This is a genomic window from Microbacterium memoriense (genome assembly GCF_025398275.1).
GTDB lineage: Bacteria > Actinomycetota > Actinomycetes > Actinomycetales > Microbacteriaceae > Microbacterium > Microbacterium memoriense.
This window is the reverse complement of record NZ_JAODOR010000004.1, coordinates 57174-113170: the sequence shown is the minus strand read 5'-3', so window position 1 is coordinate 113170 and position 55997 is coordinate 57174. Positions and strand designations below refer to the sequence as shown.

At 68.0% G+C, this 55997-nt stretch carries 57 protein-coding genes, 1 tRNA gene and 2 riboswitches (2 of these 60 cut by a window edge); of the genes, 28 read left to right on the top strand and 30 right to left on the bottom strand.

Annotated elements, in window-relative coordinates:
- Positions 1 to 1163 carry the 5' portion of a peptide ABC transporter substrate-binding protein gene (locus N4R40_RS03245; RefSeq protein WP_261605927.1) on the bottom strand. 457 nt of this gene lie to the left of the window's left edge, so only the first 1163 of its 1620 coding nucleotides appear in the window; the start codon lies at positions 1161 to 1163; its stop codon lies off the left edge, out of view.
- A 161-nt stretch (positions 1164 to 1324) separates the two neighbouring features.
- Here N4R40_RS03245 and N4R40_RS03240 point away from each other — a divergent pair, with 161 nt between their 5' ends.
- Together N4R40_RS03240 and N4R40_RS03235 are read left to right on the top strand one after the other, a co-directional pair.
- A complete protein-coding gene (locus tag N4R40_RS03240; protein ID WP_261605926.1) occupies positions 1325 to 2092 on the top strand; it encodes a CPBP family intramembrane glutamic endopeptidase in 768 nt (255 codons plus the stop codon).
- Between the two features lie 200 nt (positions 2093 to 2292).
- Positions 2293 to 3258: a type IV toxin-antitoxin system AbiEi family antitoxin domain-containing protein gene (locus tag N4R40_RS03235; RefSeq protein ID WP_261605925.1), complete on the top strand. Its 966-nt coding sequence runs from the start codon at positions 2293 to 2295 to the stop codon at positions 3256 to 3258.
- A gap of 115 nt (positions 3259 to 3373) precedes the next feature.
- Here the strand turns inward: N4R40_RS03235 and gcvP are convergent, their stop codons facing one another.
- From gcvP to N4R40_RS03215, 4 genes are all read right to left on the bottom strand, one after another.
- Complete coding sequence (gene gcvP / locus N4R40_RS03230) at positions 3374 to 6175, bottom strand: aminomethyl-transferring glycine dehydrogenase (protein WP_407665830.1); 2802 nt, start codon at positions 6173 to 6175, stop codon at positions 3374 to 3376.
- Positions 6176 to 6228: 53 nt separating this feature from the next.
- A complete protein-coding gene (gcvH, locus tag N4R40_RS03225; RefSeq protein WP_261605923.1) occupies positions 6229 to 6612 on the bottom strand; it encodes a glycine cleavage system protein GcvH in 384 nt (127 codons plus the stop codon).
- Positions 6609 to 7706: a glycine cleavage system aminomethyltransferase GcvT gene (gene gcvT, locus N4R40_RS03220; RefSeq protein WP_261606210.1), complete on the bottom strand. Its 1098-nt coding sequence runs from the start codon at positions 7704 to 7706 to the stop codon at positions 6609 to 6611. The genes gcvH and gcvT overlap by 4 nt, the downstream gene beginning before the upstream one ends.
- A 52-nt stretch (positions 7707 to 7758) precedes the next feature.
- A riboswitch (glycine riboswitch) is annotated at positions 7759 to 7847 on the bottom strand.
- 1 nt (position 7848) lies between these two features.
- A riboswitch (glycine riboswitch) is annotated at positions 7849 to 7956 on the bottom strand.
- A gap of 39 nt (positions 7957 to 7995) precedes the next feature.
- Positions 7996 to 9180, bottom strand: a complete 1185-nt coding sequence (locus N4R40_RS03215; protein ID WP_261605922.1) for a MarP family serine protease — start codon at positions 9178 to 9180, stop codon at positions 7996 to 7998.
- A 113-nt stretch (positions 9181 to 9293) separates the two neighbouring features.
- On the opposite strand from N4R40_RS03215, the gene N4R40_RS03210 reads away from it, so the two are divergent.
- From N4R40_RS03210 to N4R40_RS03190, 5 genes are read left to right on the top strand one after another with little or no spacing between them, the layout of a single operon-like run.
- Complete coding sequence (locus tag N4R40_RS03210) at positions 9294 to 9998, top strand: NUDIX hydrolase (protein ID WP_261606209.1); 705 nt, start codon at positions 9294 to 9296, stop codon at positions 9996 to 9998.
- Between the two features lie 13 nt (positions 9999 to 10011).
- Positions 10012 to 11325 (top strand): quinolinate synthase NadA, encoded by a 1314-nt coding sequence (gene nadA, locus N4R40_RS03205; RefSeq protein WP_261605921.1) that lies wholly within the window; start codon positions 10012 to 10014, stop codon positions 11323 to 11325.
- Positions 11322 to 13022: an L-aspartate oxidase gene (nadB, locus tag N4R40_RS03200; protein ID WP_261605920.1), complete on the top strand. Its 1701-nt coding sequence runs from the start codon at positions 11322 to 11324 to the stop codon at positions 13020 to 13022. The genes nadA and nadB overlap by 4 nt, the downstream gene beginning before the upstream one ends.
- Positions 13016 to 13873 carry a carboxylating nicotinate-nucleotide diphosphorylase gene (gene nadC, locus N4R40_RS03195; protein WP_261605919.1) on the top strand — a complete coding sequence of 286 codons (858 nt, stop codon included), beginning with the start codon at positions 13016 to 13018 and terminating at the stop codon, positions 13871 to 13873. The genes nadB and nadC overlap by 7 nt, the downstream gene beginning before the upstream one ends.
- Entirely contained in the window at positions 13873 to 15009 is a 1137-nt protein-coding gene (locus N4R40_RS03190) for a cysteine desulfurase family protein (protein ID WP_261605918.1), read from the top strand. The genes nadC and N4R40_RS03190 overlap by 1 nt, the downstream gene beginning before the upstream one ends.
- Positions 15010 to 15104: 95 nt before the next feature.
- Here N4R40_RS03190 and N4R40_RS03185 read toward each other — a convergent pair whose 3' ends face one another.
- Together N4R40_RS03185 and N4R40_RS03180 are read right to left on the bottom strand one after the other, a co-directional pair.
- Positions 15105 to 17165, bottom strand: a complete 2061-nt coding sequence (locus tag N4R40_RS03185) for an ABC transporter ATP-binding protein (protein ID WP_261606208.1) — start codon at positions 17163 to 17165, stop codon at positions 15105 to 15107.
- A 64-nt stretch (positions 17166 to 17229) separates the two neighbouring features.
- A complete protein-coding gene (locus N4R40_RS03180) occupies positions 17230 to 17856 on the bottom strand; it encodes a DUF1345 domain-containing protein (protein ID WP_261605917.1) in 627 nt (208 codons plus the stop codon).
- A gap of 219 nt (positions 17857 to 18075) precedes the next feature.
- Here N4R40_RS03180 and N4R40_RS03175 point away from each other — a divergent pair, with 219 nt between their 5' ends.
- Positions 18076 to 19557 carry a DHA2 family efflux MFS transporter permease subunit gene (locus N4R40_RS03175; RefSeq protein WP_261605916.1) on the top strand — a complete coding sequence of 494 codons (1482 nt, stop codon included), beginning with the start codon at positions 18076 to 18078 and terminating at the stop codon, positions 19555 to 19557.
- 183 nt (positions 19558 to 19740) lie between these two features.
- Here N4R40_RS03175 and N4R40_RS03170 read toward each other — a convergent pair whose 3' ends face one another.
- Entirely contained in the window at positions 19741 to 20418 is a 678-nt protein-coding gene (locus tag N4R40_RS03170; protein ID WP_261605915.1) for an alpha/beta fold hydrolase, read from the bottom strand.
- 193 nt (positions 20419 to 20611) lie between these two features.
- Here N4R40_RS03170 and N4R40_RS03165 point away from each other — a divergent pair, with 193 nt between their 5' ends.
- On the top strand, positions 20612 to 20962 hold the full coding sequence (locus N4R40_RS03165; protein WP_261605914.1) for a LysR family transcriptional regulator: 351 nt from the start codon (positions 20612 to 20614) through the stop codon (positions 20960 to 20962).
- A gap of 142 nt (positions 20963 to 21104) precedes the next feature.
- Here the strand turns inward: N4R40_RS03165 and N4R40_RS03160 are convergent, their stop codons facing one another.
- On the bottom strand, positions 21105 to 22757 hold the full coding sequence (locus N4R40_RS03160) for an ABC-F family ATP-binding cassette domain-containing protein (protein ID WP_261605913.1): 1653 nt from the start codon (positions 22755 to 22757) through the stop codon (positions 21105 to 21107).
- 186 nt (positions 22758 to 22943) lie between these two features.
- On the opposite strand from N4R40_RS03160, the gene N4R40_RS03155 reads away from it, so the two are divergent.
- Entirely contained in the window at positions 22944 to 23333 is a 390-nt protein-coding gene (locus N4R40_RS03155) for an ester cyclase (RefSeq protein ID WP_261605912.1), read from the top strand.
- A 5-nt stretch (positions 23334 to 23338) separates the two neighbouring features.
- Here N4R40_RS03155 and N4R40_RS03150 read toward each other — a convergent pair whose 3' ends face one another.
- From N4R40_RS03150 to N4R40_RS03130, 5 genes are all read right to left on the bottom strand, one after another.
- Entirely contained in the window at positions 23339 to 23737 is a 399-nt protein-coding gene (locus N4R40_RS03150; protein ID WP_261605911.1) for an arsenate-mycothiol transferase ArsC, read from the bottom strand.
- Complete coding sequence (locus N4R40_RS03145; protein ID WP_261605910.1) at positions 23734 to 25116, bottom strand: FAD-dependent oxidoreductase; 1383 nt, start codon at positions 25114 to 25116, stop codon at positions 23734 to 23736. Before N4R40_RS03145 ends, N4R40_RS03150 begins: the two co-directional genes overlap by 4 nt.
- Before the next feature lie 46 nt (positions 25117 to 25162).
- On the bottom strand, positions 25163 to 26107 hold the full coding sequence (locus N4R40_RS03140) for a PstS family phosphate ABC transporter substrate-binding protein (protein WP_261605909.1): 945 nt from the start codon (positions 26105 to 26107) through the stop codon (positions 25163 to 25165).
- The gene (locus tag N4R40_RS03135; protein WP_261605908.1) at positions 26104 to 26520 is read right to left on the bottom strand and encodes an arsenate reductase ArsC; all 417 of its coding nucleotides are present in this window, start codon (positions 26518 to 26520) and stop codon (positions 26104 to 26106) included. The genes N4R40_RS03140 and N4R40_RS03135 overlap by 4 nt, the downstream gene beginning before the upstream one ends.
- 69 nt (positions 26521 to 26589) lie before the next feature.
- Positions 26590 to 27474, bottom strand: a complete 885-nt coding sequence (locus N4R40_RS03130) for a metalloregulator ArsR/SmtB family transcription factor (protein ID WP_261605907.1) — start codon at positions 27472 to 27474, stop codon at positions 26590 to 26592.
- A 151-nt stretch (positions 27475 to 27625) separates the two neighbouring features.
- On the opposite strand from N4R40_RS03130, the gene N4R40_RS03125 reads away from it, so the two are divergent.
- The 4 genes from N4R40_RS03125 (at position 27626) to N4R40_RS03110 (ending at position 29708) form a co-directional block, all read left to right on the top strand.
- Positions 27626 to 28339: an aquaporin gene (locus N4R40_RS03125; protein WP_261605906.1), complete on the top strand. Its 714-nt coding sequence runs from the start codon at positions 27626 to 27628 to the stop codon at positions 28337 to 28339.
- Positions 28340 to 28428: 89 nt separating this feature from the next.
- Positions 28429 to 28713, top strand: a complete 285-nt coding sequence (locus N4R40_RS03120; protein WP_261605905.1) for a type II toxin-antitoxin system Phd/YefM family antitoxin — start codon at positions 28429 to 28431, stop codon at positions 28711 to 28713.
- Complete coding sequence (locus N4R40_RS03115) at positions 28710 to 28985, top strand: type II toxin-antitoxin system RelE family toxin (protein WP_261605904.1); 276 nt, start codon at positions 28710 to 28712, stop codon at positions 28983 to 28985. Before N4R40_RS03120 ends, N4R40_RS03115 begins: the two co-directional genes overlap by 4 nt.
- Before the next feature lie 207 nt (positions 28986 to 29192).
- Complete coding sequence (locus tag N4R40_RS03110; protein ID WP_261605903.1) at positions 29193 to 29708, top strand: tetratricopeptide repeat protein; 516 nt, start codon at positions 29193 to 29195, stop codon at positions 29706 to 29708.
- On the opposite strand, the gene ychF is transcribed toward N4R40_RS03110, so the two are convergent.
- Complete coding sequence (gene ychF / locus N4R40_RS03105) at positions 29698 to 30771, bottom strand: redox-regulated ATPase YchF (protein WP_261605902.1); 1074 nt, start codon at positions 30769 to 30771, stop codon at positions 29698 to 29700. The two genes, N4R40_RS03110 and ychF, sit on opposite strands and share 11 nt — an antisense overlap.
- An 85-nt stretch (positions 30772 to 30856) precedes the next feature.
- On the opposite strand from ychF, the gene N4R40_RS03100 reads away from it, so the two are divergent.
- Positions 30857 to 31453: a 3'-5' exonuclease gene (locus N4R40_RS03100; protein WP_261605901.1), complete on the top strand. Its 597-nt coding sequence runs from the start codon at positions 30857 to 30859 to the stop codon at positions 31451 to 31453.
- A gap of 40 nt (positions 31454 to 31493) precedes the next feature.
- Positions 31494 to 32792, top strand: coding sequence for a DNA recombination protein RmuC (locus N4R40_RS03095; RefSeq protein WP_261605900.1), 1299 nt, complete (start codon positions 31494 to 31496; stop codon positions 32790 to 32792).
- On the opposite strand, the gene N4R40_RS03090 is transcribed toward N4R40_RS03095, so the two are convergent.
- Both N4R40_RS03090 and glpX read right to left on the bottom strand, forming a co-directional pair.
- The gene (locus N4R40_RS03090; protein ID WP_261605899.1) at positions 32773 to 32961 is read right to left on the bottom strand and encodes a UDP-N-acetylmuramyl pentapeptide phosphotransferase; all 189 of its coding nucleotides are present in this window, start codon (positions 32959 to 32961) and stop codon (positions 32773 to 32775) included. The two genes, N4R40_RS03095 and N4R40_RS03090, sit on opposite strands and share 20 nt — an antisense overlap.
- A 119-nt stretch (positions 32962 to 33080) precedes the next feature.
- On the bottom strand, positions 33081 to 34073 hold the full coding sequence (gene glpX / locus N4R40_RS03085; RefSeq protein ID WP_261605898.1) for a class II fructose-bisphosphatase: 993 nt from the start codon (positions 34071 to 34073) through the stop codon (positions 33081 to 33083).
- Between the two features lie 189 nt (positions 34074 to 34262).
- Here glpX and fbaA point away from each other — a divergent pair, with 189 nt between their 5' ends.
- Positions 34263 to 35294: a class II fructose-bisphosphate aldolase gene (fbaA, locus tag N4R40_RS03080; RefSeq protein WP_261605897.1), complete on the top strand. Its 1032-nt coding sequence runs from the start codon at positions 34263 to 34265 to the stop codon at positions 35292 to 35294.
- Positions 35295 to 35352: 58 nt separating this feature from the next.
- Here the strand turns inward: fbaA and N4R40_RS03075 are convergent, their stop codons facing one another.
- Together N4R40_RS03075 and N4R40_RS03070 are read right to left on the bottom strand one after the other, a co-directional pair.
- Positions 35353 to 35898, bottom strand: coding sequence for a DUF6264 family protein (locus N4R40_RS03075; RefSeq protein ID WP_261605896.1), 546 nt, complete (start codon positions 35896 to 35898; stop codon positions 35353 to 35355).
- Complete coding sequence (locus tag N4R40_RS03070; RefSeq protein ID WP_315902485.1) at positions 35895 to 36926, bottom strand: 4-hydroxy-3-methylbut-2-enyl diphosphate reductase; 1032 nt, start codon at positions 36924 to 36926, stop codon at positions 35895 to 35897. The genes N4R40_RS03075 and N4R40_RS03070 overlap by 4 nt, the downstream gene beginning before the upstream one ends.
- Before the next feature lie 84 nt (positions 36927 to 37010).
- Here N4R40_RS03070 and xseA point away from each other — a divergent pair, with 84 nt between their 5' ends.
- The 7 genes from xseA to N4R40_RS03035 are packed head-to-tail and all read left to right on the top strand — an operon-like array spanning position 37011 to position 42895.
- Positions 37011 to 38324 (top strand): exodeoxyribonuclease VII large subunit, encoded by a 1314-nt coding sequence (xseA, locus tag N4R40_RS03065; protein WP_261605894.1) that lies wholly within the window; start codon positions 37011 to 37013, stop codon positions 38322 to 38324.
- On the top strand, positions 38321 to 38542 hold the full coding sequence (locus N4R40_RS03060; RefSeq protein WP_261605893.1) for an exodeoxyribonuclease VII small subunit: 222 nt from the start codon (positions 38321 to 38323) through the stop codon (positions 38540 to 38542). Before xseA ends, N4R40_RS03060 begins: the two co-directional genes overlap by 4 nt.
- The gene (locus tag N4R40_RS03055) at positions 38542 to 39171 is read left to right on the top strand and encodes a DUF4245 domain-containing protein (protein WP_261605892.1); all 630 of its coding nucleotides are present in this window, start codon (positions 38542 to 38544) and stop codon (positions 39169 to 39171) included. The genes N4R40_RS03060 and N4R40_RS03055 overlap by 1 nt, the downstream gene beginning before the upstream one ends.
- Positions 39172 to 39215: 44 nt before the next feature.
- Positions 39216 to 39815 (top strand): carbonic anhydrase, encoded by a 600-nt coding sequence (locus N4R40_RS03050; RefSeq protein ID WP_261606207.1) that lies wholly within the window; start codon positions 39216 to 39218, stop codon positions 39813 to 39815.
- 44 nt (positions 39816 to 39859) lie between these two features.
- On the top strand, positions 39860 to 41257 hold the full coding sequence (locus N4R40_RS03045) for a class II fumarate hydratase (protein WP_261606206.1): 1398 nt from the start codon (positions 39860 to 39862) through the stop codon (positions 41255 to 41257).
- 19 nt (positions 41258 to 41276) lie between these two features.
- On the top strand, positions 41277 to 42242 hold the full coding sequence (locus tag N4R40_RS03040; protein WP_261605891.1) for an ATP-binding protein: 966 nt from the start codon (positions 41277 to 41279) through the stop codon (positions 42240 to 42242).
- Entirely contained in the window at positions 42239 to 42895 is a 657-nt protein-coding gene (locus tag N4R40_RS03035) for a response regulator transcription factor (protein WP_261605890.1), read from the top strand. Before N4R40_RS03040 ends, N4R40_RS03035 begins: the two co-directional genes overlap by 4 nt.
- Before the next feature lie 193 nt (positions 42896 to 43088).
- On the opposite strand, the gene N4R40_RS03030 is transcribed toward N4R40_RS03035, so the two are convergent.
- The 3 genes from N4R40_RS03030 to N4R40_RS03020 all read right to left on the bottom strand — a co-directional run bounded on the left by N4R40_RS03030 (position 43089) and on the right by N4R40_RS03020 (position 46750).
- The gene (locus N4R40_RS03030; protein WP_407665822.1) at positions 43089 to 44444 is read right to left on the bottom strand and encodes a PhoH family protein; all 1356 of its coding nucleotides are present in this window, start codon (positions 44442 to 44444) and stop codon (positions 43089 to 43091) included.
- Between the two features lie 166 nt (positions 44445 to 44610).
- Positions 44611 to 45930 (bottom strand): aminotransferase class V-fold PLP-dependent enzyme, encoded by a 1320-nt coding sequence (locus N4R40_RS03025; RefSeq protein ID WP_261605889.1) that lies wholly within the window; start codon positions 45928 to 45930, stop codon positions 44611 to 44613.
- 34 nt (positions 45931 to 45964) lie between these two features.
- A complete protein-coding gene (locus N4R40_RS03020) occupies positions 45965 to 46750 on the bottom strand; it encodes an isoprenyl transferase (protein ID WP_261605888.1) in 786 nt (261 codons plus the stop codon).
- A gap of 141 nt (positions 46751 to 46891) precedes the next feature.
- Here N4R40_RS03020 and trhA point away from each other — a divergent pair, with 141 nt between their 5' ends.
- Positions 46892 to 47596 (top strand): PAQR family membrane homeostasis protein TrhA, encoded by a 705-nt coding sequence (trhA, locus tag N4R40_RS03015; protein ID WP_261606204.1) that lies wholly within the window; start codon positions 46892 to 46894, stop codon positions 47594 to 47596.
- A gap of 31 nt (positions 47597 to 47627) precedes the next feature.
- On the opposite strand, the gene N4R40_RS03010 is transcribed toward trhA, so the two are convergent.
- Positions 47628 to 47933 carry a hypothetical protein gene (locus N4R40_RS03010; protein WP_261605887.1) on the bottom strand — a complete coding sequence of 102 codons (306 nt, stop codon included), beginning with the start codon at positions 47931 to 47933 and terminating at the stop codon, positions 47628 to 47630.
- Positions 47934 to 47993: 60 nt separating this feature from the next.
- Between N4R40_RS03010 and N4R40_RS03005 the strand changes: the two genes are divergently transcribed.
- Positions 47994 to 48395: a DUF4307 domain-containing protein gene (locus N4R40_RS03005; protein ID WP_261605886.1), complete on the top strand. Its 402-nt coding sequence runs from the start codon at positions 47994 to 47996 to the stop codon at positions 48393 to 48395.
- 82 nt (positions 48396 to 48477) lie between these two features.
- Positions 48478 to 48969 (top strand): transcription elongation factor GreA, encoded by a 492-nt coding sequence (gene greA / locus N4R40_RS03000; protein WP_261605885.1) that lies wholly within the window; start codon positions 48478 to 48480, stop codon positions 48967 to 48969.
- Between the two features lie 4 nt (positions 48970 to 48973).
- Here the strand turns inward: greA and ilvA are convergent, their stop codons facing one another.
- The 5 genes from ilvA to N4R40_RS02975 all read right to left on the bottom strand — a co-directional run bounded on the left by ilvA (position 48974) and on the right by N4R40_RS02975 (position 54614).
- Complete coding sequence (ilvA, locus tag N4R40_RS02995; RefSeq protein WP_261605884.1) at positions 48974 to 50200, bottom strand: threonine ammonia-lyase; 1227 nt, start codon at positions 50198 to 50200, stop codon at positions 48974 to 48976.
- Positions 50197 to 51384 carry an AI-2E family transporter gene (locus N4R40_RS02990; protein ID WP_261605883.1) on the bottom strand — a complete coding sequence of 396 codons (1188 nt, stop codon included), beginning with the start codon at positions 51382 to 51384 and terminating at the stop codon, positions 50197 to 50199. Before N4R40_RS02990 ends, ilvA begins: the two co-directional genes overlap by 4 nt.
- A 40-nt stretch (positions 51385 to 51424) precedes the next feature.
- Positions 51425 to 51991: a LemA family protein gene (locus N4R40_RS02985; RefSeq protein ID WP_261605882.1), complete on the bottom strand. Its 567-nt coding sequence runs from the start codon at positions 51989 to 51991 to the stop codon at positions 51425 to 51427.
- Between the two features lie 77 nt (positions 51992 to 52068).
- Positions 52069 to 53382, bottom strand: coding sequence for a D-arabinono-1,4-lactone oxidase (locus N4R40_RS02980; RefSeq protein WP_261605881.1), 1314 nt, complete (start codon positions 53380 to 53382; stop codon positions 52069 to 52071).
- Complete coding sequence (locus tag N4R40_RS02975; RefSeq protein WP_261605880.1) at positions 53379 to 54614, bottom strand: alanine racemase; 1236 nt, start codon at positions 54612 to 54614, stop codon at positions 53379 to 53381. Before N4R40_RS02975 ends, N4R40_RS02980 begins: the two co-directional genes overlap by 4 nt.
- 282 nt (positions 54615 to 54896) lie before the next feature.
- Here N4R40_RS02975 and N4R40_RS02970 point away from each other — a divergent pair, with 282 nt between their 5' ends.
- Positions 54897 to 55733 carry an HNH endonuclease gene (locus N4R40_RS02970; RefSeq protein WP_261606203.1) on the top strand — a complete coding sequence of 279 codons (837 nt, stop codon included), beginning with the start codon at positions 54897 to 54899 and terminating at the stop codon, positions 55731 to 55733.
- Positions 55734 to 55752: 19 nt separating this feature from the next.
- On the opposite strand, the gene N4R40_RS02965 is transcribed toward N4R40_RS02970, so the two are convergent.
- Positions 55753 to 55825 (bottom strand) — tRNA-Leu (locus N4R40_RS02965).
- A 99-nt stretch (positions 55826 to 55924) separates the two neighbouring features.
- Positions 55925 to 55997, bottom strand: the end of a protein-coding gene (locus N4R40_RS02960) for an NAD(P)/FAD-dependent oxidoreductase (protein WP_261606202.1). It continues 1451 nt past the right edge of the window; the window shows 73 of its 1524 coding nt (coding positions 1452-1524); its start codon lies off the right edge, out of view — the gene reads right to left on this strand; it ends in the stop codon at positions 55925 to 55927.

Below are 55997 nucleotides of genomic sequence, written 5' to 3'. Positions count from 1 at the left end.
TACGCGATCTGGAACGAACCCGTCCACGGCGCGATGGCGTCGGCCTCGGCCCACAGCTTCTTCGCCTCGTCGGGGTTGTACGCCAGAACCTCGGCGCCCTCGAGGCTGTCCGACCAGCCTGCGATGACCGGCGACGTGAAGTCGCTGGCGGGGGTACGGGTGCCCTGGAAGACGACGTCGGTGATCTCTTCGCGGTTGATCGCCATCGAGATCGCCGCGCGACGCAGCTTGCCCTCGTCGCCCGAGAAGTGCGCGAGGCGCTCCGGGATCGTGAACGACTGGAAGATCGCGGCGGGCTGGTTGACAGCGCGCTCGCCCAGCTCGTCTTCGAACGTCGCGAGAGCGGACGGCGGCATGCCGTCGATCACGTCGACGTTGCCACCCTGGAGGTCGGCGTAGGCCGCTTCCTGCGTGGCGTAGAAGATGATGTCCAGGCCCGCGTTCTGCGCCGTGCGGCCACCCGTGTAGTCCTCGTTCTTGACGAGCGAGATCTGGACGTCGTGCTGCCATGCGTCCTCGGCGGCCAGCTTGTACGGGCCGTTGCCGATCGGGTTCTCGCCGAAGGCGTCGATGTCCTCGAAGGCCACGTCCGGGAGCGGGTAGAACGCCGAGTATCCGAGACGCAGCGCGAAGTCGGAGGCCGGCTTGTTGAGCGCGATCGTGAAGGTGTAGTCGTCGACTTCCACCAGACCGGTCAGCTCGGTGTCCTCGTCCCAGCTGAAGCCCTCGATGTCCTCGAAGAAGTAGCTCGAGAGCTGCTCGTTCGACAGCTTCGCGCCGTAGTTCCAGGCCTCGATGAAGTTGTGGGCCTGCACCTCGGTGCCGTCCGTGAAGGTCTGGCCTTCCTTGATCTTGACCGTCAGGTTCTGCGCGTCGTCGACCGTGATCGACTCCGCCATGTCGTTCTGCGGCTCGCCTGCTGCGTCGTAGTAGATCAGGCCGGCGAAGATCTCGTCGAGGATCTTTCCGCCACCGACCTCGTTCGTGTTGGTCGGAATGAGCGGATTTGCAGGCTCGGAGCCGTTCGTCTTGATGATGGCGGTGCTGGCTCCGCCCTCCGACGCGCTCGGCGTTCCGCTGCCGGTACCGGCGCAGCCGGCGAGAGCCAGCCCTCCGGCGACGAACAGCGCGATGCCCGCGAGGGCGATCTTGTTGCGCTTCAACTTATCCTCCAGTGCAAGGGTGATGCGCCCACAGCTGAGTAGGGACAAGCTGGGGCGCGGATAGGGAAACCATAAGCACCGACGGCGCCTTGGTCAAAACTCCCGGGCACAACGTTACATACCCTTAACTCAATCTCGCCTTCGTATGGCAATCTGACAAGGTGCAGCAGGCTCCGTCTCCGGTTTCACGTTCGCGGCTGTGGTGGGAGATCGCGATCGTGCTCGCCCTGTCGGTGGGTCGCTCGGCGGTGTACTCCGTTCTCTCACTCGTGCAGGCGCTCACCCGGGAGGAGTCGCTCGGGGATCAGTCGACGTCGCTGAATCCGGGTGCGAACGCGCAGGCGTTCTGGGATGTCGTGAACCAGGTCGTCGGCCAGGTGTTCGCGTTCGCACCGATCACGCTGGCGATCTATTTCCTCTGGGAGCCCGGGGTCTCGGCGTTCCGCCGGATCGGGCTGGACTTTCGTCGGATGGGCTCCGACATCGGGCGCGCGCTGCTGCTCCTCGTCGTGATCGGCGTGCCCGGGCTCGGGCTGTATGCCGCGGGCCGAGCGCTCGGCATCACGGTGCAGGTCGACGCATCCCCGTTGGACCCGTCGTGGTGGACCATTCCGCTGCTCCTCCTCGCGGCGCTCCGCGCGGGACTCACGGAAGAGGTCATCTTCATCGGCTACCTCTTCGACCGCCTGCGCCGGCTCGGGTGGGGGACGTGGACGATCATCCTGTCGACCGCTGCACTCCGCGGCGCGTACCACGCATACCAGGGATTCGGTCCGATCGTCGGCAACATCGCGATGGGTATCGTCTTCGGCTGGGCCTACCACCGGTGGGGCCGCGTGATGCCGCTGGTTCTCGCGCACGTCCTGATCGACATCATCGCCTTCGTCGGCTACCCCCTCGCCGCAGCCTGGTGGCCCTCGCTCTTCTGACCCCCGCCCTGTCCCGTCGGCGAAACACCTTCTGTGCGCCGAGACACCGAGTACCTGCGGGTGTCTCGGTGCGCAGGAGGTGTCTCGCGGTCCAGCCAGGCGATTCGAGGGAGATATCCACAGGGGGGGGTTGCGGCGAGTTGTCCACGAGAGCGACGGTGGAGCGCCCGCGCGGAGGCTCGATCGGATGTGATCGCAGGATGCCGATCATCGCCGCCGGGGCCGTCGCGCCCTCTCCTGTTCCCCTGCTGCGCCGCAATGAGCACGCGCACCTCGATCGCGCGGTCCGGAGCGGCGAGCTCGCTCGCGTGGCACGCGGCGTGTACGCACCGCGTGAACTGTGGGCCACCCTCCCGCCGTGGGACCGGTACCTGAGCCGCGTGCACGCCGCCGCCGCGCGGTATCCCCACGCGGTCTTCGTACGCGATTCCGCGGCGGCGCTCCGGGGATTACCCGTGTTCGGCGAACCCGCGTGGGTGCACGCGATCAACGCCGGGACGGCACCGACTCGGCGGGTGGGAGATGTCGTTTTCCATTCGGCCGAGCGGATGCCGCAGCACGACCAGCGGGGAGGGATCGAGGTCGCGACCATCGCCGAAATCGCAATCGACGCGGCTCGTTTGCGGCATCCGGCGGTCGGCCTTGCGATCGTCGATGCGGCGTTGCGTCGCGCGCCAGACCTGTCCACCCGGACATTGGGAGCGCTCAGCGAGACGCATCCGTCGTCGCGGGGGCGAGCGCGTGCGCGCTGGGTGATGGACCGCGCCTCACCGACACCGGAGTCGCCTTTGGAATCGGTGAGCCTGGCCGTCATCGAATGGCAGGGATTTCCGCCACCGCAGTGCCAGGTCTGGGTCCGCGGCGGCGGGGACGATGATCGCGTCGACTTCGCGTGGCCGCAATGGGGCATTGCGGGCGAAGCGGACGGGGAGATCAAGTACAGCGGTGAACTCGGCGACGCGCGAGGCGCTCTGCGCGCCCGCGGCATTCGCGATGCACGACTGATGCGTCGCGGGATGCCGACGATCCGACACTGGGGGTGGAACGATCTCGTGGCGCCCGACCTGCTCCGAACGATTCTCGCCTCAGCCGGGCTGCCCATCATCCGCCCCGTTTCAGCGGACCCCCTCCGGACCCTCGCCGCCGCTCTCCGCGGCGCGCCCTGAGCCCGCGCGGTCACCTCGCCGACGAGACACCATCCGTGCACCGAGACACTGGATGCCCGCGCGTGTCTCGGTGCAGGAATGGTGTCTCGGTGGAAACGGGCGGGGGGCGGGGGGGTTAGGCGAAGGCCTCGGGCGGGGGGCAGGCGCACACCAGGTTGCGGTCGCCGTAGGCGTTGTCGATACGGCGCACGGGGGGCCAGTACTTCGTGCGCACCAGCGTGTGCACGGGGTAGACCGCCTCGGCGCGGGTGTAGGGATGCTCCCACTCCCCCTCGATGACCGACGACGCCGTGTGGGGAGCGTTCACGAGCGGATTGTCGTCCGCCGGCCAGCGTCCGCCGGCCACCGCCACAGCCTCAGCGTGGATCGCGATCATCGCCTCGATGAACCGCTCGATCTCGCCGAGATCCTCCGACTCGGTGGGCTCGACCATGAGGGTCCCGGCGACCGGGAACGACATCGTCGGCGCGTGGAAGCCGTAGTCGATCAAGCGCTTGGCGACATCATCGACCGTGACCCCGGTCTCCTCGCGGAGCGGCCGGAGGTCGAGGATGCACTCGTGCGCGACGAGCCCACCCTCCCCCGCATACAGCACCGGGTAGTACTCGCGAAGCCGCACCGCGATGTAGTTCGCGGCGAGCACGGCGGCACCGGTCGCGGCGCGCAGGCCTGGGGCCCCCATCATCCGCATGTACGCCCACGAGATCGGCAAGATGGATGCCGACCCGTACGGCGCAGCGGAGATCGGTCCGCCGTCGAACACGAACCCGCCCGCGTGCTCGGCACGCTGGGCGAGCGGGTGCGACGGCAGATAGGGCGCGAGATGCGCCTTGGCCGCGACGGGTCCGACGCCCGGTCCGCCGCCGCCGTGCGGAATCGCGAACGTCTTGTGCAGGTTCAAGTGCGACACGTCGCCCCCGAGATCGCCGAAGCGCGCGAACCCGAGGAGCGCGTTGAGGTTCGCCCCGTCGACGTACACCTGCCCGCCGGCGGCGTGGACGGCCGAGGTGATATCGACGACATCCTGCTCGTAGACGCCGTGCGTCGACGGATACGTGATCATCAGCGCCGAGAGGTTCTCGGCGTGCAGCGCGATCTTGGCGCGCAAGTCGTCGAGGTCCACGTTCCCGGCCTCGTCACACGCGACGACAACGACCTTCATGCCGGCGAGCACCGCCGAGGCGGCGTTCGTGCCGTGCGCCGACGAGGGAATCAGGCACACCTCGCGGTGAGCGTCGCCGGCGGCGTGGTGGTAACCGCGGATCGCGAGGAGCCCCGCCAGCTCTCCCTGCGACCCGGCGTTCGGCTGCAGCGAGACAGCGTCGTACCCGGTGACCTCGGCCAGCCACGACTCGAGCTGCTCGATCATCACGAGGTAACCGGCGACGTCATCGAGCGGCGCGAACGGATGGATGCGGGAGAACTCCGGCCACGTCACCGCCGCCATCTCGGTCGCCGCGTTGAGCTTCATCGTGCAGGAGCCGAGCGGGATCATACCGCGGTCGAGCGCGTAGTCCCGGTCGGCGAGCTGCTTGAGATAGCGCATCATCGCCGTCTCGGAACGGTGCGTGTTGAAGACCGGATGCGTGAGGAACCCATCGGTCCGTCGAAGATCGTCGGGCAGGTGAGTGAGACCACCACCCGCGACGAAGCCGAACGCCCGCTGGGCGGGCCCGCCGAAGACCTGCACCAGATGGTGGAGGTCGGAGACCGACGTCGTCTCGTCGACCGAGATCCCGACCGAATCGCTGTCGCGGAACCACAGCTGGTAGCCGCGCTCGCGCGCGGCGGCGACCACCTGTTCGGCGCGACCGGGGGTGCGGACGACGACCGTGTCGAAGAACTCATCGTGGGCGAGCTCGTTGCCGGCTTCGGTCAGCCACTGCGCGAGCAGTCCCGCGTTCCCGGCGACGTCGGTCGCGATCCGGCGGAGCCCGTCGGGTCCGTGGTAAACGGCGTACATCGACGCCATGACGGCCAGCAGCACCTGCGCCGTGCAGATGTTGGAGGTCGCCTTCTCGCGACGGATGTGCTGCTCACGGGTCTGCAGCGACAGCCGGTACGCCGGGTGACCGGCGGCGTCCATCGAGACGCCCACGAGGCGACCCGGGAGTTGACGCTCGAGGCCGGCGCGCACGGCCATGTATCCGGCGTGCGGACCGCCGAATCCCATCGGCACGCCGAAGCGCTGGGTCGTGCCGACCGCGACGTCCGCGCCGAGCGATCCCGGCGAGCGCAGCAGGGTCAGCGCGAGAAGGTCGGCCGCGACGACGACGAGGCCGCCCTGGGCCTGAACCTCGGCGATCACGTCGGACGGGTCCCAGACTCGGCCGGATGCGCCCGGATACTGCACGAAAGCGCCGAAGGCATCGATGGCGCCATCGTCCGCGAAGTCTGTCAAGACGATCTCGATCCCCAGAGCCGCAGCGCGGTGATCCAGCAACGCGCGGGTCTGCGGCAGCGCGTCGGCGTCGACGAGGAACACGTTCGAGCGCGACTTCGACGCGCGACGTGCGACCAGCATCCCCTCGACGACGGCCGTCGACTCATCGAGCATCGACGCGTTCGCGGTCTGCAGCCCGGTCAGGTCGGTGACCATCGTCTGGAAGTTGATCAGCGCCTCGAGGCGCCCCTGCGAGATCTCGGGCTGATAGGGCGTATACGCCGTGTACCAGGACGGGTTCTCGAGGACGTTCCGCTGGATCACGGACGGCGTGATCGTGTCGTAGTACCCGATCCCGATCATCGAACGCGCGACGCGATTCTGCGACGCGAGATCGCGGAGCTCCGCGAGCGTGTCGGCCTCCGAGGCTGCGGGCGGAAGGACCGAGTCGATCGTCGGGTCGACGTGAATGGATGCCGGGACCGCCCGCTCGACGAGTGCGTCGACGCTGTCGTAGCCGAGGGCATCGAGCATCTGCCACTGGGCAGCTGCGTCGGTCCCGATGTGGCGTTCTGCGAACGGAGCGCTCACGCCTCGCCGCCCGTGAGCGCGACGTAGGCGTCGCGATCCATCAGACCGTCGATGTCCGCGGCATCCACACGCACCTTGATGAGCCAGCCCTCGCCGAACGCGGAGGCGTTCACGAGCGACGGGTCATCGACCACGGCGTCGTTGATCTCGATGACCTCACCGGTCAACGGTGCATAGAGCTCGCCGACCGACTTGGTGGATTCGATCTCACCGCAGACATCGCCCGCGCTCACGCTCGTGCCGACAGCCGGCAGCTCGACGAAGACGACATCGCCGAGCTTGTCGGCGGCGTAATCGGTCACCCCGATCGTCGCGACGTCACCCTCGAGGGCGATCCATTCGTGCTCGTCGGTGTAATGGAGCGAGGTCAGGTCGGTCATGTCGTCCTCCGGTAGAAAGGCAGTGCGGTCACAGTGGCGGGGATGCGGGTTCCCCGCACATCCAGGAAGAGTTCGGTGCCCACGGCGGCGTGCTCGGGGGCGACGTAGGCCATGGCGATGGGATAGCCCAGGGTGGGGCTGAGCGCGCCAGAGGTGATCTCACCGACGGGAGTGCCCGCGGCATCCACCACGGCATAGCCTGCGCGGCCGGCGCGGCGGCCCTCGGCAACGAGGCCCACCAGGACGGGAAGTCCGTCGGGGGCCGCAACGAGAGCGTCTTTGCCGATGAAGTCGTCCTTGTCCATCGCGACGACGCGGCCGAGTCCCGCTTGCGCGGGCAGGGTCGCGGTCGACAGCTCGTGACCGTGGAGCGGCATCCCCGCTTCCAGACGCAAGGTGTCGCGGGAGGCGAGGCCCGCCGGCACAAGTCCGAGCGGCGCGCCGGCGACAAGGAGGGCGTCCCACAACGCGGGTGCGAGGGCGTTCGGCACCATGAGCTCGAATCCGTCTTCACCGGTGTAGCCGGTGCGGGCGACGAAGAGGTCCTCGCCTGCGTAGCTGCCACCGAGCCAGGCGTAGTAGCCGAGGTCGCCGATGCCGTCGACGTCGACATCCGCCGTCGCCGCGACGATCTGCTGCGCGAGCGGACCTTGGACGGCGATCAGCGACATCTCATCGGTGAGGTCGGCGACGGTGACGTCACCGACGAAGCGGCCCAGCGCGGCGGCCACGAGCGTCCGGTTGCCGGCGTTCGAGATGATGAGGAAGTCCTCCTCGCCGCGGCGATAGACGATGACATCGTCGACGATGCCGCCCTCGTCGTCCAGCAGCAGGGAGTACTTCGCCTTGCCGACCTTCATGGTCGAGATCCGACCGGCGAGCATGCCGTCCAGAACCGCGCCGGCACCGGCGCCGATCACCGTGAACTCGGCCATGTGGGAGATGTCGAACAGGCCCGCCGCGGTACGGACGGCGTGATGCTCGGCGAGGTCCGATGTGTAGCGGACGGGCATCGACCAGCCGCCGAAGTCCGTGAGCGATGCACCGAGCGCGGCGTGGCGGTCGGCGAGCGGGGTGGAGCGAAGATCTGACACGAGTTCTCCCGGGATCGGGCGGGCGGACGCCGAGGACTCGGCATCCGTGAACTCCCCCTCTGTCATAGGCCTGAGAGCTTCACCCGCGTGAACGCGGGCTTTCACCGTCGGCGGATGCCGAAGCATCGCTTTTCAGAGCGGCCGGACGTGAGCGGTACGCGGACCTGAGAGATTGGCGGGGAGGCTTGCTCCTTCGGTGCCCGTCACCGTCCACGAGGGTCGGATGCCGGAGCTCTCCCGCACACGTCATGCGGCCTGTCTTCAGTTGCCCTGCCAGCATAGCGCCCGCTCAGCGCACGCACTGCCCCGATGCGACAGGCTCCGACCCGCTATCGACGCCCGCCAACGCGGGGCGCAGCTCCTCCGTCGTCATGGCGTAGCCCCGGCCCTCGCCTTCCGCGCCGCGCGCGAAGACGACACCGATGACGGCACCGTCGCCGGAAAGGAGCGGGCCTCCGGAGTTACCGGGCTGGACGTCGGCGTCGAGGGCATAGACCTGCCGCGGCGCGATGGATGTGTCGTAGATGTCGGGCACCGGGACCGGTCCGACCGAGAGCACGCCGGCCGTGCCGCTGCGGAAGGGTCCGCCGAGCGGGTAGCCCTGATAGGCCGCTTGCGTGCCGGGCACCGCGGGATCGGCGATGCGGAGGGGGTCGGCGTCGAGGCCGTCGACGGCGATGACGGCGAGGTCGTCGATCGGGTCGAAGTAGACGATCCGCCCCTCCGTGACCCAACCGCCGGGAAGTTCCACGATCGGGCTGCCGACACCGGCGACGACATGCGCGTTCGTGACGACGAGATCGTCGGCCGCGACGAAACCCGAGCCCGTCATTGTGGCACCGCACGCATATGCGGTGCCGCTGATGCGCGCGACCGAGGCGGATGCCGTCTGTAGCTCGGGGTCGTCGAGAGCGATCGCGGGTCCTTCGGGAGTGACGATCGTACCGATGACGGCTTCGAGGCGGGGCAGCCCGTCCTCGATGAGCGCGCTGCGCGCGGCGGCGAGCGCGTCGTCGACGGGAGTGGGGGTGATCGAGTCGAGGAAGCCGATGACGCGAGACGACGCGATGGCCGCCGAGATCCCCGGGAGTCCGGCGGTGCTGAGCCCGGAGGCGATCATGAGCAACGCGAGAGCTGTGGCGACCAGGCTCGTCGCTCCCCCGAGGAAACGTTCGAGGCCCCGCAACGGTGTGCGATCGACGCCGCGCCGCACGGCAGCACCGATTCCCGCGCCGATCGCGGTGACCATCAGCACGATCGCGATCGCGAGACCGGCCAGAGCCGCCGTGCGCCAGCTGCCCGCCGGAACAAGATCCGAGATGACCGGTGTCGCAAGGGGCACGAGCCACAGGGCCGCAGCCGCCCCCGCCACCAGGCCCACGACGGTGCCGAGGCTCGCGAAGAAGCCGCGCGCGATCCCGGTCACGAACGCGATCAGGAGTGCGGCGGCCGCGATGATGTCGATGACGAGCACGAGGACCTCCCCCGATCACGCTAGCAATCGCGGAGACGCCGATTCTGAGCGGATGCCCCACTTTGCCCTTCGGGTCAATATGACTCTAAGATGGACCCGAGGTTATGGTCATGATGACACAAACAGATTCGCCCACGGATGAGATCCGGGTCGCCGTCTCGACGGTGATCTTCAGCCTGCGCCGCGAGCGCGCGGGGGAACCGGCCCGTGTTGTCCTGCCACTTGTGCGCCGGACCCGCGACCCCCACGAAGGCCAGTGGGCTCTCCCCGGCGGCTGGCTCAATGCCACCGAGAACCTGGAGCCCGCGGCATCCCGCACCCTCGCCGAAACGACGGGGCTCGTCCCGAGCTTCCTCGAGCAGCTCTACGCCTTCGGCGACACCGGCCGCTCCCCCGCCCGCACGATCTCGATCGTCTACTGGGCGCTCGTGCGCGAAGACACGACCCTGGCGACCGAGCTGGAGAACGTCGCCTGGTTCGACGCCGTCACGCTTCCGCAACTCGCGTTCGACCACAACGACATCGTCGATTACGCCCTCTGGCGCGTCCGCAACAAGGTCGGCTACAGCCGCATCGCGCACGGGCTGCTGCCGGAGCTGTTCACCCTGGCCGAGCTCCGCGAAGTGTACGAAGCGCTCCTCGGCCGGACTCTCGATCCCGCGAATTTCCGCCGCCAAGTCGAGAACTCCGAGACCCTCATCCCCACCGAAGACTTCCGCACCGGCCCGCACCGCCCGGCGCGGCTCTACCGCTACGACCAGGACGTCGAGCTGGCCGACCGCGGCCCTCTCCCGCACTCCTCACTCGCCCTCCGCTAGATAAGGCACGGACATGACCGCCATGAACATCACGCTGCACCCCCGGCCGTTGGACGCGAGCGTCGATCACAGCATCCAAGCCATCGTCACCGGCACCGGTCCGGGCGAGACGTGCACTACCGATCTCGCCGCGGGACCGTGGGATTTCGACGCGCGCCCCGGTTACGGCCCCGGGTCGTCGATGGGCGACGTGATCCCCACGGGCGCACCCCGGCAGGGCGAGCTGCCCGCCGAATATCGCGAAGCATCCGAAGCGGAGCTCGCCGACCGCGTCCGCGCGGCCAAAGCCTCTCTCGGCGACCGCGTCGTCGTCCTCGGTCACTTCTATCAGCGCGAAGAGGTGGTCCTGCACGCCGACTACGTCGGTGATTCGTTCCAGCTCGCGAACGCGGCGCTGGAACACCCGAATGCCGAAGCAATCGTCTTCTGCGGGGTCCACTTCATGGCCGAGACGGCCGATCTCCTCTCCCGGCCCGAGCAGGCCGTGATCCTTCCGAACCTCGCGGCGGGCTGCTCGATGGCCGACATGGCCTCGATCGACGAGGTCGAAGAATGCTGGGAGCAACTGGCCGAGGTCTACGGCGACCTGGACACGCCGGATGCCGACGGCCTCGTCCCGGTGATCCCGGTGACGTATATGAACTCGTCCGCCGCGATCAAGGGATTCGTCGGACGCCACGGCGGTATCGTCTGCACCTCGTCCAACGCCCGCACGGTGCTCGAGTGGGCCTTCGCGCGCGGCCGCCGCGTGCTGTTCTTCCCCGATCAGCACCTCGGACGCAACACGGCCAAAGCGATGGGCGTGCCGCTTGAGCAGATGCCGATGTGGAACCCCCGGAAGAGCCTGGGCGGATCGGACCAACACGCTTTGGCCGATGCCCGGGTGATCCTGTGGCACGGGTTCTGCTCCGTGCACCGGCGGTTCACGGTCGACCAGATCGACAACGCCCGCGCCGAACACCCCGGCATTCGCGTCATCGTGCACCCCGAGTGTCCGATGGATGTCGTGGATGCCGCGGACGAGGCCGGATCGACGGACTACATCCGCAGGGCGATCGCGGCCGCCACGGAGCCGACAACGTTCGCGATCGGCACGGAGATCAACCTCGTGCAGCGGTTGGCGGCCGAGCACCCTCAGCATGAGATCTTCTGCCTCGACCCGGTGGTGTGCCCGTGCTCGACGATGTACCGCATCCACCCGGGCTACCTCGCCTGGGTGTTGGAGGCGCTCGTCGCCGGAGAGGTGCTCAACCGCATCACGGTGCCGGACGATGTCGCAGGGCCTGCGCGTCTCGCGCTCGAGCGGATGCTGGCGGCCAAGCCGTGACCGTCCCGCACGTCGTCGTCGTCGGCTCGGGCATCGCCGGACTGCTCACGGCGCTCCACGCCGTCGCGACCGGGTGTCGCGTCACGCTCGTCACCAAGGACGTCCTCGAACACGCGAACACCCGCTACGCGCAAGGCGGGATCGCCGGCGTCATGTTCGACGACGATCGAGCCGAAGACCACGTCCGTGACACTCTGATCGCCGGCGCCGGATTGAGCGATCCCGACGCGGTCCGTGTGCTGGTCGAGGAAGGCCCCGATCGCATTCGCGAGCTCGTCGCCCTCGGTGTCGCCTTCGACCGCGAGAGCGACGGCGCATACGTCAAGGGGCTCGAAGCGGCGCATTCCTACCCGCGCATCCTCCACGCCGGCGGGGACGCGACCGGCACCGCGATCGAGAGGGCGCTCGTCGCTCGCCTGCGCGCGAGCGGCGCGGAGGTGATCGAACACGCCTTCCTGATCGACCTGGCCACCGCCTCCAGGCCCGTCGGCGAAGCCCCCGGGTATCAACCCCGCATCACCGGGGTCCACCTACTGATCGGCGAGGCGCCCGGAGCCTCCGGCATCCGCCGCACCGTCGACGCCGATGCCGTGGTGCTCGCGACGGGAGGCGCCGGTCAGCTGTTCGCACACACCACCAATCCGCCGGTCGCGACCGGTGACGGCATCGCCGCGGCCCTCCGCGCGGGTGCGGACGTCACCGACCTGGAGTTCGTCCAGTTCCACCCGACGGTGCTCGCCCTCGGCGAGGCGTTTCTCGTGTCCGAAGCCGTGCGTGGCGAAGGCGCGGTCCTGCGCGATGACGAGGGCCGCCGGTTCATGCTCGACATCCACCCGGATGCCGAGCTCGCGCCGCGAGACATCGTCGCGCGCGCGATCGCCGGAACCATGGAGCACCAGGATGGCCGTCCGGTTCTGCTGGACGCGACGGGCCTGCGCCCCACGCGGAAGCAGACGACCTCGTTCCTCGCCCGGCGCTTCCCGACGATCGACGCGGCTGTCCGGGCGCGCGGGCTCGATTGGGCGCGGGAGCCGATCCCGGTGACACCGGCCGCGCATTATCTGATGGGTGGGGTGGTGACGGATCTCTTCGGACGCACGTCGATGCCCGGACTCTATGCGGTCGGCGAAGTCGCCCGCACCGGGGTGCACGGAGCGAACCGACTGGCCTCCAATTCGCTGCTCGAAGGCGCCGTCTTCGGCGCGCGAGCGGGTGATGTGATCGCGTCAGATTTCAGTTCTGGCACCTGGGCGCTCGCAGCATCCCCCGTCACGCAGCGACCCGCCGCCGCCACGCCCGGTGCCGCACGCCCTTTCACGCGGACGGCGTTGCAGGAACTCCTGTGGGAGGACGCCGGGCTCGTCCGTGACGCCGACGGCCTTGCCCGCGCTGCCTCGGTGCTGGCGGCCTGGCGAGCGCAGCCGCAGCCGACGGAGACCGAGGCCCAGCTCGAGGATGCGAACCTCCTGCTCGTGGCCGACGTCCTCGTCGCCGCGGCCCAGGCGCGAAGCGGATCGATCGGCGCCCACCACCGCCGCGATGCCACCGCCTCGCCCACCCCCGCCCCGACCCGGGCCCCGACCCCGGACCGAATTCAGTCTCCACGGGACGAAAAAGCCGACAGTCCGCCGGAATCGATCGTTCCATCGGACGTTTTCCTGAATACGGACCGCGCTAGGGAGATGACCGCATGCTGAGTCGCGCCCATATCGACCGCGTCGTCGGTGCTGCCCTCGAAGAAGACGCTCCCTGGGGCGATCTGACAAGCCAGTATCTGATCCCCGCGTCAGCGACCGCGACCGCGGACCTCGTCGCCCGCGAAGCCGGTGTCTTCAGTGGCGGCGACGTCTTCGCCGCCGCATTCGCGCTCACCGACCCGCAGATCGAGGTCACGCTGCGGGTCGGTGACGGCGATGCCTTCGAGCCGGGCACCGTGCTCGCCGCCGTGTCGGGGCCCGCACGCGGCGTGCTGCAGGCCGAGCGAATCGGGCTGAACTTCGTCCAGCGCATGAGCGGCATCGCCACTCTCACCGCCCGCTACGTCGCCGAAGTCGCCGGCACGGATGCCCGCATCGCCGACACGCGCAAGACCACTCCCGGACTCCGCGCCTTCGAACGCGCCGCCGTGCGCGCCGGCGGAGGACGCAATCACCGCTTCTCGCTGTCCGACACCGTCATGGCCAAGGACAACCACCTTGCCGTCCTCACGGCGGACGGGACCGACCTGACCGAAGCGCTCCGCGCGGCGATCTCCCGCCTGCCCCACACAACCCATGTCGAAGTCGAGGTCGACCGGATCGACCAGATCGAGCCGGTGCTCGCGGCCGGGATCGGCACCATCATGCTCGACAACTTCTCGCTCGACGATCTCCGCGACGGTGTCGCGCAGGTTGCCGGGCGCGCAACCGTCGAGGCATCCGGCGGGGTGTCGCTGGAGACGGTCCGCGCGATCGCGGAGACCGGCGTCGACGTGATCTCGGTCGGCGCGCTCACCCACTCCGCGCGCGCGCTCGACCTCGGACTCGACGTGCGGGTCGACCCCGCCTGATGCTCTACCTCGACCATGCCGCCACGACCCCGGTCCGCCCGGAGGCGCTCGCGGCGATGTTGCCGTACCTGACGGATCGGTTCGGCAACCCCTCAAGCCACCACACGGTCGGCGAGGCGGCGGCCGCCGCCTTGGAAGATGCCCGACGGCGCGTCGCGACGGTTCTCGGCATGCGCGCTGGGGATATCGTGTTCACGGCCGGGGGCACGGAGGCCGACAATCTCGCGATCAAGGGAATGGCGATCGGGGCGGCACTCCGGCGCGGCACGCCCGTACACCTCATCACGACGCCGATCGAGCACGAGGCCGTGCTCGCGTCCTGCGAATACCTCGAGCGCGTCCACGGCTACGCGGTCACCCGCGTACCGGTCGACGGTGACGGCCGGGTCGATCCGGATGCTGTGGCCGCAGCGATCCGTCCCGACACCGCGCTTGTCACGATCGGGTACGCGAACAACGAGATCGGTACCGTGCAGGATGTCGCGGCGCTCGCTCGGGTGACAGCCGCGGGCGGCGTCCCGCTCCACCTCGATGCCGTGCAAGCCGCCGGCTGGCTGCCACTTCAAGGAACCGGCGCTGATGCGCTGTCGATCGCCGGTCACAAGATCGGCGCCCCGCAAGGCACCGGCGTGCTTGCCGTCCGTGGGCGGCTCCCCCTCGAGCCGCTCCTGCACGGCGGCGGACAAGAGCGCGACCGCCGCAGCGGCACCGAGAACGTCGCGGGCGCGATCGCGTTCGCCACGGCATTGGAGCTCGCCGAGGCGGAACGCGCCGAAGCCGCGACGTACGTGGCCGCCCTGAGTGACGACTTCATCACCCGCGTCCTCGCCCAGGTACCCACGGCCCGGCTCACCGGGCATCCCATCCACCGGCTCCCCGGCACCGCGAGCTTCACGTTCGCCGGGACGAGCGGCGAGGCCGTGCTGCTCGAGTTGGAACGCCGCGGTGTGGTTTCGTCCAGCGGGTCGGCGTGCGCCGCCGGCAGCGATGAGCCGTCGCACGTGCTGCTCGCGCTCGGGATCCCGCCGGAGGTCGCACAGACGTCCGTCCGTTTCAGCTTCGGGCACGCGCTTCGCGGCGACCTCAGCCCGGTGGCCGATGCCGTCGCCGCAGCCGTCGCCACCGTGGGCGGCTGACCTGTCCTGACGCGCACATCACGGTCACGATTGGTCGCATCACCGGCATCCCAGCGACCAATCCTGCCCCCTATGCCCTCACAAGATCCCCATGGTCAGGGCCGGTGGGCCGCCGGTGGATCGACGAGCCCATCGTCCGTCGGCTCGAGCACCGGGAGGGCGCCCGTGTCGCTCAGCTCCGCTGTGAGGAGGAGCGCCGCATCCTGACCCGCCGCGCCGGCCGGCTCACGGTCGGCCCGACGCTCGGGATGGTCCCGGGGTCCGGCCGCGGCGTCGATGCCCTCGATCTGGGCGGCCGCCATCTGCTGCGCGGCGAGCTCCGCGTACAGCCCTCCGCGCGCGAGCAGTTCGGTGTGCGTCCCGGATTCCACGATGAGCCCCGCCTCGATGACATGGATCACGTCGGCGCCGATGACGGTCGAGAGCCGATGCGCGATCGACAGGGTCGTCCGTCCGCGGGCGGCGTTGTCGAGCGCTTCCTGGACGACGCGCTCCGACACCGTGTCCAGCGCACTCGTCGCCTCGTCCAGCAACAGCACAGGAGGGTCCTTGAGCAGCACCCGCGCGATTGCGATCCGTTGCTTTTCGCCACCCGACAGGCGATAGCCACGCTCACCCACGACGGTGTCGTAGCCGTGCTCGAACCCCGCGATGATGTGGTGGATGTTGGCTGCGGTGCACGCGACTTCGAGTTCGGCATCCGTCGCGTCGGGCTTGGCGTAGCGGAGGTTTTCGCGGATCGTCGCGTGGAAGAGATAGGTCTCCTGAGAGACGATCCCGACATGGTCGACGATCGACTCTTGCGTCAGGTCGCGCACGTCGGAGCCGCTGAACATGACAGCTCCCCCCGAGGCCTCGTACAAACGCGGGGCGAGGTAGAGGATCGTGGTCTTTCCCGCCCCCGAGGGCCCGACGAACGCGACGTGCTGCCCGTGTTCGGCGACGAAGGAAACGCCGCCCAGAGTCGGACGCGCCGTGGGGGCGGCATCCGGATACCGGAACACGACATCGCGGAACTCGATCTGGCCCACCGGCCCCGGAGCCACGGCGACCGTGATCGCTCCGGGGCGATCGATGATGGCCGGCTTCAGGTCGAGGTACTCGAAGATGCGCGCGAACAGTGCCCGCGACGTCTGCAGATCCAGCGCGACGCGCATGAGCGACATCAGCGGCATGAGCAGTCGCGCCTGCACCGTCGTGAACGCGACGACTGTGCCCGCCGTGATCGTGTCGCTCCCGCCGGCGATGAGGTACCCCGACACGAGGTAGATGACGGCCGGGACAGAGGCCATCATCACCTGCACGACGGCGAAGAATCCTTGACCGCTCATCGCGCGCTGCACCTGCAACCGCACTTGATTCGTGTTCTCCTCGCGGTAACGGGCCGACTCGGTGCGCTGCCGGTTGAACGCTTTCGACAGCAGGATGCCGGAGACGCTGAGCGTCTCCTGCGTGATCGAAGTCAGCTCCGACAGCGATTCCTGGGTCTGCCCGGCGATCCGGGCCCGCACTTGGCCGACACGGCGCTGGACGAAGATCAGGATCGGCATCATGAACACCGCGATCAGCGTCAGTCGCCAGTCGATGAGCACCATCGCGACGAGCGCCGAGACGACCGTCACGATGTTGCCGAGGATGCTGGTGACCGTGTTCGTGAGCACTCCTGAGACGCCGCCGACATCGTTCTGCAGGCGCGACTGGATCACTCCGGTCTTGGTGCGGGTGAAAAAGCCCAGCTCCATCGCCTGCAGGTGTTCGAAGAGCTTGACGCGGAGATCGCCGGTGACCGCGTTCCCCACCGTCGACGTGAACCACGTCTGCGCGACGCCGAGCACGGCCGACAGCAGGAAGAGGCCGATCATGGCGGCGACGAGCCGCACCAGCAGGGCGAGATCGGGAGCGCCCCCGTCGACCGGGAAGAGTGCATCGTCGAAGACACGCTGGACGATGAGCGGCGGAATCACGCCGAGGCTCGCGCCGGCGATGACGAGGATGCCGGTGATGATGATCCGGCCGATATACGGCCGGAACAGGGCGATCACTCGGGCGCCGAGATCGGGAATGTCGGGCGCCTCGGCGTTCAGCTTCTTCTGCGCAGCTTCGTCGACGCCGCGGAACCCGCCGCCCATGGGGCGACCGCCGCCCATTCCGCCCATTGCCATGCGGGTCAGCTTAGGCGCGTCTCACGACGCTGCGGTCGTCGCGGCGACCGCAGCGTGGTCAGCCGAGTCCGGCGATGAGGTTGATCACGGTGGCGAGGATCACAGCGCCGAAGAGGTACGCGAGCATCGTCTGCGCGATCACGACGCGTCGGAGCGCGGTCGTCGAGACGTCGGTGTCGGCGACCTGATAGGTCATCCCCAGCCCGACGGAGAAGTAGGCGAAGTCGACGTAACACGGGTCGTGATCCTGATGGAAGTCGATTCCCCCGACCGGCTCGCTGAAATACACGTGCGCGTAGCGGAGCATGTAGTCGACCTGGATGAGCGCCCACGACGCGACGACCGCGACGACTGCGACGGCGGCGAGCAGCGACGCGCGGAACGAGTCGACGTCGCGGGTCTGGATGAGCACGACCGCGGCGGCGCTGAGGCTCGCGATGCTGCCGACGACCGCGATGCCGCGGGCGATCGATCGGCCCGGGTCCTCGCCCGTCGCGTGCGCCCGCGTCGCAGGCCCGTCCATCGACCAGGTGACCGTCAGGATCCACACGACGCTCACGAGACAGAGCGCCGACCATCCGGCCAGCAGCCCCGCCGCAAGGCCCAGCCCCGGTGAGACGAACACCGCCATCGCCACGCCGGCAAGGGCGCTCACGAGACCCCGCACCCACGCTGTCGTCCGCATATCCCCGATCGTGCCACCGAACGAGGGCGGACAGATGACCCACACCGACCGCACATCCGATCACACCGGCGACGACTGACACGACACTCCCGTGGGGTGGCCGTTCACGAGAATCTTCGGTCATCCGGGAATGCCCGGCCGCGCCTGAGAGTTGTGGGTGAGGTTCGCCCGGCTGTCCGCGGCGCGCTCCCCTGCTTGCACGTCACCGAGGAGACCCGCATGACCGCGCCCGCCAACATCACGACCGCTCCGCCGGGGAACACGATCACCCCCGAGCAGAACCGCGTCATCTGGCTTCTTCTCATCGCCGCTTTCGTCGCGATCCTCAACGAGACGACGATGGGGGTCGCGATCCCCCACCTGATCACCGATCTCGGCATCACCGCGGTGGCCGCACAGTGGCTGACGACCGCTTTCATGCTCACGATGGCCGTCGTCATTCCGACCACGGGGTTCTTGCTCCGCCGCTTCACGACGCGCACGATGTTCGGTGCTGCGATGAGCTTGTTCACACTGGGGACCCTGGTGGCCCTCATCGCGCCCGGTTTCGAGGTCCTCATCGTCGGCCGTGTCATCCAGGCATCCGGCACCGCGATCGTCATGCCTCTGCTCATGACGACCCTCATGACCGTCGTCCCGCCGCACCTGCGCGGACGGATGATGGGGCGCGTCAGCGTCGTGATCTCCCTCGCCCCGGCGATCGGTCCGACCATGGCCGGGCTCGTGCTCGACAACCTCACGTGGCGCTGGATCTTCGGTATCGTGCTCCCGATCGCGATCGCGGCGCTGCTGATCGGTGTGCGATGGATCCCGAACATCGGCGAACAGACCCACGCCCCGATCGACGTCCCCTCCGTCATCCTGTCGGCGCTGGGTTTCGGTGGACTCGTCTTCGGGCTCACGCAGATCGGCGGCGGACACGGCACAGCGGCAGAGGCCGCGGCATCCACCACAACGCTCGTCGTCGCCCTCGCCATCGGCGCGGTCGCACTGGGACTGTTCGCGTGGCGCCAGGTCGTGCTGCAGAAGAAGGACGATGCGCTGCTGGACCTGCGCATCTTCCGGTCGGGCAACTTCTCGCTGTCGGTCGCGCACTTCGCCGTGATGTCGCTGGCGTTCTTCGGCGTGATCACGGCGCTTCCCCTCTACCTGCAGGGGACGCTCGGCCTCTCGGCGAGCCAATCGGGATTGGCCGTCCTGCCCGGCGCTTTGGCCATGGGCCTGCTCGGTCCGGTCATCGGGCGCATCTATGACCGTCACGGCACGCGCGTGCTGCTTCTGCCCGGGACGATCCTCGTGCTCGCGGTGCTGTGGTCGTTCACGATGCTCACCGAATCGACGCCGGTGTGGATGATCGTGATCGCCCAGACGGTGCTCTCGATCGGCCTCGCGATGTCGTTCACGCCGCTGTTCACGGCATCGCTCGGCTCGCTCGAACCGCGCTTCTACTCGTACGGCAGCGCGACCGTGTCGACCGTGCAACAGGTCGCCGGCGCCGCCGGTATCGCCGTACTCATCTCGGTGATGTCGTCGGTGAGCGCCGCCGCGGTCGAGTCGGGTGCCCCCGAGGCGGCGGCCGGCGCCGAAGGCGCACGCACCGCGTTCCTGCTGGCCGCGATCATCGGGATGCCGCTGCTGATCAGCGCGTTCCTGATCCGCAAGCCTGCGGATTCGCCGGACGGCCTGCCCGCCGCGCACTGAGGTGCCGGCGGCGGTGCGCCGTCAGGTCAGTTGGAGCTGCAGCATCCCCCGCCGCAGCACGACTCACCCTCTTCGGCGACGACGAGCAGATTCTTCTCGTCCGGGACGGGCTGAAGTGTGGGCGCGGGGAGGTTCGAGGTAGCCATTCCTCCATCGTAGACCTCGAGTGCGCGGCCGGACGGGTCAGTCCCAGTCGAGGTAATCCTCGATGAACCACGACGTTTCGCCCGGATGCGTGAGCACGAACAGGTGCCCGGCACCCTCGACCGACTTCACGCTGACGAGGGCCGGTGCGGAAGCCTGCAGGGCGAACCCGTTGTCGGCGGGCGTGATCTCATCGGCCGAACCCTGGATGACGAGGGTCGGCGTGTCGGGTGCGATCGTCGCCCACTCCGGCGTCGGCGTCGACAGAAGTGCTGCCACCTGACGTTCTTCGAGGGCGGCATCCGGCGCGTAATCCTCACCGAAGACGGCAGTCAACGCGGCGGAGCGATCGACGGTGGTTCCTGCTTCGACGCCCAGGAGCAGGATGCCGTTGACGCGGTCGTGGTGATCGAGAGCGACCGTGCGGGCCACTGCGCCGCCGAACGCGTGCCCGCCGATCCAGGCATCCCCGATGCCCAGCTCAGTCAGGACATCGACGACGTCGTGCGCGAGGTCATGCATCGTGGCGGTGCCGGCGGAGCGGGATCCGATCCGCACGACCCGGAAATCCTCTTCGACGAGAATGCTCGCGAGCGTGCCGAGGTACGCGAAATCGAGTCCGGCGGCCGGCAAGAGAACGACCGCGGGGCCGGAGCCCTCGTCGATGTAGGCGACGGCACGGCCGTCCGGTTCGAAGGTCTGGCGCTCCTGCGTCACTATCCCGGTCTCCCTGTCACCTGGCGGCCGACGGCGACTCGCGCCGGCCGTGCCAGTCTACCGAGGGCGCCCGAACGAGACGCCGAGCGTCTCCGCGGTCTGCAGGTGATCTTGGGGAGACGGGAACGGGCGCCGCTGCGCATCGGTCGTTCGCGTATCGTGGACGCGTGCCGTCAACCCCCGAGGAGTCCGCGTGAAGCTCGCCGATCTGCAGCGTTTCGTGGCTCTGCACGCGGCGGGGCTCCACTTTCCGCGCGCGGCCGCCGCGCTCGGTGTGTCGCTGACCGCGCTGTACGCCTCGATCGAGCGACTCGAGACCGCGGTCGGGCACGAGCTCATCGACCGTGACCGCACACCCTGGGCTCTGACCGCGGCGGGAACACTGCTGCTCGACGAAGCCCGCCACCGCATCGCGGATGCCCCCGTGACCGCCACCACGCCGAAGAAGACCGGCGGAGGCAAGGCGAAGGCATCCAAGGGTGTCGGCCGCGCGCCGATCGTGAAGGGCGAACCGAAGCCCTACAAGAAGCGTCAGGGTCGCTGAGTCCCCTTCCCGCCGTCGCGGTGGCTCAGTCGTATGGCGCCTGGGTCGGGTGTGCCCGCATGGGGCAGGTGTGGCACCGTCGAGCCAACCGGACGTACACCTGAGCCGCTCGGCGCCGCGCAGGTGCCCGAGCGGTGCTGACTCAGGCCTCGGTGACGACGCCGGCCTCGACCCGCCACTGCCGGTCGGTCTGCACGGCCTGGAGCAGGCGGCGATCGTGGGTCACGAGCAGCAGCGTGCCCGTGTAGGACTCGAGTGCGTGCTCGAGCTGCTCGATCGCGGGCAGATCGAGATGGTTGGTCGGTTCATCGAGCACGAGCACGTTCACGCCGCGCGCTTGCAGCAGCGCGAGCCCCGCCCTCGTCCGCTCTCCTGGGGAGATCTCGTCCACGGGCCGTGTCACATGATCGGCGGTAAGGCCGAACTTCGCGAGGAGTGTCCGCACCTCGCCCGAGCTGAGTTCGGGAACCAGCGCCTCGAACGCCACGGCGAGCGGCTGCGATCCGACGAGCAAGGATCGCGCCTGATCGATCTCGCCGACCTGCACGTTCGCGCCGAGACTCGCTGTCCCCGCGTCGGGATGCTGGGTCCCCAGCAATGCGCGCAGCAGCGTCGACTTGCCCGCGCCGTTGGGCCCCGTGATGCCGATCCGCTCACCCGCGATGACTTGCAGCGAGACGGGACCGAGTGTGAAGTCGCCCTGGTGGAACACTGCCTCGCTGAGGGTGGAGACCACGGTGCTCGATCGGGGTGCGGCGCCGATCGTGAACTCGAGCTGCCATTCCTTGCGGGGCTCTTCCACCTCGTCGAGCCGCGCGATGCGGCTTTCCATCTGGCGTACCTTCTGCGCTTGTTTCTCGCTCGACTCCGTCGCGGCCTTCCGCCGGATCTTGTCGTTGTCGGGTGACTTCTTCATCGCGTTGCGAACGCCCTGACTCGTCCACTCGCGCTGCGTGCGGGCGCGTCCGACGAGCTCGGCCTTTTTCTCGGCGAACTCGTCATACTTCTCGCGCGCATGACGACGCAGCGTCGCGCGCTCTTCGAGGTACGCGTCGTACCCGCCGCCGAACACCCGGTTGGCGTTCTGCGCGAGATCGAGTTCCAGAACGCGCGTGACGCATCGGGCGAGGAACTCCCGATCGTGGCTGACGAGCACAACGCCGCCCCGGAGCCCACGAACGAACACTTCGAGCCGTTCGAGTCCGTCGAGGTCGAGATCGTTGGTGGGTTCGTCGAGCAGGACGATATCGAACCGTGAGAGCAGAAGCGCCGCGAGCCCCACCCGGGCGGCCTGCCCTCCCGAGAGGGAGGTCATCAGCGCCGTCGTTCCGAGGTCGAGACCGAGGCTCTGGAGGACCACCGGCATCCGCTCGTCGAGGTCGGCAGCGCCGCTCGCCATCCACCGGTCGAGGGCGGCGGAGTACACGTCGGCGGGGTCGGTACCCGGCACAGCGAGCGACGGGTCTGCGAACGCGAGAGCCGCGCCATCCATCTCGGCAGCCGCGGCCGCGCACCCGGTCCGCCGAGAAATATACTCGGCCACGCTCTCCCCGGCGACACGCTCGTGTTCTTGCGGCAGCCAGCCCACGAAGGCGTCGGTCGGCGCGAGCGATATGGTGCCCGCCTGAGGCTCGTCGATACCGGCGAGGAGACGCAGCAGGGTGGATTTGCCCGCGCCGTTGGCACCGACGACGCCCACGACGTCACCGGGCGCGACGGTGAGATCGAGCGCATCGAACAGCGTGCGATGTCCGTGGCCGCCGGCGACGCCGCGGGCCACGAGTGTTGCGGTCATCCCACAATCCTGTCAGGTACGCGTGGCGCATCCGGTCGCCGCCGCGCTTCTCAGCCCTCGGCGTGCGCCCCTGGAGGAGATGTGCGCTCCGGAGGATGGATTTCCGGCATCCATCCTCACGTTCGCCACTTCCCCTCGGGGCGCGCACGCAACCGGTGTTCACGTCGCGTCGCATAGCCTGGATCGATGGAACCGTGGGAGCTGCACGCCTGGCACGCCGACTTCCTCGACACCTGCAACCGCCACGACCTCGCCGCGATCCGCGGGTTCCTCTCCCCCACGGTGCGCCGGGCGCATCTCCCCCGCGGGGCGGATGCCTGGATCACCGACATCGAGGACCTCTTCCGCGGGTTCCCCGACTGGCGCTGGCGCCGCATCCAGCTTGTCGCCGAAGACGACCGGATCGCGGTGCACCTCCGCGGCGCCGGCACTCACACGGGAGCCTTCCGCGGCGTCGCGCCGACCCGCCGACATGTCAACATTGCCGAGTTTTCGATGCTCCGCGTCGAGCGCGACGTGGTCACGGAGCACGCCGGCACCGGCCCGCACGAGATCCTGGCGCAGCTGCGCGACTGAGCGCTCTAGCTACCTGCGGGGACCAGCGTGCGCACCTTCGCGAGCACGCGGTCTCTGAGCTCACGCACGCCGTCGATACCCCAGTTCTCGGGGTCAGCGAAGGACCACTCCACCAGGTCCCCGAGGACGGGTCCCGGCAAGGACAGCCCGGGCTTCATGGTCACCACGACGTCGGCCGAGGCGAGGTCCGCGACGGTGACGGCGCGGGGGCTCGCTTCTGACGTGTCGATGCCGAGCTCGCCGAGCGCTTCCGCCACGACGGGATTGATATGCTCGGCGGGCGAGACGCCGGCGCTGGTCGCGGTCACGCTGTCACCGGCGACGTGGGCGAGCAGGTGCGCACCGAGTTGGGAGCGGCCCGCGTTGTGCGTGCAGATGAAGAGGACGGTCGGCGATGCGGTCATGCGAGGACTCCTGCTCGTGTCTGGGCGCGAGACCACGCCTGGGTGGCGACCTGGACGGCATCCCACGGGGATCCGAGCGGAGGCGTGTAGGAGAGGTCCAGATCCGATACCTGGTCCACGGTCAACCCGCTGAACAGCGCGGTGGAGTAGGTATCGACGCGCTTCGCGGTTTCGGTGCCGAGTCGACCAACCAGCTGCGCGCCGAGAAGAAGTCCAGACTCCGCGTCGCCGGTGATTCGGATCGCAATGGGCTGCGCGCCCGGATAGTAGCGCTTGTGATCATCCGCCAGAGCTTCGGAGGTCACCGGCGCGAAGCCTGCCGCGGCGGCTTCGTGATCGCGCAATCCGGTACGCGCCGCGACGACGTCGAAGACCTTCACCACTTGAGTGCCGACCGACCCGGCGAAGCGCCGCTGTCCGCCGAGCGCGTTCTCTCCGGCGATGCGACCTTGCTTGTGCGCAGTCGTGCCGAGCGGAAGGTAGGTCACGCCGAGAAGGCGATGATGCGTGACGATGCCATCGCCCGCCGCGAACACGTGCGGAATGCCCGTGCGCATCTGCTCGTCGACGACGACGGCACGGCCGGCTCCGAGCCGCGCACCCGCATCCTCGAGGAGCGCCGTGTTGGGCCGGACACCGACGACAGCGAGGACGAGGTCGGCGGTGTGTGTGACCGACTGGCCGAGATGCTCCGCCCGCACGAACAATCCCGAGTCGGTTTTCTCCACCGCTGTCACGGTGGTGTTCGTGTGCACCTCCACGCCGTGCTCGAGCAGTTCCACGTGCACGGTGGCGGCAAGTTCAGGGTCGAGGGTGGAAAGCACTTCGGGTCCACGCTGCAGCTGAATCACCCGCATCCCCCGCGCCCGGAAGCCTTCCGCCATCTCGAGGCCCACGTACCCCGCGCCGATGATGATCGCGGTGCGCGGGTCACGTTGGGTGAGGTGCGCATCCAGCGCAAAGGTGTCGCCCATCGAATGGATGACGTGGACCCCGTCGTCGGGCCCGAGCGTGTCGAGACCATGGATGCCGGCGAATGCGGGAAGGGCTCCCGTGCCGACGATCAGCTCGTCATACGCGATCTTGCTCTCCCCCGCCTGATCGCGGACGGTCAGCGTCTGGGCCGCCGCATCAATGCGGGTGGCGAGGGTGCCCAGCCGGAGCCTCATTCCGGTTGCCTCGAGGTCGGCGTGGGTGCGGTGCGCGAGCGATTGCCACGGCTGGACGTCGCCGGAGAAGTAGTACGGGATGCCGCAAATCGAGTAGTTCGGATACTCGTCGGCGACCACCACGGTCACGTCGACCGAGGGGTCCAGCTCACGGGCGCGGAGCGCGGCGGAGATCCCCGCGTCGCTGCCGCCGATGGCGACGATGTGCATAAGTCAGTCCTGTCTCAGGGTCCGTGGAGAGGGTCGTGGGCGAGGATCAGCCGAGGGACGCGAGTTCTTCTTGCGCGACGCCGACTTGCTCTTCGGTGAGCGGCACCACGAGTGCTCGCGCGGCCACGTTCGCCGCGTTGTCGACATAGAAGTCAACGAAGCCCTTCACCTGCGGCTTGTCCGCGTAGGAAGCGTTGTTGACGTAGATGAACAGCGGACGACTGAGCGGCGTATAGCTGCTGTCTTGAACGGTCTCGACGGTCGGTGAAACGCCGTCAATCGATGCCGCGATGACAGCGTCGGCATTGGCCTCGACGTAGCTGAGGCCGAGGAACCCGATGCCGCCGAGGTTCTCCGCGACCCCCGCCACGGTCAGATTGTCGTCTTCGGATGCGTTGTAGTCTGCGCGGATGGCGCCTTCTTCACCGTTGATCTCGGCGCTGAAGTAGTCGAGCGTTCCCGAGTCCTGGCCCGCGCCGAACAGCACGAGCGGCTCGTCGGGGAAGGCGGCGTCGACCTGGTTCCAGGAGAGAATCTCACCTTCGGATGCGGGCGCCCAGATCGTGGCGAGCTGCTCAACGGTCAGGTCCGTCGCCCAGTCGTTCTCGGGGTTCAGGATCACAGACAGGCCGTCATTCGCGACGACGATCTCGGTGTAGTCGACGCCGGCGTCGCCACACGCAGCCTTCTCGTCTTCCGAGATCGCTCGCGAGGCGTTCGAGATATCGGTCTCTCCATCGCAGAACGCCCGAAATCCCGCCGTCGTGCCCGTGATGGTCGCGACCACGTCGACGTCCGGTTCCGTCCCCGCGAACAGGTAGGCGGCGGCGTCGGTAAGCGGCTCGACCGTGGACGATCCGTCGGTGACGACGATCCCACTGAGACCCTCACCGGTGTTGCTGGATGCTTCGCCTGCGCAGGCGCTGAGCGTCACGGCCAGCGAGAGCACTGCTGTCGCGCCGAGCACGGCGCGCGCACGACGGAGGTTCACGCGCCGCCTCGGGCGGGGAGAAGTTCTGCCAGCAGATCCTCGATTCGAGCGCGGATCTCGTCACGGATCGGCCGGACCGCGTCGATGCCCTGGCCGGCCGGATCATCGAGCTCCCAGTCCTCGTAGCGCTTCCCCGGGAAGATCGGGCACACGTCCCCGCAGCCCATTGTGATCACGACGTCGGATTCCTTGACGGCGTCGACGGTCAATACCTTGGGCGTGTTGCCCGCGATATCGATGCCTTCCTCGGCCATCGCCTCGATCGCGACCGGGTTGATCTGGTCCTTGGGCGCCGACCCTGCGGAGAGAACATCGATGTCACCGCCGCTCAGCGCCTGGAGATAGCCTGCAGCCATCTGGGAGCGTCCCGCGTTATGGACGCAGACGAACAGGACAGTGGGCTTGTTGGACATGGGGTCTCGCTTTCCTCAAGGAAAAGCATAGACCATGATCTATCTGTCAAGAAGAACGCGAGGTGAACATCAGTCGGGAACCACTTCGGCCAGAAGAGCGCGAACCCGCTCCTCGATGTTGTCGCGGATGCCACGCACTGCCTCCAACGGCTTACCCACTGGATCCTCCAGGTCCCAGTCGAGGTATCTGCGCCCGGAGTAGACGGGGCAGGCGTCGCCGCATCCCATCGTCACGACCACGTCGGCCGCCCGAACGGCTTCGTCGGTGAGCGGCTTCGGAAACTCCTCCCCGAGGGAGATCCCGATCTCATCCAGTGCCGTGACGATGCTCGCGCGCACCGCGCCGATCGGAGCCGAACCCGCTGTGCGGACGAGTACCCGCTCCCCCGCGAGTTGTCGGAGGATACCGGCGGCCATCTGCGAACGACCAGCATTTTCCACACAGACGAAAAGCACTTCGGGGACCCTTGCGCCCTTCGACGTCGATCGGGCCAGGGCGTCCAGTCGCACCGTGGCGAACGCTGCGGTGCGTGCGCCGAGCAGCACCGTGGAATTGGTCGCGGAGAGAAGCTCGCGACTTTCCCTCACGTAGCGCTCGACGGTCTCTTTGCCGAATGTGCCGCGGTACCGCTCGGCGAGGTTCCCGATCACCCGCGGCAGGTCGAGCTCGCGGCCGCTGTCCGAGTCGTCGCCCAAGAGCGCGTGAACACGCTCGGCGTGGCGCGGATCCAGCGAATACCAGACGCGCCGGCCCTCCGGCTGACGCCGAACGATGCCCTCGTCGGCCAGGGCCTTCATGTGGTGACTGACCGTCGGTTGCCGAAGATCCAGCGTCGTGGCGAGTTCGCCGACAAGCGCGCGACCATCCGCCGAATCTCGGATCAGTCGCAGGATCCGCGCGCGGGTCGGGTCTGCCAGCACAGACAGATCCGAAGCCACCGAAGAATCGCTCATAGACCTGAGTCTATTCATCAGCGGGTTCACGACCGTCAGGTCATATCGAATACCATCTATATATGACGAAGGAGCTCGACGTGACCGACCCGATCACCGGCCCGATTCACCGTGAGCTGCGCAGCGCCGCCGCATACCTCCCTCTCGCCTCATGAGCGCAGACACCGCTCGCGCCCTCACCGGCGAGTTTCTTGGCAGCGCCCTCTTGGCCGCCGTCGTCGTCGGCTCCGGCATCGCCGCGCAGAACCTTTCCCCGTCGGACGTGGGCCTCCAGCTCTTCGAAAACGCCTTCGCCACGGCGCTCGGATTGGCGGTGCTCATCCTGCTGCTTCAGACCGTCTCCGGCGCGCATTTCAACCCGGTCGTCTCCCTCGTGGATGCCGCACTGCATCGCAAGGGCGTACCGCTCACCGCGGCATACATTCCGACCCAGATCCTCGGCTGCATCGGGGGAACCGTCCTCGCGAACCTGATGTTCGCAGCGCCTGCCATCGCGTGGAGCACCACCGACCGCGCCTCAGCGCCGCACCTTCTCGCGGAGGTCGTCGCCACTGCCGGCCTCGTCCTGCTGATCTTCGCGCTCGTGCGCACCGATCGCTCCCACCTCGCCGGACCCGCGGTCGGCGCGTATATCGGCGCGGCCTACTTCTTCACGTCATCGACGAGTTTCGCCAACCCCGCCATCACGATCGGTCGCGCCTTCACCGATACCTTCGCTGGCATCGCCCCGGCATCCGTCCTGCCGTACATCGCCGCGCAACTCATCGGCGGTGCGCTCGGCTGGATGCTGGTGCGACTGCTTTTTCCGGCCGCATCCCCCGCGCCGCTCCCGACTGATCAGCGGACTTCAGCAGCCAGACCCTAATGGAGCGCTTGTGTGCCACTTTTCGCGCACCCTGGACCACTGCAGCGGGTCCGAGTCCATGGTGACGGTGTTGCGCTAGAATTATGTACATGACGACTCTCTCGCTCGCGGATGCCCGCGCATCGCTCAGCAAGCACATCGACTCGGCTGCAACCACGCACGAACGATTCGACATCACCCGCAACGGAGCGCGAGTCGCCGTGCTGCTGAGCGCAGAAGACTACGACTCACTCCTTGAAACGGTCGATATCCTCAGCCACCCTGAAGAGGTGGCAGCCCTGAGGATGGCAATCTCCGAGCTCGAGGCGGGCGACGTCTCATCTGCAGATGACGTACGGGCGGCGATGATCGCCCGCGGCCGGCTCGGCAAGTGAGGGCGCCGTACGACGTCGTCTTCACGAAGTCGGCGCGACGCGCACTCGAGAACACACTCCCCGAATCAGTGGCCGCCGCCGCTTTCGAGTTCATCGTCGGAGCTCTGGCCGAGAATCCGAGAAGGGTGGGGAAGCCGTTGCGCGAGCCGCTCGCACCCCTGTACTCGGCGCGGAGAGGAGACTATCGAGTGCTCTACCGAATCGAGGACGACAGATTGGTCATCGAGATCGTCACCGTCGAGCACCGACGTGATGTCTACCGCCACCACTGAACACTCAACGCGCCAGGGTCGGGCTAGCAGCTTCATGGCCGCTCCGGATCGAGGACCTCGACGACGAACCTCGATCAGGGCCTACCCCGGATTCAGACGTTGAAGCGGAACTCCACCGGGTTACGTCAGCGTTAGCGGTGTGATCTTTCGTGCTCCGTAGTGCGCACTGACGGCACGCCGGGGACCCGCTCTGACAAACTAGGTTCCATGGAAGAAGCCATCGACGAGTGGGAAGCGTCCGTCGCCGATCTCTGGGGTCGATTCGATTCCCTCGGCCGTAATGAAGGCGTCGCAGCCATGCGCGAGTTGGCTGACGCCTGCCCGGCTACCGACGGCCGTGCCGCGTTCGAGCTTGCGGGCATGTATGACTCGATGGGCTTTGAAGCTGAGGCAGGCGCAGAGTATGAGCGCGCGCTCGAACTCGGTCTCGACCAAGCTCGGCACGCACAAGTCGCGGTGCAGTACGGATCGACACTGCGCAATCTCGGCCGCTTCGACGAAGCAATAGCAATCCTGAATGCCGCCCCGACGCATGAATCCACCGGCTCCGCACCTCGTGTCGTGTTGGCCCTTGCCCTGCACAGCGCAGGCCGCAAGGACGAGGCGCTCCGAGTCGCCATCGAGGCGCAGATTGACGCATTACCGCAGTACCAACGCTCGATGCGTAACTACGCTGCCGCGCTCACCGAACCGGCAATGTCAGACAACCCCGTTATACGTTGAACCGGAACTCCACCACGTCGCCGTCCTGCATCACGTAGTCCTTGCCCTCGAGCCGCGCCTTACCCTTCGAGCGGGCTTCGGCGACCGATCCGGTCGCGACGAGATCTTCGAAGCTGATGACCTCCGCTTTGATGAAGCCCTTTTCGAAGTCGGTGTGGATGACGCCGGCCGCTGCGGGCGCCTTCCAGCCTTTACCGATCGTCCAGGCGCGAGCCTCTTTCGGCCCCGCCGTGAGGTAGGTCTGCAGTCCGAGCGTGTCGAAACCGATGCGGGCGAGCTGATCGAGTCCGGACTCGGTCTGGCCCGTGGATGCCAGGAGCTCAGCGGCATCCTCCGGGTCGAGGTCGATGAGCTCCGACTCGATCTTGGCGTCGAGGAAGACGGCTTTCGCCGGTGCGACCAGGGCGGCAAGCTCGGCCGTGCGGGCGGCATCCGTCAGGACCGTCTCGTCGACGTTGAAGACGAAGATGAACGGCTTCGCGGTCAGCAAGCCGAGTTCGCGGATGGGCGCGAGGTCGATCTTCGAGGCAGACAAGAGCTCGCCGCGCTGCAGCGCGTCGCGCGCGGCGACGGCCGTCTCGAGGACCGACGGATCGAGCTTGCGTCCCTTGACTTCCTTTTCGTACCGGGTGATCGCCTTCTCGAGGGTCTCGAGGTCGGCGAGCTGGAGCTCGGCGTTGATGGTCTCCATGTCGTTCTGCGGGTTGACCGCACCGTCGACGTGCACGACATCGCCGTCGGCGAATCCACGAACCACCTGCGCGATCGCATCGGCCTCTCGGATGTTGGCGAGGAACTTGTTGCCGAGGCCCTCCCCCTCGCTCGCGCCGCGCACGATGCCCGCGATGTCGACGAACGACACGGCTGCGGGCAGAATCCGCTCGGAGTGGAAGATCTCGGCGAGCGTGTCGAGTCGGGGGTCGGGGAGGTTCACAACGCCGATGTTCGGCTCGATCGTCGCGAACGGATAGTTCGCCGCGAGCACGTCGTTCTTAGTCAGCGCGTTGAAGAGCGTCGACTTGCCGACGTTGGGGAGACCGACGATTCCAATGGTAAGAGCCACGGGATGTCAGTCTACGCGGCGTCCGCGTCATCACCGGGCGGCGTGGCATCCCGTCGATGTCGGATGCCCGCGCGCGGGTGGAGGTGTGCCCCTGGACTTCACCGCGATCGATTTCGAAACGGCGAACTCTTCGAGCGCCTCGGCCTGCGCGGTGGGACTCACCCGGGTGAGAGACGGCCGCGTCGTGGCGACGGCAGGATGGCTGATCCAACCGCCGGCTGGGCATGATCGCTTCTTCGAGCTGAACACGGACATCCACGGGATTCGCGCCGAGGACGTCGTCGGCGCCCCTGGGTGGTCCGACCAGCTAGCGGCGCTCACCGCTTTCATCGGCGACGACATCGTGGTCGCCCACAACGCCGGCTTCGACATGTCGGTGTTGCGTCGCGCGTGCGAAGCGACGCAGGACGCGTGTCCGCCGTACCGCTACGTATGCAGCCTGCAGGTCTCACGGAAGACATATGAGCTGCCGTCTTACCGCCTTCCGTTCGTTGCGGCCGCGGCCGGGTTCCTCGATTTCGCGCACCACGATGCGACCGCCGACGCGCTCGCCTGCGCACACATCATGATCGACGTGGCGCGCCGCGCCGGCGCCCAGGACGTCGTCGAGCTCGCCATGTTGCTGGGCGTACGCGTGCCGCAGATCGTCGTCGAGACGTCGACACCCGTCCCCACGCTCTGAGAATCCGGCCGATGTCGGCGGCTCGGGTCATGCTGGGCACATGGATGCCGCCATCATCACCGCCCTCATCGTCGCAAGTCTCTTCGCGGGCTTGCTCGCCGGCTGGTTCGCCGGGGCCGCACGCGTCGCGGAGCGCGCCGCGCGCGACAGTGCGAACCTCCTGGCGCGGGTCGCCGCGGCGGAGGCAGGCAGCGCGGCTCTGACCGAACAGCTCGACCAGCAGCGAGCACTCACGCGGGAGCTGGGAACGCAGGCGCGGGCCGACAGCGCCGCCCGCGACGAACGCGAGCGGCGGGAACAGCAGGTGCTCCGCGCCCTCGCGCCGGTACAAGAGAGTCTGCAGGCGATGCAGGGCAAGGTCGACGAACTCGAGCGCGAACGCCGGGAGCAGTTCGGGTCCCTCGCCGAGCAGCTCCGGCGTGCGCAGGAGTCCGACGAGGCGCTGCGATCGACGACCGAGTCCCTCGCGGGCGCGTTGCGCTCGAACTCCGCGCGAGGCGTCTGGGGCGAAACACAGCTGCGCCGCATCGTCGAGTCTGCCGGCCTCACCCGCTTTGTCGACTTCGAGACGCAGGCCACGATCGATTCGGACGCCGGAGCCGGCCGGCCGGACCTCGTCGTCCGACTTCCCGGCGACAAAGCTCTTGCGGTGGATGCGAAGGTGCCGCTCGATGCGTATCTCGAAGCCAGTGCGATCCCCCTCACCGCGACCGGAGCCGAGGGCGCGCGGCGCAAGGCGTTGCTCCAGCGGCATGTGAAAGCCGTGCGTGCGCACGTCGACGCGCTCGCGAAGAAGGCCTACTGGGCGGGGCTGTCGTCGAGTCCCGAGTTCGTGGTCTGTTTCATCCCGAGCGAGTCGCTCCTAGCGGCAGCACTCGAGGAAGACCCCTCGCTCCTGGACTATGCGTTCGGGCGACGCGTGGCGTTGGCGTCGCCGGTGAACCTCTGGGCGGTGTTGAAAACCGTCGCCTACACCTGGACGCAGCAGGATGTGTCGGATGAAGCGCGCACCCTTTTCGCGCTCGGCAACGAGCTGTACCAGCGCCTCGGCAGCCTCACCGGTCACGCCGAGGATCTCCGCCGTGCCATCGAACGCACGGTCGACAGTTACAACCGCTTTGCGGGGTCACTGGAGACTCGCGTACTCGTCACTGCCCGCAAGTTTCCCGGGATCGATGAGACCCGGCTCGACGCGGTCGCCGCACCCGCTCCCGTCGAAACCGCAACACGCCGGCTCACAGCTCCCGAGCTGACGTCAGTCACGGCGGATCTCGGCGAGGTCCGTACGCGGCTCGAAGAGGTCGACGTCGAGGACCAGATCAGCCGGGGAAGAAGTTGAGTAGCCCGACGACAGAGAGCGACACGAAGACGAAGGCACCGATCATCCACCACGCGCTCACCTGGTGTCCTTCGGGGACACGGCGACGCAGCAGCACGTCCGGGCGCCGCGCGGGGTCGATCGGCACAGCGATCTGACCGGTACGCGGACTGGGTGATGCAGTGGACATGTGACCTCCGGAGGGTATGGACGACCAACGTGTCTCCGATGACACCGGGTCACAGTCTGCCAGAGAGAACCCCCGATATCCTGTGTGCCGCCGCGCGCCGCCCGATCAGTCGCCCGCGCTCAGAGCCACTTCGACGCGAGGTGCTCCGACGTGATGCGGCGAAGCGTGCCCGATGCTCCGCGCAACACCACGCTCTCGGTGATGATGTAGTCCGGGCCGGAGCGGCGCACACCGCTGACCAGCTCACCGTTGGTCACGCCCGTTGCCACGAAGATCGTGTTCGAGCCCTTGACCAGCTCATCGGCTTCATACACGTAGTCGTCGAGGCGGAGCCCGGCGTCGATCCCCTTCTGCTTCTCCTCGTCATCCCGCGCCCAGAGCCGCCCCTGGATGTGGCCACCGAGCGCCTTGATCGCGCACGTCGTCGCGACGCCTTCCGGACTTCCGCCGATCCCGATGCACATGTCCGTCCGCGCGTTGTAGCGTGCGGCGTTGATCCCACCGGCCACGTCCCCATCGCTCATGAGACGGGTGCCGGCTCCCGAGGCGCGGATGTCGTCGATCAGCTGTGCGTGACGGGGACGGTTCAGCACCGACACGACGAGTTCGTCGACCGGTTTGTCGAGTGCCTTGGCGAGCCGGCGGATGTTCTCCCCGACCGGAAGGCGGATGTCGACGACACCCACACCCGCCGGTCCCGTGACGATCTTGTCCATGTAGAAGACCGTGGATGCATCGAGCATCGCGCCGCGGTCCGCGACGGCCAACACCGACAGCGCGTTGTTGCGCCCCTCGGCCGTCAAGGTCGTGCCGTCGATGGGATCGACGGCGATGTCGCACTGGGGGCCGCGGCCGGTGCCGACATGCTCGCCGTTGAAGAGCATCGGCGCGTTGTCCTTCTCGCCCTCCCCGATCACGATCACACCGTCGAAGTTCACCGTCGTGAGGAAGGCCCGCATCGCGTCGACGGCCGCACCGTCGGCAAGTTCCTTCTTGCCTCGACCGATGAAAGGCACCGAGCGGATGGCTGCGGCCTCGGTCGCACGCACGAGTTCCAGTGCGAGGTTGCGGTCGGGATGCAGGGGACTCATGTCCGCGGTCAGGCTCACCATGGAGCACAGCCTAGATCTGGAGCGTGCGCGAAGACAGGAATTTCCGGCATCCATCGACGAAGGAATCTCGATTCTTTCCGCACAGGCAAGCTGGATTTGGTCCGGCTCTCTCATCGCCGTGGCGTCACCACCTTCGCTAGGCTGACCGATGGAATCACCGCCGACCTGAGCAGACCTCAAGGAGCAGACATGCCCGTCGCAACCCCCGAGCAATACGCCGAAATGCTGGACCGCGCGAAGACCGGTGGGTACGCCTTCCCCGCGATCAACGCCGCCAGCTCCCAGTCGATCAACGCCGTCCTGCAGGGACTGACCGAAGCCGGATCCGACGGCATCATCCAGGTCACCACCGGTGGCGCCGACTACTTCGCCGGCCACACCGTGAAGGGCCGTGCGACCGGCGCGATCGCTTTCGCCAAGTTCGCCACCGAGGTCGCCAAGAACTACCCGATCACCGTCGCCCTCCACACCGACCACTGCCCGAAGCCGGCCCTCGAAGACTTCGTGCTGCCGCTGATCGCCGCATCCGAAGAAGAGGTCAAGGCCGGCCGCAACCCGCTCTTCCAGTCGCACATGTGGGACGGCTCGGCGGTCACTCTCGATGAGAACATCGAGATCGCCCAGCAGCTCCTCCCCCGCCTCAAGGCGATCAACGCGATTCTCGAGGTCGAGATCGGCGTCGTCGGCGGCGAAGAGGACGGCGTTCAGCACGAAGGATCCAACGACGCGCTCTACACCACGACCGCCGACGTGTCGAAGTTCGTCGACGCGCTCGGTCTCGGCGAGCAGGGCCGCTACATCGCAGCTCTCACCTTCGGCAACGTGCACGGCGTCTACAAGCCCGGCGGCGTGAAGCTCCGCCCCGAGCTGCTCGGCGAGATCCAGGCCGGCATCGCCGAGAAGTTCGGCACGGCAGCAAAGCCCCTCGACCTCGTCTTCCACGGCGGCAGCGGCTCGACCCCGGAAGAGATCGCCACGGCGGTCGCCAACGGTGTCATCAAGATGAACATCGACACCGACACGCAGTATGCGTTCACGCGTTCGGTCGCCGGCTTCATGTTCCAGAACTACGAGGGCGTCCTCAAGGTCGACGGCGAGGTGGGTAACAAGAAGGCCTACGACCCGCGCGCCTGGGGCAAGGTCGCCGAGTCCGCCATGGCCGCGCGTGTCGTCGAGGCGACGCAGCAGCTCGGTTCGGCAGGACACTCGATCAGCATCTGACCGCGCTCTTCACGAACGCCTCGACCCACACGGGTCGAGGCGTTCGTCGTGGTGCGGATCACCCGCCGAAGAAGGCTGAAATAGCTGGGTCACCCACGAGCGGAATCGTGAGGCAGATGCTCACGATGACGAAGCTGACCGCGGCGCCGACGACGGGAATCCACCAGCTGAGCCGCCCGGCGACGACGGAACGCCAGCCGAAGAAAGCGGTCAGAGCCCACCCGAGAGCGAAGACACCCGCGCCGATCCGGCTCCAGAGATCACCCTGCGCGGTGTTGGTGAAGGTCCCGTCGATCCCGGCGAGCCCCATCCACGTCTCAGCGAACGCGGAGAAGTCCCACAGCTGCGGTACGGCGCTGATCACCGTGACGAGTCCGTAGGCCAGGAGCGCGAAGGTGAAGATCCGGTCGACGGTGCGCCGACGCACCGGTGTGGATGCCGGGGATGCTCCTGCCGGTGCGACCGGCGATGCCACGATGACGGGCACCGCCACGGACTCGCGGACGGGTTCGCGGATACTCGCCCGTTGCTGCTCGGGCGTCGCGTACTCGCCGTACTGCGGACGGGGCCGCGGATCGGGCACGGCGTCCGCGGGGGTGCTCACGAGCGACGTCCACCCAGGGCACGGTCGTCGCGTCGGCCACCGGCATCCTGACGCAGTTCTTTGGGGAGCGAGAAGATGAGGTCTTCCTCGGCGGTGCGGATCTGCTCGACGTCGCGGTAGCCGGCGCCGGCAAGTTCGGACAGCACTTCCTCGACCAGGATCTCCGGCACCGAGGCACCGGAGGTGACACCGACGGTCTCGACACCGTCGAGCCAGGACTGTTGGATTTCATGCGCGTAGTCGACCCGGTACGACGCCTTTGCGCCGTACTCGAGAGCAACCTCGACAAGCCGCACGCTGTTGGACGAGTTGGCAGAACCGACCACGATCACGAGGTCGGCACCCTTGGCCACCTTCTTGATCGCGACCTGCCGGTTCTGCGTGGCGTAGCAGATGTCGTCGGACGGCGGATCCTGCAGATCGGGGAAGCGCGTGCGCAGACGCCGTACGGTCTCCATCGTCTCGTCGACGGAGAGCGTGGTCTGCGAGAGCCACACGACCTTCGACGGGTCCTTCACCTCGACGACGTCGGCGTGATCGGGCGAATTGACCACCGTGATGTGCTCGGGCGCCTCACCGGCGGTCCCCTCGACCTCTTCGTGTCCCTCGTGGCCGATCAGCAGGATCTCGAAATCGTCCCGGGCGAAGCGCACCGCCTCGCGGTGCACCTTCGTCACGAGCGGGCAGGTGGCGTCGATCGCCTGCAGACCGCGATCGGCGGCTTCGCTGACGACCGCGGGCGACACACCGTGAGCGCTGAAGACGACGTGCGAGCCCTCGGGAACCTCGTCGACCTCTTCGACGAAGATCGCACCCTTCGACTCGAGTTCGGTCACCACGTGGATGTTGTGCACGATCTGTTTGCGCACATACACGGGGGCCCCGAAGCGTTCGAGCGCCTTCTCGACAGCGATGACGGCGCGGTCGACGCCGGCACAGTACCCGCGCGGCGAGGCCAGGAGGACCTTCTTGTGTCCGGGGACCGGGTTATCCTGAAGCCGTCCACGCGGGCCGGGAATGTGCGGCAACGGAAGTCGGACGGCAGTTGAGCTCACCCCTCGATTGTATTGATCCGCGTCCGTGTAAAGGCCGTGTAGCGCGGGAAGGATGCCATGACCTCGTTCGAATCGGCGCCGGGACAGGTCCCGCCGCCCGATGCCGTCCATCCGCGCGACTCTTCGCCGGAGACTCCGACCTCGGTCACGCGACTGAACGAGACCATCCGCGACTTCGTCCAGCGGTGGAGCGCAGTGTGGGTGGAAGGCGAGATCACGGCGTGGAATCTGCGCGGTGGCCACGTGTTCGGCCGATTGAAGGATGCCTCGGGCGACGCCATGATCTCCTTCCGTCTGTGGTCCTCCACGCTCCAGCGTCTGCCGGATACGCTTCGCAGCGGCGACCGCGTGGTCGCGTGCGTCAAGCCGGACTACTTCGTGAAGTCCGGCGACTTCAGTTTCACCGTCTCGTCCATGCGGCACACCGGACTCGGTGAGCAGCTGGAGAAACTCGAGCGCTTGCGCGCGCAACTGCGCTCCGAGGGCTTGTTCGACCCGGCGACGAAGAAGCGTCTCCCCTTCCTCCCTACCGTCATCGGACTCATCACGGGCGAACGCAGCGACGCCGAGAAAGATGTGCACCGCAACGCCGAGCTCCGCTGGCCGCACGTGCGTTTCCGGACGATCCACGCGGCGGTTCAGGGCGACCGGTGCGTGCCCGAAACCCTCAGCGCTCTCCAGACGCTGGATGCCGATCCCGAGGTCGACGTGATCATCATCGCCCGCGGCGGCGGCGACCCGCAGACCCTGCTCGGCTTCAGCGACGAGAGACTGCTGCGTGCGGTGGCGGCGGCATCCACGCCGATCGTCTCGGCGATCGGACATGAGAACGACCATCCGCTGCTGGACGAGGTCGCCGACCTCCGCGCGTCGACCCCGACCGACGCCGCCAAAAAGGTCGTCCCGGACGTCGCGGAACAGCGCGCGATCGTGCAGCAGCTGCGCTCCCGCGCCCGCACCCGCCTGACCCAGCGGGTCAGCCATGACATCGCCCAGCTCGAGCAGCTGCGCACCCGGCCCGTGCTGCGCTCCCCCGAGTCGCTCCTGACGAGCCGCACACACGAGCTCTGGACCCTCCGCTCCCGCGGACGCGACATCGTCGGCCGGCAGATGGATGCCGCCGATCGGCAGGCGACACATCTCCGCGCGTCCCTGCGCGCGCTCTCCCCCGGCGCAACCCTCGACCGCGGGTATGCGATCGCGCATGTCGGCGACGGTGTCATCGTGCGCGATGCCGCGCAGGCTCCCGCCGGCACGGCCGTCGTCGTCACGGTCGCCCAGGGATCGTTCGCCGCACGCTCCGAGGGTGAAGTTCCCGAAGCGCCGGCGAGCCGGGACACCACGCGCGGCGACTCTAGGATGGACTCATGACCAGCGAGGGTGTCGTCGATGTCACGAGCCTGTCTTTCGAGCAGGCCCGAGATGAGCTCGTGCGCGTCGTCGCCGAGCTCGAACAGGGTGCACCGACACTCGAGCAGTCCCTGACCCTGTGGACGCGCGGCGAGGCCCTCGCGGCCCGGTGCGAAGAATGGCTGCGCGGAGCGAAGCAGCTGCTCGAGGCGTCCCGGCCGACCGGTCCGGAGTCATGATGGCCGCCGCTCCCCGCGTGGTTGCGGAGCTCGGTCGCCCGGAGACCGCGGACGAGACCGCGGCTCGAAAAGCCGCATCCTCGGCCGCTTACCGCTCGAGCAAGACATTCCGTAACCTCATCGTCGCCCTCCTGGTGACCGTCGCAGTCGTCGCGGTCGTCGTCTTCGGAGTGCCCCGCGGCGCCCTGCCCGACCCGGAGCCGGCCGACGTCGCCGCCTCCGCCGCCTCGGCCTCGGCGAGCGTTGGCCAACCGCTCCTCGTTCCGGTAGTCCCGGAGGATTGGCGCGCCAATTCTGCTCGGCTCGAAGGCACGAGCATGTGGCGTGTCGTCTACGCACCCCCGGAGGGGTTCATCCGCGTGGCGCACGGTCTCGGCGCCTCCCCCACGTGGGCATCCGAGACCCTGGGCGGGCTCGCGCCGACCGGCAGCGTGACGATCGACGGCATCGTGTGGGACGAGTACACGATCCCGAGCGCCGCCCAGACTGCCGCGATCTCGTACGCTCTCGCGACGGATGCCGGCGCCGACACCGTTCTGATCTACGGGGCGACCGATGCGGAGACCGCTGCGGTCGCCGCCGAGGGCGTCGCAGAGCAGATCCGCAACCTGCGCAAGGAGACACCGTGAACGAGCGGCAGCAGCACCCAGCCCCGGCCGCCGTCTGGGAAGAGATGCGCCTCGGCAACGAGCGCTTCATCGCCGGGGAGCCCCGGCATCCCCGTCAGGACGTCGAACGGCGCAACGAACTCGCACACTCCCAAACGCCGCAGGCGGCTCTGTTCGGCTGCGCCGACTCACGGCTTGCCGCCGAGATCATCTTCGACCAGGGTCTCGGTGACCTCTTCGTGGTCCGCAATGCCGGCCAGGTCGCCTCCGACTCCGCTATCGCGAGCCTCGAGTACGCCGTCGCGGTCCTCCACGTGTCTCTGATCATCGTGTTGGCCCACGACGAGTGCGGGGCGGTGCGCGCCGCGATCGACTCGACCGCGCTCGACTCGGATGAGCTTCCGCCGCACATCTGGCGTCTGATCGCGAAGATCGTGCCGGCTGCCCGCACGGTTCTCCGCCGCACGCCAGGAGCGAATCCGCAGAACCTCGACGCCGAACAGGTCGGTCGCGAGCACCTGAAGAACACGGTCGATGACCTGCTGGCGTCGTCTCGCCTCATCACCGAGGCCGTCGAGTCGGGCCGCCTGGCCATCGTCGGCTCCAACTACCGCCTGAGCGAAGGCACGACCATCCCCCAGGTGATGGTCGGGCTCGAACCCTGATATCCACCCGACTGACACACCCCAGGAACAAGGACGTGACCGCAATGACCGCTGCCACCGAGTACCGCATCGAGCACGACACGATGGGAGAAGTGCGCGTCCCGATCGACGCGCTGTACGCCGCGCAGACCCAGCGCGCCGTCGAGAACTTCCCCATCTCCGGTGATCCCCTCGATCCCGCCCAGATCGTCGCCCTCGCGCGCATCAAGAAGGCCGCGGCTCTCGCCAACAAGGCGCTGGGCACTCTCGATGGCCGGATCGCCGATGCCATCGCCCGCGCGGCCGACCAGATCATCGACGGCGGACACGGCGATCAGTTCCCGATCGACGTGTATCAGACCGGCAGCGGCACGTCCTCGAACATGAACATGAACGAGGTGCTCGCGACCCTGGCCACGCGCGACCTCGGCGAGCCGGTTCATCCGAACGATCATGTGAACGCCTCGCAGTCCTCCAACGACGTGTTCCCCACGTCGGTGCACATCGCGGTCACGCAGGCCCTCATCGACGATCTCATCCCCGCGCTCGATCACCTCGCCGTGGCTCTCGAGACCAAGGCAGAGCTCTGGAAGACGGTCGTGAAGTCGGGCCGCACGCACCTGATGGATGCCACGCCCGTGACCCTGGGCCAGGAGTTCGGCGGCTACGCCCGTCAGATGCGCCTCGGCATCGAGCGCGTCCAGGCGGTGATCCCCCACGTCGCGGAAGTTCCGCTCGGCGGCACCGCCGTCGGCACCGGCATCAACACGCCGCCCGGTTTCCCGCAGAAGGTCATCGCGCTGATCGTCTCGGAAACCGAGTTGCCCGTGACGGAAGCCAAGGACCACTTCGAGGCACAGGCCAACCGCGACGCGCTCGTGGAAGCATCCGGAGCACTTCGCACGATCGCCGTCTCGCTGACCAAGATCAACAACGACATCCGCTGGATGGGATCCGGGCCCAACACCGGTCTCGGCGAGCTGCACATTCCCGACCTGCAGCCCGGGTCGTCGATCATGCCCGGCAAGGTGAACCCGGTCGTCCCCGAAGCGACGCTCATGGTCTGCGCGCGCGTGATCGGCAACGACGCGACGATCGCCTGGTCGGGAGCGTCGGGCCTGTTCGAACTCAACGTCGCGATCCCCGTCATGGGAACGGCGCTGCTGGAGTCGATTCGCCTGCTCTCCAACTCGATGCGCGTTCTCGCCGACAAGACCATCGATGGCCTGGAAGCGAACGTCGAACGCGCGGCAGCGTACGCCGGTATGTCGCCGTCGATCGTGACCCCGCTCAACAAGCTGATCGGGTACGAGGCGGCCGCGAAGATCGCGAAGCACTCGGTCGCTCAGGGCATCACCGTCCGCGAGGCCGTCATCGATCTCGGCTACGTCGCGCGCGGCGAGCTGACCGAAGAGCAGCTCGACGAAAAACTCGATCTGCTCTCCATGACCCACTCTGGGTGATAATCAGAGCGTGAACCGGATGCCGGGTACGCCATCGCGGCGTGCACGCACGCTGGGATTGGTCCTGGCGGTCGTTGCCGCGGGCTTCGCGCTGACGGCGCTGGCCGTGGGGCTCGTGTGCGCGCTCACCGGCATCGCCGTGCCCTGGATGGCCGGGCTGGTCTATGCCGTGTTGGCCCTCTTGACCCTCGCGGTGACGGCGATCGTGGGATGGATCTTGCTGGAAGAACCACCCGTCGTGCGCGGCGGGGACCCCGCAGAAGGATCCTTCGATGCGCAGCGTCGGCTGCTGGATGACGTCCGACACGAGCTGAAGACTCCCATCACGATCGTGCGCGGCCACCTGGAGGTCATGGATACGTCCGATGCTGAGGACGTCACCGCGATCCGGGATCTCGGGATCGCCGAGCTCGACCGTATGACCCGACTGATCGGCGATATCGACCTGCTTGCCGCCGTCGAAACCGACCAGGTCACGATGAGCGACGTCGACCTCACCGTCCTCACCCAGCGCATCTCGGAACTGGTCTCCGTGATCCCGGGACACCAGTGGAGCACTGAGCAGCAGGCGACGGGCGTCATTCGCGGCGATCGGGATCGACTTCTGCAGGCCTGGCTGCAGCTCGCCGACAACGCCGCCAAGTACACGCCGCCCGGGAGCCCGATCGAGCTGGGCAGCGCGATGCACGCCTCCGGCGCACAGCTGTGGGTGCGCGATCATGGCCCGGGGATCCCGCATGCCGTGCGGCACCGCATCTTCCGCCGCTTCGACCGCGGCTCGGGAAAGCGCGTCGTGGGTGGATCGGGGCTGGGCCTCGCGATCGTCGACGCCATCGCGAAGACGCACGGTGGTCATTGCTCTGTCGCGGACACACCGGGCGGCGGAGCCACCTTCACGATCGACATCCCGATCGGCACCCGCGCAAGCCTTCCGACGCCTGTCCGCGCCGGCGATGTCGTACTCCAGCGAGAGGCCTCCGGATGACCCGCATCCTCGTCGTCGATGACGAACCCCACATCGTCTCTCTCGTCTCCCGGAGCCTCAACGCCGAGGGCTTCGACACGGTCTCTGCCGATGACGGCGCGGAGGCGCTCGAGCGCGCGCAGGTCGGGGACATCGACCTGATCGTGCTCGATGTCGGGCTGCCGACGATGGACGGCTTCGAGGTCCTGCGCCTCCTGCGCGCGGCCGGTGAGCGGATGCCGGTCATCATGCTGACCGCCCGGAGCTCCGCCCACGATGCTGTCGAGGGTCTCGATGCCGGGGCGAGCGACTATGTCCCGAAGCCGTTTTCCGTGGCCGAACTCCTGGCCCGCGTGCGCTCACGGCTGCGGGAATACACCGGCGCGGCGACGATGACCCTCACCCATGACGATGTGACGCTGGACATCCTCGGCCGGCGGATGACCGTCGCGGGGCGCGAGATCGACCTGTCGGCGCGCGAGTTCGCTCTCGCCGAGCAGTTCCTTCGCCATCCCGGAGACGTACTGACGCGTGAAGTGCTGCTGAGTAGCGTGTGGGGCATGGACTTCGATCCCGGGTCAAACGTCGTCGACGTCTACGTGCGCTACCTGCGCGCCAAACTCGGGGCCGACCACATCGTCACCGTCCGCGGCGAGGGCTACCGCTGGGAGTGAGCCGCCGGCGGCGTTCGTCGTCGCCGTTCGCTGACCGCGGGCCGCTGACCGGTGACGAACTCCGCAGAATGTCGCCGACTCCGCACCGATCCCCCGCATCCGGTGCGGAGAACGCGACAATCTGCGGACATCGTGCGGCACGCCGAACGGCGAAGGCCCCCGGCGTTCGCCGAGGGCCCCGCCACACCACGCGTCAGCTCAGCTCGCCCTGCTCCAGCAGGTCGGTGACGAGGGCCGCGATAGCCGACCGCTCGGACCGCATCAGCGTCACGTGGCCGAACAGCGAGTGTCCCTTGAGGGTCTCGATGACCGAGGCGACGCCGTCGTGACGGCCGACGCGCAGGTTGTCGCGCTGCCCGACGTCATGAGTGAGCACGACGCGTGAGTTCTGCCCCATCCGGCTCAGCACGGTCAGCAGCACGTTGCGCTCGAGTGACTGCGCTTCGTCGACGATCACGAACGCGTCGTGCAGCGAGCGGCCTCGGATGTGCGTGAGCGGCATGACCTCCAGCAGCCCCCGAGCGACGACCTCTTCCAGCACGTTGCCCGTGACGACCGAGCCGAGCGTGTCGAAGACGGCCTGACCCCACGGGCCCATCTTCTCGTTCTGGTCGCCCGGCAGGTAGCCGAGCTCCTGGCCACCGACGGCGAACAGCGGGCGGAAGACGATGATCTTCTTCTGCTGCTGCCGCTCGAGCACGGCTTCCAGACCCGCGCACAGGGCGAGGGCCGATTTGCCGGTGCCCGCACGGCCGCCGAGGGAGACGATGCCCACCTCGGGGTCGAGCAGCAGATCGATCGCGATGCGCTGTTCGGCAGAACGACCGTGGAGACCGAAGACGTCACGGTCGCCGCGGACGAGCTTGTACTCGCCATCGCCCGTAACGCGCCCCAGTGCGGAACCGCGTTCTGAGTGGATCACGAGTCCGGTGTTGACCGGAAGACCGAGGACGTCATCGCTCGCGGCGACTTCACTCTCGTACAGGTCACTGATGTCGTCACCCGAGACGTCGAGGTCGGCGATGCCGGTCCAGCCCGAGTCGACCGCCTGCTCGGCGAGATACTCCTCTGCGGGAATGCCGAGGGATGCCGCCTTGACGCGCATCGGGAGATCTTTGGAGACGACGATCACCTCCTGGCCTTCCTGAGCCAAGTGCATCGCGACAGACAGGATGCGCGTGTCGTTGTCGCCGAGTCGCATTCCGGCCGGCAGCACCGATGGATCGGTGTTCGTCAGTTCGACGCGGAGCGTGCCGCCCTCACCGACCGAGACCGGGAAATCGAGGCGCCCGTGTTCGACACGCAGCTCGTCGAGGTGGCGCAGCGCCTGGCGGGCGAAGTAGCCGAGCTCCGGGTCGTGCCGCTTGCCCTCGAGTTCGGTGATCACCACCACCGGGACGACGACGGAGTGTTCGGCGAAGCGGAAGAAAGCCCGCGGATCGCTCAACAGGACCGAGGTATCCAGCACGTATGTGCGGAGATCCTGGTCGGCGATGTTCTCCTCGCCGTATCCGGTCCGGTTCTGCTGCTGTGGTGCTCTGGTGGTCACAACCCGCTCCCGCCCCGGGTGAAAACCACCCGGCAGTTCGAGTCGGCCGTGGGCCACGAGTCAGTGGATGGCCGACTCGATCAGGCGCCTTGCCCGATGTGATGAACGTACGTCCGGTGGCCGAGTGGCGGCTACTCCGACACGCCGCGTCGAGATTGCCGGAATGTTAACTCTCGGGAGGGTGGGTGTCCTCGACGGTCGCGATGACGATGTCCTCGTCGGTCGCGTCGCCGTCCTCCGTGTCAAGGTCCTCGATGTACTCGTCATCGTGGAGGAGGAACTTTCCCGAGATCTCCGGTGGCGCCTCGATCAGCACGATCTCGGGAAGGATGAGATCGGCCGACAGCTCGTCGCGGTCGACGTCGACGACGCTGCTCACACGCCGAGCGGCGGCGTCGGCCAACGCGTCGCCAAGCAGCGTGAGTGTGTCGACCCCCGTCCCCACATGTGGCGACACGCGGATCGTCGCCCCGCGCGCGGTGACCGTGACGCCGTGATTGGCGAGCGCCGCCGCGAGGGCCGCGGCATCCTGGGGCACCGGCACGAGGGTCACGATGCCGGCGTGCGCAGCGCGCGGGGTGAGGACCGGGACCTCGTACCGGTCGGCGAGATTCATCACGTCCTGCGCGCGTGCACGCAGCTCGGCAGCGACCGCGGCGACGCCGACCTCTTCGAGTTCGCGCAGCGACGTCGCGAGTCGCGACGCGGCAAGGGGGTCGGCCGGGGCGATCGAGTACGCAGCGGCGGTCGGCAGCGTGGCCGGGATGCCGAGCGTGCTCGGGTCACCCACCATGCCGGAGATGCCGGACAGCACGGGGACGATGCGCTCCTGCGCGCGTGCGGAGAAGCGTGCGAATCCCGTGCCGCGCCCGGCGCGCAGCCACTTGTAGCCGTTGCCAGCGACGACGTCGGCCAGATTCCACTCCACATCGACGACGCCGAACGCCTGCATGGCATCCACGATCAGCAGTCGGTCGCCGATGGCCTCGCGGAGCCCGGCGAGGTCGACAAGGGCGCCGGTGCGGAAATCGACGGCGCTGACCGCGACGGCGCTCACGTCATCGGTGAGAGCCGCTACGACGGAATCGATCGTCACGATGCCGTCGGGCGGATCGATTTCGCGCACCGTGAGGCGCCCTCGGGCGGCGGCCGCCCGATGCGCGCTCACGCGGATCGCGGGAAAGTCTTGACTCGGCACCACAACGGTGCCCTCCAGGCCGAACATCGCGTGGGTGAGACCCTGCGTCGTCGAGGGCTGGAGAACGACGTCATCGATCGGGGCGCCCAGGAGCCGTGCGACGCGCTCGCGCGCTTCGAGGATGCGTTCGCCGACGAGGTCGATGCCGGAGCGACGGCCTGAACCGAGAAGTTCGGCGTCGGCGTGCATCTCGGCGCGCACCGCCGGCGAGAGCGGTCCGAACGCCGCCCAGTCAAGATACCCCGGTGCGGCATCGAAGGAGTCGACGAACGGTTCGAGGTGGATCACGAACGCCATTCTGTCACGGGCGCGGCCTGCGCCCTCAGCTGCCGTAGCGGCGATCGCGCGTCGCGTAGTCGCGGATCGCGCGCAGGAAGTCGACTTCGCGCAGATCGGGTCCGAGCGCCTCGACGAAGTAGAACTCCGAATGCGCGGACTGCCACAGCAGGAAGTCGCTCAGCCGCTGCTCTCCGGAGGTTCGGATGACGAGGTCCGGATCCGCCTGTCCCCCGGTGTAGAGGTGCTCACCGATCTGCTCGGGGGTGAGACTCGCTGCGAGTTCCTCGAGTGAGCCGCCTTGCCCTTGGTGTTTCGCGATGATGCTGCGCACGGCATCCACGATCTCGCCGCGCCCGCCGTAGCCGACCGCGAGATTGACATGCAGACCGGTGTTGCCGGCGGTGCGTTCCTCTGCCGTGCGCAGCACGCGTGCCAGGTCGGGCGAGAGGATCTCGGCGCGGCCGACGTGCTGAACCCGCCAGCCCGGCTCGTGCGAGAGTTCTTCCGCGAGCTCCGCGATGATCTCGATGAGGTCGGCGAGTTCTTGCGAATCGCGCTTGGTCAGATTGTCTGTCGACAGCAAGTAGAGGGACACGACCTGGATGCCGAGGTCATCGCACCAGCGCAAGAATTCGTGCATCTTCGCGGCCCCGGCCCGGTGCCCGTCCGCGACCGAACGGTAGCCGGACTGTCGTGCCCAGCGCCGGTTGCCGTCGATCATCATGGCGACGTGGTGCGGGACGGTCTCCGGTGTGAGCTGGCGGCGAAGCCGCGAGCTGTAGAGACGATAGAGGAACCCTTTCCCCTCGTCCGCGCCGGTCGGTGTCACCCCCCTACGCTATCGCGGGGAGCGAGTGAGGGTATGAGTGTCGCGGCATGCGTCCGGGCGTAGGCTCGGGTCGTGACCCGACCCGCATCCGACCACGGCGCTGAGATGGACAACGAGAGCGGCGAAGATGCGGGCGCGGAGATGCCCCAACTCCCCCTCCTCGAAGCCGCCACCGCCGACGAGCAACTCGACCTGAAGCCCACGTGGCGCGGGTGGATCCATGCCGCGACATTCCCCGTCGCGATCGTCGCCGGAATCGTCCTGATCGTCCTCGCCGAGGGGGCGCCGGCGAAGTGGGCCTCGGCCGTGTTCATGGCCTCCTCCCTCCTTCTCTTCGGCAATTCGGCGCTGTACCACCGCTTCGATTGGGGCCCGAAGACGAAGGCTGTGCTCAAGCGCATCGACCACGCCAACATCCTGCTGCTGATCGCCGGCACGTACACGCCGATCGCCGTGCTCGCGCTCCCGCCGGAAAAGGGCGTGCTGCTGCTGATCCTCGTGTGGACGGGCGCGCTCCTCGGCATCCTGTTCCGCGTGTTCTGGATCGGAGCGCCCCGCTGGCTGTACGTCGCGCTCTACCTCGCGCTCGGCTGGGCCGCTGTCATGTACATGGGCGATCTCTTCCGGGCGAACGTCGTGATGATGTTCCTCGTCATCATCGGCGGTCTGCTCTACACCGGCGGCGCGATCGTCTACGGGATGAAGCGGCCGAACCCCTGGCCCGGACACTTCGGGTTCCACGAGATCTTCCACGTCTGCACGGTGCTCGCATTCCTCTGCCACTGGACGGCGTGCCTGCTGATCGCGCTGAAGCCGCTGTCTCCCTCGCTCGGCCTCCCCGGCTGAGCCCGGCCTCGACCCGGCTGAGCCGCGGACGTCAGCGGCGCGGGTCGATGTCCTCGTCGTCGACGTCGGTGGCGCGCTCGGCGGCCTCGGCCTGCGCCTGCGCCTCCTCCTCGGCATCGAGTTCGGCGGCGATGTCGGCGCGGTAGCCGGCACGACGGATGCGGCGGAGCATGTCGATCAACAGGAACACGACGGCGATCGCGAGGAGTGCGATCGCGGCGAAGCCGAAGAAGCCGGGCGTGACCGTATCCGGGTCGACCGACACAGTCGGTGTCGGCGTCGCGAAGTCCGTCCGCGCGATCAGCGGGGCGAGCAGTGTGTGCGTCAGAGCGTGCATCAGTCCTTCAGTTCCGCGCGGAGCGCTTAGCCTGGAAGTCCAGCCTAGAACGGGAACGCCATGACATCCGCCGCGACGCAGGACCTCCTCGACGATCGTTACGGCCGCCGCCGCGGCCCGCGCGGCCGCATCGGGTGGATCGTGGTGGGTGTCATCGTCGCGGCCGTTGTCGGCTACCTGTCCTGGACGACCGTCGCTTCAGCCGTAGACACCGTCGACGTCGACGGCACGGGTTTCGTGTGGCACGACGCGCACTCCGTCTCGGTCCAGTTCCAGATCACCGTCCGCCCCGGTGTTCCCGTGACCTGTGCCCTGGAAGCGCAAGACACCGAGCACGGCGTCGTGGGCTGGCGGGTCGTGGAATACCCGGCATCCGAGGAGCACAGCCGCGCGTTCACCGAGACGATACCGACGACGGCCGAAGCGACGACCGGTTTTGCCTCGTCCTGTTGGATCCCTTAGGCTGGTCCGATCTTCTCGCCCTGGCTGTTGCCGGGGCGTTTGGCTTATCAGTCCCGCCCGTTCCCCGATCAAAGGAGACGACGTGTCCAGCGACAGCGCCGAGACCTTCCTCACCCAGGACGCCTACGACCGCCTGGCCGCCGAGTACGAGCGCCTGTCGACGACGGGCCGCGAAGAGATCGCCAAGCGCATCGAGATCGCGCGCGAAGAGGGCGATCTGAAGGAGAACGGCGGCTACCACGCCGCGAAAGACGAGCAGGGCAAGCAGGAAGCCCGCATCCGCACCCTCGCCCAGCTCCTCAAGGAGTCCGTCGTCGGTGAAGCTCCCGAGGCCGATGGCATCGTGCGGTCCGGCACCGTCGTCACGGCGGTCGTCGCGGGCGGCGAAGAGGTCTTCCTGCTCGGCAGTCGCGAGATCGCCGCCGGGTCAGAGCTCGATGTCTACAGCGAGGCTTCTCCCCTGGGCGCAGCCATCCTCGGTCTTGCCGAGGGCGCCACGACGACGTACACGGCGCCGAACGGCCGCGAGATCTCGGTCGAGATCGTCTCGGTCGCCACCTACACGGGCCAGTAAGCGCTCAGTCCAGCGCGATGCGGGGTGAGAATCCGGCATCCTCGAGCACCGAGATGACATGCGCGCGGTGCTCTGTGCCGCGTGTCTCGACGCTCAGCTGGAGGATCACTTCGCTGATCTGCAGGCCCTGGCCGTGACGTGTGTGCAACACCTCGATGACGTTCGCGCCCGCGATCGACAGCAGCTCCGACACGCGAGCGAGCTGGCCGGGCCGGTCAGGCAACGGGATCTGCAGCGTCATGTAGCGACCGGATGCCGCGAGTCCGTGCGAGACGACGCGCTGCAGCAGAAGTGGATCGATGTTGCCACCGGAGAGGATCACGGCCGTCGGTCCCGTAGCCGTCACCTTGCCGGCCAGGATCGCCGCCACGCCGACGGCACCGGCCGGTTCGACGACCTGTTTGGCGCGCTCGAGAAGTACGAGGAGAGCTCGGGCGATGTCATCGTCGCTGACGGTGACGACCTCATCGACGAGTTCCCGGATGACGGCGAACGGGATGTCGCCGGGGCGTGCCACGGCGATCCCATCGGCGATCGTCGGTGTCGTCGCGATTTCGAGTGGCTCACCGGCGGCGAGTGAGGACGGGTAGGCGGCGGAGTTCTCCGCCTGCACCCCGATGATCCGCACGGTGCGGCCGTCGAGCGCGGCTCGCGCACGCACGGCTGCCGCGACGCCGGCGATGAGTCCGCCCCCGCCGATCCCGACGATGACGGTGTCGACCTCGGGGAGACCGTCGTAGACCTCGAGGCCGAGCGTGCCCTGCCCGACGATCACGTCACGGTGATCGAACGGGTGGATGAGGACGGCACCGGTGCGCTCGGCGAACTCGGCGGCCAGACGGAGGGGTGTTTCGACCGTCGCACCCTCGAGGACGACCTCGGCGCCGTACCCCCGTGTCGCGAGGAGCTTGGGGACAGGTACGCCGAGTGGCATGAAGATCGTCGCGGCGATACCGAGCTTCTGCGCCGCGAGTGCCACGCCCTGCGCATGGTTGCCGGCGGATGCCGCGACCACGCCGCGGGCGCGTTCTTCCGCTGTCAGGCGCGAGAGGCGATACGTCGCCCCACGGATCTTGAACGACCCGGTGCGCTGCAGGTTCTCGAGCTTGAGGTACACCGGCTGCCCGAGGAGGTCCGAGAGATGCTCGGAGACATCGAAGGGCGTGCGGACGATGACGCCGTCAAGTACCGCGGCGGCGTCTTCGAACTCCGCCAAAGTGGGGATGGTCACGCGGGGTTCCTCCTCGAGCGCGGAACGGTGCTCCAGATGAGATTGTCGGGATCGAATCTGCCCTCACCGCCGCCGTGGCGACCGGACAGGTAGACGGCGACGACGTTGACGAAAGCGGCGAGTGGGACAGCGAAGAGCGCGCCGGGGATCCCGGCGATCATCGCGCCTCCCGCGACCACCAGAACGACGGCGAGGGGGTGAACTTTCACGGCCGACCCCATGAGGAGCGGCTGCAGGATGTGGCCTTCGATCTGCTGTACCGCGAGGACGACGACCAGCATCCACAGGGCGATCCACGGTCCGTTGTAGACGAGGGCGAGGAAGACCGCCAGAGCGCCCGTCACGACGGCGCCCACGAATGGCACGAACGCGCCGAGGAACACCAGCACGCCGATCGGAATGGCCAGTGGCACTCCCAGAAGGAAAGCGCCGAGCGCGATGCCGGTCGCATCGATCGTGGCGACGAGAAGCTGGGTCCGCGCGTAGGTGACGACGGTCTTCCACCCGGCATTTCCCGCACCGTCGACGTCATCGCGAGCGGCCCGAGGGAAGAGGCGCACGACCCACCGCCAAATGCCGGCGCCGTCAGCGAGGATGCACAACAGGATGAAGACCGTCAGGAGGAGGCCGGTCAGCACGTGGCCGACCGTGGATCCGACCACCAGGGCGCCCGACCAGAGCAGGCTGGCCTGCTGCTGCGCGAAGTCCCAGATCTGCGTGAGGAGGTCGTCGATCTGCGTCGCGGTGAGGTGGAGCGGTCCGTCGATCAGGTATTGGCGGAACTGTTCGATCGCTTCGCCTGTGCGTGCTTGGACGCTGGCCCACTGTCGCGTGATCTGCCATATCACCAGCCACAGGAGGCCCCCGATGACGCCGACGGCACCGAGGACGGCGATCACGATCGCCAACCACTTCGGCACGCGGTGCGCCAGCATCCACGTGAAGGCCGGCCAGAGGAGCGCCGTGACGAGGATCGCGATCAGGAGTGGGATCACCAGGAGCTTGAGCTGGATGACCAGCCAGACCATGATCCCGATGGCCACCGCGATGACGACGAACCGCCATGCGTACGCGGTGGTCACTCGCAAACCGCGCGGTAAGGCGGACCCGATCTCGGTGGAGACCGACTTGTTGCGGATCGCGTCGAGCAGGGAGCCGCGGGGTTTGTCGTCGGAGCCGCTCATCCCCCGAGTCTAGGCGCGGTGCGCGGTCGACAAGCGCCGGTCAGAACTGGATGCGGGGCGGTTCGGCGATCGCGGCGCCGTCCGTGACCTCGAAGAACTCCCGCTCGGCGAAACCGAGGTTGCGGGCGAAGAGGTTGTTCGGGAACACCTTGACCTTGGTGTTCAGCTCCCGCACTCCCCCGTTGTAGAACCGGCGGGATGCCTGGATCTTGTCTTCGGTGTCGACGACCGACTGCTGGAGTTGCAGGAAGTTCTGGCTCGCCTGCAGCTGCGGATACGCCTCGGCGACCGCGAAGAGCGATTTCAGCGCGTGCTGCATGTGACCTTCGGCGACACCGGCATCGGCCGGTGAGGACACCGACAGCGTCTCGGCGCGTGCCCGGGTGACGTTCTCGAACACGGCTTTCTCGTGCGCGGCGTAGCCCTTGACCGCCTCGATGAGGTTCGGCAAGAGATCGGCTCGACGCTTGAGCTGGACGGTGATGTCACTCCACGCCTCGTCGACGCGCACATTCAACCCGACGAGCGAGTTGTAGGTGGCCCAGAGGTAGATGCCGACGAGGACGATCAGTCCGACGACGATCAGGACCGGAATCAGCCATTCCATAGCGCTCCCATCGATTGTGTGCTCATCCTATCCGCGCGATCCCGCGCCCCGCGTGCCCGTGGGAGCACTCCCAGGCCTTACTCACCCAGGACGCGGTCCAGGTACGGGTTGCGGAAGACCCGGTTCGGATCCAGCCGATCGCGGAGCGCGACGAAGTCATCGAACCGGGGATAGCGCGGCCGCAGGGTCGCGGCATCGAGCGTGTGCATCTTGCCCCAGTGCGGCCTGCCGTCATGGGCCAGCATGATCTCTTCGATCGCGGTGAAGTACTCCGTCGGGTCGACCCGCCAGTAGCGATGAGCGGCGATATACCCACTCGCACGGCCGTGCGCCGTCGACATCCAGAGATCATCGGCCGCAGCGACCCGCACCTCGATCGGGAACTCGATCCGCCAGCCCCGTTCGGCGATCACCCGCTGCAGGGCGCGGAAGGCATCCGGCAACCGTTCCAGGGGAACGGCGTACTCCATCTCGCGGAAACGGACGCCACGCGCCGTCGCGAACACGCGGTGCGACGCGTCGGAGAACGTCCGGTCACCCCACACTTTCGCCGAAAGCCGGTTGATCGCCGGGACGAGCGCGGGAGCAGCACGGCCCGTCGAGCACGCCGCCTGATGCACCCCGTTGCCGACGAGGATGTCATCGATCCATTTGCCGAGCGTCGGCAGCGGCGCCACCGGGGCGTCGGCGGCTCCGCGGGTGTTGGTCTTGGTGAGGGCGACGTCGGTGTGCGGAAACCAATAGAACTCGAAATGGTCCTCGGCCTCGGCGCGCCCGTGCAGATGGTCGACGACCGCGTCGAGCGGCTCGGGCCGTTCGACGGCGTGCAGCGTGAACGCCGGCACGCACTGCAGGGTGACGTCCACGAGGATGCCGAGCGCCCCGAGGCCGAGCGCGACGGCCGGCAGCAGTTCCGGTGAGTGCTCCCCGTCGACCGTCAGCAGCTCACCGTCGGCGGTGACGAGGGTGGCGCCCACGACCTGTGTGGCGATGCCTCCGTACTGCGTTCCGGTGCCGTGGGTGCCGGTGGAGATCGCCCCGGAGATCGATTGACGGTCGATGTCGCCGAGGTTCGCCATCGCCAGGCCGTACGGCGCCAGCAACGCCGGGAGGCGATGCAGCCGCGTGCCCGCCAGCATCCGCACGCGCGAGCGTTCGCGATCGACCGTGATGATGCCCTGCAGTTCGGTGAGCTCGAGCAGGGTGCCGGGCGCGACCGCGATTCCGGTGAAGCTGTGGCCCGCCCCGACCGCCTTGATCTGGCGGCCGCGTGCGGCCGCTGAGCGCACCGATCGGCGAACGGCTTCGACCGTGGAAGGGTATTCGACCGTCTGGGGCCGGATCTTCTCCGTGCGCCCCCAGTTCTGCCACGTGCCACCGGGCCGGGTCACAGGAAGCTCTTCCCTTCGCCACGGTAGGTCACCGCGTCGCCCACGAGGCTCGCGCCGGACGTCACGTGGTATCGATCGACGCGTTCGGCCAGTTCCCCGCTCTTGGCGTGGCGGAACCACACGCGATCACCCACCTTCAGCCGTCGCGCGGCGTCGCCGTGCAGCGGGGTCTGGACTTCGCCGGCGCCCTCTCGACCGAGCGTTTTCAGGCCCGGGGGCCACACCGGCAGCGGCTGGCGCGAAGCGACCGGCGGACCGGAGGCGATCCATCCACCGCCGAGGACCGTGACGATGTCGGGCGTGGGTTTGCGGACGACCTCGAGAGCGAAGGCTGCCGCGGGTGCCGGCGAGAACGCGCGGTAGCCGTCGAAGAGATGTCCGGCCAGCAGCCCCGAACCGGCCGTCGTCTCGGTGACGGCGAGGTCGGATGCCGTGGTCTCGAGCGACCCGGTTCCGCCGCCGTTGACGAACTCGAGGGGGGCGATCTCGCGGAGCGCCGCGACGATCGCCCCACGGCGCTCGCTGAGTTCGTGCACCGAGTGCCGCTGCATCCAGCGGATCACGGTGTCGCCCGCGCCCGTGTCGTCGGGCTGGCCGGCGACCTGTGCCTCGTACATCATGAGTCCGACGAGGCGGAATCCCGCGCGCGCAGTGATGGCTCGCGCGAGTCGAGCAACCTCGGTGGCATCGTGCACGGGTGAACGTCGCACGCCGATGTGTCCGAGGACCGGTGCGCGCCAGGAGGCATCGGCGTCGATTGCGAGCCGGATCACGGGGCGGCCGGCCGGCGGGATGACGGCATCCACCACATCGAGCTGGGCGATGTCGTCGACCATGAGTGTGATGCGTGCAGCCGCGTCCTCATTGGCGGCGAGCGCCGCGATCGCCGCCCGGTCGACGCTCGGGTAGCCGAGGACGACGTCGTCGTGGGTCTCGGCGAGCCACAGCGCTTCGGGCAGGGTGAACGCGAGGATCCCCTGGTACCCGGCGAGGGCGAGCGTGGCATCGAGCACGTCGGGCACCCGGATCGACTTGCTCGCCACCCGAATCGGCACGCCGGAGGAGCGGACGACCAGATCGAGCGCGTTGAAGCGCAGGGCGTCGATGTCGATCGTGGCGATCGGCCCGGACAGCCCGGCGATCGCCTCGGTGCGCGCGTGCCAGTAGTCGGACGGACGGGCCCACGGTTCCGCCGGGCTGACGGCAGCCGCGGCGAGAAGATCAAGGCTCATGGGTGGGCTCCTTCGGGCGGGTGGCACCAGCCTAGAGCGACACGCGGTCTCGCTCGCGATGAGACTCGGACTGGTTTTCCCCCTCCGCCAGCAGATGACCCGTCGGGTCATCGATCGGGGCGGAGGCCGTCGACTCGCTGTCGGGCCAGCTTCTCTTCTCGTTCACGCACCACCACCGGACACGGCAACGTCGGGCCGGTCGCCGCTGCGGTCCAGAGCATCGCCATACTGGAAGCACTCACGGGTGAGCTGTTTCTTGTGCTCGGGGTCGCCCGCGTAGGGATGGCGCCGGGGTTGCGCGCAGACGAGCTCGCCCGGCTCCTGGCCCGCGCGGAAGCGACGCTCGACCCCGACGGGCTTGAACCCCGACACGAGCAGGCTCGCGCGGAACGGTCCCTGGAGATCCGCGAACACGATGGGCGGTTCCGCATCACCGGTGAACTCGACATCGAGACCGGCGCGCCGATCAAGACCGTGATCGACGCGATGGTCACCGCCACCCTCCGCGCGAATCACGACACCGACGACGCCACGCGAGATCAACGCACCCTCCGACAGATGCGCGCCGACGCGCTCGCCACCCTCTGCCGACACGCGATCGGCTGCGACCAGCTCCCCACCGGGCCGTCGACGACCGTCATCGTCCGGATCACCCTCGACGAGTTGCAGACCGGTGTCGGTGCGGCCACCATCGACGGCATCGACCAGCCCCTCCCCGCCGCCGCCCTCCGTCGCCTCGCGTGCGACCTGCAAGTCCTCCCGTGGGTGATGGGCAGCGACAGTGAGATTCTCGACTGGGGACGTGACAAGCGCGGATTCACCCGCGCACAGAAGCTCGCCCTCGCCCTCCGCGACGGCGGCTGCGCCTGCTGCGGCGCACCCGTCGCCTGGACCGAAGTCCACCACATCCAATGGTGGAGCAAGAACGGCCCTACCGACCTTTCCAACGGCATCCTGCTCTGCACCGCCTGCCACCACCGCATCCACGACGACGGCTGGGACATCCACATCGACGGAACCGGTCTGGACGCGAAAATCTGGTTCATCCCCCCACCCTGGATAGACCGAACCCAAACCCCACGCCCCGGCGGAAAACGCCGATACACGCTGAGTGCGTGACTCAGGCGCGCGGAACCAGTACCCCCGGTGGGACTCGAACCCACACTTGAGCGATTTTAAGTCGCCTGCCTCTGCCATTGGGCTACGGGGGCCCACTCTCAGGGTAGCCGGGCAGCCGAAGCCGGCCCAAAGACGAACCCTCACCCCACGCGTATACGGGGATGAGGGTTGGGCGTCAGAGCTGAGCGGCGTCAGCCGGCGGTGGGGGCCTTCGCCTTCGCGGCCGGCTTCTTGGCGGGAGCCTTGCCGGCCGCCGGAGCCTTC

Bases quoted from the DNA above. Each gene is read 5' to 3' on its own strand.
- N4R40_RS03110 (WP_261605903.1), top strand. From the start codon at position 29,193: ATGGAAGAAGCCATCGACGAGTGGGAAGCGTCCGTCGCCGATCTCTGG.
- N4R40_RS03090 (WP_261605899.1), bottom strand. From the start codon at position 32,961: ATGTCCACTGCATCACCCAGTCCGCGTACCGGTCAGATCGCTGTGCCG.
- N4R40_RS03150 (WP_261605911.1), bottom strand. From the start codon at position 23,737: ATGACCGCATCGCCGACCGTCCTCTTCATCTGCACGCACAACGCGGGC.
- N4R40_RS03185 (WP_261606208.1), bottom strand. From the start codon at position 17,165: ATGGGCGGAATGGGCGGCGGTCGCCCCATGGGCGGCGGGTTCCGCGGC.
- N4R40_RS03235 (WP_261605925.1), top strand. From the start codon at position 2,293: ATGCCGATCATCGCCGCCGGGGCCGTCGCGCCCTCTCCTGTTCCCCTG.
- N4R40_RS03060 (WP_261605893.1), top strand. From the start codon at position 38,321: ATGACCAGCGAGGGTGTCGTCGATGTCACGAGCCTGTCTTTCGAGCAG.
- glpX (WP_261605898.1), bottom strand. From the start codon at position 34,073: ATGGTGAGCCTGACCGCGGACATGAGTCCCCTGCATCCCGACCGCAAC.
- gcvH (WP_261605923.1), bottom strand. From the start codon at position 6,612: ATGACCGACCTGACCTCGCTCCATTACACCGACGAGCACGAATGGATC.
- N4R40_RS03055 (WP_261605892.1), top strand. From the start codon at position 38,542: ATGGCCGCCGCTCCCCGCGTGGTTGCGGAGCTCGGTCGCCCGGAGACC.
- N4R40_RS02985 (WP_261605882.1), bottom strand. From the start codon at position 51,991: ATGGAATGGCTGATTCCGGTCCTGATCGTCGTCGGACTGATCGTCCTC.
- trhA (WP_261606204.1), top strand. From the start codon at position 46,892: ATGCCCCAACTCCCCCTCCTCGAAGCCGCCACCGCCGACGAGCAACTC.
- N4R40_RS03160 (WP_261605913.1), bottom strand. From the start codon at position 22,757: ATGACCGCAACACTCGTGGCCCGCGGCGTCGCCGGCGGCCACGGACAT.
- N4R40_RS03035 (WP_261605890.1), top strand. From the start codon at position 42,239: ATGACCCGCATCCTCGTCGTCGATGACGAACCCCACATCGTCTCTCTC.
- xseA (WP_261605894.1), top strand. From the start codon at position 37,011: ATGACCTCGTTCGAATCGGCGCCGGGACAGGTCCCGCCGCCCGATGCC.
- N4R40_RS03120 (WP_261605905.1), top strand. From the start codon at position 28,429: ATGACGACTCTCTCGCTCGCGGATGCCCGCGCATCGCTCAGCAAGCAC.
- N4R40_RS03005 (WP_261605886.1), top strand. From the start codon at position 47,994: ATGACATCCGCCGCGACGCAGGACCTCCTCGACGATCGTTACGGCCGC.
- fbaA (WP_261605897.1), top strand. From the start codon at position 34,263: ATGCCCGTCGCAACCCCCGAGCAATACGCCGAAATGCTGGACCGCGCG.
- N4R40_RS03155 (WP_261605912.1), top strand. From the start codon at position 22,944: ATGGAACCGTGGGAGCTGCACGCCTGGCACGCCGACTTCCTCGACACC.
- N4R40_RS03135 (WP_261605908.1), bottom strand. From the start codon at position 26,520: ATGTCCAACAAGCCCACTGTCCTGTTCGTCTGCGTCCATAACGCGGGA.
- N4R40_RS03095 (WP_261605900.1), top strand. From the start codon at position 31,494: ATGGATGCCGCCATCATCACCGCCCTCATCGTCGCAAGTCTCTTCGCG.
- N4R40_RS03050 (WP_261606207.1), top strand. From the start codon at position 39,216: ATGCGCCTCGGCAACGAGCGCTTCATCGCCGGGGAGCCCCGGCATCCC.
- N4R40_RS03125 (WP_261605906.1), top strand. From the start codon at position 27,626: ATGAGCGCAGACACCGCTCGCGCCCTCACCGGCGAGTTTCTTGGCAGC.
- N4R40_RS02975 (WP_261605880.1), bottom strand. From the start codon at position 54,614: ATGAGCCTTGATCTTCTCGCCGCGGCTGCCGTCAGCCCGGCGGAACCG.
- N4R40_RS02970 (WP_261606203.1), top strand. From the start codon at position 54,897: ATGGCGCCGGGGTTGCGCGCAGACGAGCTCGCCCGGCTCCTGGCCCGC.
- N4R40_RS03010 (WP_261605887.1), bottom strand. From the start codon at position 47,933: ATGCACGCTCTGACGCACACACTGCTCGCCCCGCTGATCGCGCGGACG.
- N4R40_RS02990 (WP_261605883.1), bottom strand. From the start codon at position 51,384: ATGAGCGGCTCCGACGACAAACCCCGCGGCTCCCTGCTCGACGCGATC.
- N4R40_RS03145 (WP_261605910.1), bottom strand. From the start codon at position 25,116: ATGCACATCGTCGCCATCGGCGGCAGCGACGCGGGGATCTCCGCCGCG.
- N4R40_RS03130 (WP_261605907.1), bottom strand. From the start codon at position 27,474: ATGAGCGATTCTTCGGTGGCTTCGGATCTGTCTGTGCTGGCAGACCCG.
- gcvP (WP_407665830.1), bottom strand. From the start codon at position 6,175: ATGCTCGATGCCCTCGGCTACGACAGCGTCGACGCACTCGTCGAGCGG.
- N4R40_RS03175 (WP_261605916.1), top strand. From the start codon at position 18,076: ATGACCGCGCCCGCCAACATCACGACCGCTCCGCCGGGGAACACGATC.
- nadA (WP_261605921.1), top strand. From the start codon at position 10,012: ATGACCGCCATGAACATCACGCTGCACCCCCGGCCGTTGGACGCGAGC.
- nadC (WP_261605919.1), top strand. From the start codon at position 13,016: ATGCTGAGTCGCGCCCATATCGACCGCGTCGTCGGTGCTGCCCTCGAA.
- N4R40_RS03040 (WP_261605891.1), top strand. From the start codon at position 41,277: ATGCCGGGTACGCCATCGCGGCGTGCACGCACGCTGGGATTGGTCCTG.
- N4R40_RS03045 (WP_261606206.1), top strand. From the start codon at position 39,860: ATGACCGCTGCCACCGAGTACCGCATCGAGCACGACACGATGGGAGAA.
- N4R40_RS03180 (WP_261605917.1), bottom strand. From the start codon at position 17,856: ATGCGGACGACAGCGTGGGTGCGGGGTCTCGTGAGCGCCCTTGCCGGC.
- N4R40_RS03190 (WP_261605918.1), top strand. From the start codon at position 13,873: ATGCTCTACCTCGACCATGCCGCCACGACCCCGGTCCGCCCGGAGGCG.
- N4R40_RS03210 (WP_261606209.1), top strand. From the start codon at position 9,294: ATGACACAAACAGATTCGCCCACGGATGAGATCCGGGTCGCCGTCTCG.